The organism is Arcicella rosea (assembly GCF_014204325.1).
GTDB classification, from domain to species: domain Bacteria; phylum Bacteroidota; class Bacteroidia; order Cytophagales; family Spirosomataceae; genus Arcicella; species Arcicella rosea_A.
The window spans coordinates 57,672-115,342 of the sequence record NZ_JACHKT010000009.1; the positions used below are offsets into that span (position 1 = coordinate 57,672).

At 33.8% G+C, this 57,671-nt stretch carries 55 protein-coding genes (2 of these 55 cut by a window edge); 30 read left to right on the forward strand and 25 right to left on the reverse strand.

What is annotated here, in order from left to right:
- Both HNP25_RS07910 and HNP25_RS07915 read right to left on the reverse strand, forming a co-directional pair.
- Positions 1-1,391, reverse strand: partial view of a DUF4270 family protein gene (locus HNP25_RS07910; protein ID WP_184132962.1) — the 5' portion only. The gene continues 175 nt to the left of window position 1, outside the view; the window shows 1,391 of its 1,566 coding nt (coding positions 1-1,391); it begins with the start codon at positions 1,389-1,391; its stop codon lies beyond the left edge, outside the window.
- Entirely contained in the window at positions 1,303-2,112 is an 810-nt protein-coding gene (locus HNP25_RS07915; protein ID WP_184132964.1) for a glycogen/starch synthase, read from the reverse strand. Before HNP25_RS07915 ends, HNP25_RS07910 begins: the two co-directional genes overlap by 89 nt.
- A gap of 234 nt (positions 2,113-2,346) precedes the next feature.
- Here HNP25_RS07915 and panC point away from each other — a divergent pair, with 234 nt between their 5' ends.
- The 5 genes from panC to HNP25_RS07940 all read left to right on the forward strand — a co-directional run bounded on the left by panC (position 2,347) and on the right by HNP25_RS07940 (position 5,871).
- Positions 2,347-3,183, forward strand: a complete 837-nt coding sequence (gene panC / locus HNP25_RS07920; protein ID WP_184132966.1) for a pantoate--beta-alanine ligase — start codon at positions 2,347-2,349, stop codon at positions 3,181-3,183.
- Positions 3,184-3,288: 105 nt separating this feature from the next.
- Complete coding sequence (gene panD / locus HNP25_RS07925; protein ID WP_184132968.1) at positions 3,289-3,639, forward strand: aspartate 1-decarboxylase; 351 nt, start codon at positions 3,289-3,291, stop codon at positions 3,637-3,639.
- A gap of 93 nt (positions 3,640-3,732) precedes the next feature.
- Positions 3,733-4,704, forward strand: coding sequence for a lysylphosphatidylglycerol synthase transmembrane domain-containing protein (locus tag HNP25_RS07930; protein ID WP_184132969.1), 972 nt, complete (start codon positions 3,733-3,735; stop codon positions 4,702-4,704).
- Positions 4,697-5,173, forward strand: coding sequence for a D-glycero-beta-D-manno-heptose 1-phosphate adenylyltransferase (rfaE2, locus tag HNP25_RS07935; RefSeq protein WP_184132971.1), 477 nt, complete (start codon positions 4,697-4,699; stop codon positions 5,171-5,173). Before HNP25_RS07930 ends, rfaE2 begins: the two co-directional genes overlap by 8 nt.
- Before the next feature lie 5 nt (positions 5,174-5,178).
- Complete coding sequence (locus HNP25_RS07940) at positions 5,179-5,871, forward strand: zinc metallopeptidase (RefSeq protein ID WP_184132973.1); 693 nt, start codon at positions 5,179-5,181, stop codon at positions 5,869-5,871.
- Between the two features lie 82 nt (positions 5,872-5,953).
- On the opposite strand, the gene HNP25_RS07945 is transcribed toward HNP25_RS07940, so the two are convergent.
- On the reverse strand, positions 5,954-7,606 hold the full coding sequence (locus HNP25_RS07945) for an amino acid permease (RefSeq protein WP_184132976.1): 1,653 nt from the start codon (positions 7,604-7,606) through the stop codon (positions 5,954-5,956).
- Between the two features lie 256 nt (positions 7,607-7,862).
- Between HNP25_RS07945 and HNP25_RS07950 the strand changes: the two genes are divergently transcribed.
- On the forward strand, positions 7,863-8,870 hold the full coding sequence (locus HNP25_RS07950; RefSeq protein WP_184132979.1) for a glycosyltransferase family 2 protein: 1,008 nt from the start codon (positions 7,863-7,865) through the stop codon (positions 8,868-8,870).
- A gap of 2 nt (positions 8,871-8,872) precedes the next feature.
- On the opposite strand, the gene HNP25_RS07955 is transcribed toward HNP25_RS07950, so the two are convergent.
- On the reverse strand, positions 8,873-9,103 hold the full coding sequence (locus tag HNP25_RS07955; protein ID WP_184132982.1) for a PspC domain-containing protein: 231 nt from the start codon (positions 9,101-9,103) through the stop codon (positions 8,873-8,875).
- Between the two features lie 445 nt (positions 9,104-9,548).
- Here HNP25_RS07955 and HNP25_RS07960 point away from each other — a divergent pair, with 445 nt between their 5' ends.
- The 3 genes from HNP25_RS07960 to mce all read left to right on the forward strand — a co-directional run bounded on the left by HNP25_RS07960 (position 9,549) and on the right by mce (position 10,791).
- Positions 9,549-9,743, forward strand: a complete 195-nt coding sequence (locus HNP25_RS07960) for a cold-shock protein (RefSeq protein ID WP_184132985.1) — start codon at positions 9,549-9,551, stop codon at positions 9,741-9,743.
- A gap of 349 nt (positions 9,744-10,092) precedes the next feature.
- Positions 10,093-10,287, forward strand: coding sequence for a cold-shock protein (locus tag HNP25_RS07965; RefSeq protein ID WP_184132988.1), 195 nt, complete (start codon positions 10,093-10,095; stop codon positions 10,285-10,287).
- 93 nt (positions 10,288-10,380) lie between these two features.
- A complete protein-coding gene (gene mce, locus HNP25_RS07970) occupies positions 10,381-10,791 on the forward strand; it encodes a methylmalonyl-CoA epimerase (protein WP_184132991.1) in 411 nt (136 codons plus the stop codon).
- A gap of 31 nt (positions 10,792-10,822) precedes the next feature.
- Here the strand turns inward: mce and HNP25_RS07975 are convergent, their stop codons facing one another.
- From HNP25_RS07975 to HNP25_RS07985, 3 genes are all read right to left on the reverse strand, one after another.
- On the reverse strand, positions 10,823-11,779 hold the full coding sequence (locus HNP25_RS07975; RefSeq protein ID WP_184132994.1) for a LiaI-LiaF-like domain-containing protein: 957 nt from the start codon (positions 11,777-11,779) through the stop codon (positions 10,823-10,825).
- A 74-nt stretch (positions 11,780-11,853) separates the two neighbouring features.
- Positions 11,854-12,288, reverse strand: coding sequence for a PspC domain-containing protein (locus HNP25_RS07980; protein ID WP_184132997.1), 435 nt, complete (start codon positions 12,286-12,288; stop codon positions 11,854-11,856).
- A gap of 234 nt (positions 12,289-12,522) precedes the next feature.
- Positions 12,523-13,200, reverse strand: coding sequence for a hypothetical protein (locus HNP25_RS07985; RefSeq protein WP_184132999.1), 678 nt, complete (start codon positions 13,198-13,200; stop codon positions 12,523-12,525).
- Between the two features lie 183 nt (positions 13,201-13,383).
- On the opposite strand from HNP25_RS07985, the gene HNP25_RS07990 reads away from it, so the two are divergent.
- The 3 genes from HNP25_RS07990 (at position 13,384) to HNP25_RS08000 (ending at position 16,244) form a co-directional block, all read left to right on the forward strand.
- A complete protein-coding gene (locus HNP25_RS07990; RefSeq protein WP_184133002.1) occupies positions 13,384-14,478 on the forward strand; it encodes a glycoside hydrolase family 130 protein in 1,095 nt (364 codons plus the stop codon).
- A 4-nt stretch (positions 14,479-14,482) separates the two neighbouring features.
- Positions 14,483-15,079, forward strand: coding sequence for a nucleotidyltransferase family protein (locus HNP25_RS07995; protein WP_184133006.1), 597 nt, complete (start codon positions 14,483-14,485; stop codon positions 15,077-15,079).
- Between the two features lie 361 nt (positions 15,080-15,440).
- Positions 15,441-16,244: a response regulator transcription factor gene (locus HNP25_RS08000; protein WP_184133009.1), complete on the forward strand. Its 804-nt coding sequence runs from the start codon at positions 15,441-15,443 to the stop codon at positions 16,242-16,244.
- Between the two features lie 180 nt (positions 16,245-16,424).
- On the opposite strand, the gene HNP25_RS08005 is transcribed toward HNP25_RS08000, so the two are convergent.
- Positions 16,425-16,610, reverse strand: a complete 186-nt coding sequence (locus HNP25_RS08005; protein ID WP_184133012.1) for a hypothetical protein — start codon at positions 16,608-16,610, stop codon at positions 16,425-16,427.
- A 40-nt stretch (positions 16,611-16,650) separates the two neighbouring features.
- Here HNP25_RS08005 and HNP25_RS08010 point away from each other — a divergent pair, with 40 nt between their 5' ends.
- From HNP25_RS08010 to HNP25_RS08030, 5 genes are all read left to right on the forward strand, one after another.
- Positions 16,651-17,742, forward strand: a complete 1,092-nt coding sequence (locus HNP25_RS08010; RefSeq protein WP_184133014.1) for a two-component system regulatory protein YycI — start codon at positions 16,651-16,653, stop codon at positions 17,740-17,742.
- A 20-nt stretch (positions 17,743-17,762) separates the two neighbouring features.
- A complete protein-coding gene (locus HNP25_RS08015; protein ID WP_184133017.1) occupies positions 17,763-18,305 on the forward strand; it encodes an RNA methyltransferase in 543 nt (180 codons plus the stop codon).
- A 107-nt stretch (positions 18,306-18,412) separates the two neighbouring features.
- Positions 18,413-18,808 carry a hypothetical protein gene (locus HNP25_RS08020; RefSeq protein ID WP_184133020.1) on the forward strand — a complete coding sequence of 132 codons (396 nt, stop codon included), beginning with the start codon at positions 18,413-18,415 and terminating at the stop codon, positions 18,806-18,808.
- A 147-nt stretch (positions 18,809-18,955) separates the two neighbouring features.
- A complete protein-coding gene (locus HNP25_RS08025; RefSeq protein ID WP_184133023.1) occupies positions 18,956-19,879 on the forward strand; it encodes an ABC transporter ATP-binding protein in 924 nt (307 codons plus the stop codon).
- 46 nt (positions 19,880-19,925) lie between these two features.
- On the forward strand, positions 19,926-21,251 hold the full coding sequence (locus HNP25_RS08030; RefSeq protein WP_184133026.1) for an ABC transporter permease: 1,326 nt from the start codon (positions 19,926-19,928) through the stop codon (positions 21,249-21,251).
- 56 nt (positions 21,252-21,307) lie between these two features.
- Here the strand turns inward: HNP25_RS08030 and HNP25_RS08035 are convergent, their stop codons facing one another.
- The gene (locus HNP25_RS08035) at positions 21,308-21,814 is read right to left on the reverse strand and encodes an Lrp/AsnC family transcriptional regulator (protein WP_184133029.1); all 507 of its coding nucleotides are present in this window, start codon (positions 21,812-21,814) and stop codon (positions 21,308-21,310) included.
- 304 nt (positions 21,815-22,118) lie between these two features.
- On the opposite strand from HNP25_RS08035, the gene HNP25_RS08040 reads away from it, so the two are divergent.
- Entirely contained in the window at positions 22,119-23,261 is a 1,143-nt protein-coding gene (locus tag HNP25_RS08040; RefSeq protein ID WP_184133032.1) for a putative sensor domain DACNV-containing protein, read from the forward strand.
- A 1-nt stretch (position 23,262) separates the two neighbouring features.
- On the opposite strand, the gene HNP25_RS08045 is transcribed toward HNP25_RS08040, so the two are convergent.
- The 3 genes from HNP25_RS08045 to HNP25_RS08055 form a co-directional block, all read right to left on the reverse strand.
- Complete coding sequence (locus HNP25_RS08045; RefSeq protein WP_184133035.1) at positions 23,263-24,024, reverse strand: MBL fold metallo-hydrolase; 762 nt, start codon at positions 24,022-24,024, stop codon at positions 23,263-23,265.
- Positions 24,025-24,106: 82 nt separating this feature from the next.
- Positions 24,107-24,475: a response regulator gene (locus HNP25_RS08050; RefSeq protein WP_184133038.1), complete on the reverse strand. Its 369-nt coding sequence runs from the start codon at positions 24,473-24,475 to the stop codon at positions 24,107-24,109.
- A 290-nt stretch (positions 24,476-24,765) separates the two neighbouring features.
- Entirely contained in the window at positions 24,766-25,287 is a 522-nt protein-coding gene (locus tag HNP25_RS08055) for a DUF2911 domain-containing protein (protein WP_184133041.1), read from the reverse strand.
- 142 nt (positions 25,288-25,429) lie between these two features.
- Between HNP25_RS08055 and HNP25_RS08060 the strand changes: the two genes are divergently transcribed.
- Positions 25,430-26,746, forward strand: coding sequence for an adenylate/guanylate cyclase domain-containing protein (locus tag HNP25_RS08060; RefSeq protein WP_184133044.1), 1,317 nt, complete (start codon positions 25,430-25,432; stop codon positions 26,744-26,746).
- Positions 26,747-27,004: 258 nt separating this feature from the next.
- On the opposite strand, the gene HNP25_RS08065 is transcribed toward HNP25_RS08060, so the two are convergent.
- Both HNP25_RS08065 and HNP25_RS08070 read right to left on the reverse strand, forming a co-directional pair.
- On the reverse strand, positions 27,005-30,649 hold the full coding sequence (locus HNP25_RS08065; protein ID WP_184133046.1) for a metallophosphoesterase: 3,645 nt from the start codon (positions 30,647-30,649) through the stop codon (positions 27,005-27,007).
- Between the two features lie 55 nt (positions 30,650-30,704).
- Positions 30,705-31,556 (reverse strand): SdiA-regulated domain-containing protein, encoded by an 852-nt coding sequence (locus HNP25_RS08070; protein ID WP_184133048.1) that lies wholly within the window; start codon positions 31,554-31,556, stop codon positions 30,705-30,707.
- Positions 31,557-31,587: 31 nt separating this feature from the next.
- Between HNP25_RS08070 and HNP25_RS08075 the strand changes: the two genes are divergently transcribed.
- Positions 31,588-32,802 (forward strand): Pycsar system effector family protein, encoded by a 1,215-nt coding sequence (locus HNP25_RS08075; RefSeq protein WP_184133050.1) that lies wholly within the window; start codon positions 31,588-31,590, stop codon positions 32,800-32,802.
- Here HNP25_RS08075 and HNP25_RS08080 read toward each other — a convergent pair.
- Positions 32,795-33,079 (reverse strand): Rdx family protein, encoded by a 285-nt coding sequence (locus tag HNP25_RS08080; protein ID WP_184133052.1) that lies wholly within the window; start codon positions 33,077-33,079, stop codon positions 32,795-32,797. The genes HNP25_RS08075 and HNP25_RS08080 overlap by 8 nt on opposite strands.
- A 380-nt stretch (positions 33,080-33,459) precedes the next feature.
- Complete coding sequence (locus tag HNP25_RS21830) at positions 33,460-33,636, reverse strand: DUF5916 domain-containing protein (RefSeq protein WP_184133054.1); 177 nt, start codon at positions 33,634-33,636, stop codon at positions 33,460-33,462.
- Between the two features lie 158 nt (positions 33,637-33,794).
- Between HNP25_RS21830 and HNP25_RS08090 the strand changes: the two genes are divergently transcribed.
- Positions 33,795-35,207 carry an APC family permease gene (locus HNP25_RS08090; RefSeq protein ID WP_184133056.1) on the forward strand — a complete coding sequence of 471 codons (1,413 nt, stop codon included), beginning with the start codon at positions 33,795-33,797 and terminating at the stop codon, positions 35,205-35,207.
- Between the two features lie 175 nt (positions 35,208-35,382).
- Entirely contained in the window at positions 35,383-36,615 is a 1,233-nt protein-coding gene (locus HNP25_RS08095) for a multidrug effflux MFS transporter (protein ID WP_229202819.1), read from the forward strand.
- A 58-nt stretch (positions 36,616-36,673) separates the two neighbouring features.
- Here the strand turns inward: HNP25_RS08095 and HNP25_RS08100 are convergent, their stop codons facing one another.
- Positions 36,674-37,891 carry a bifunctional 3,4-dihydroxy-2-butanone-4-phosphate synthase/GTP cyclohydrolase II gene (locus HNP25_RS08100; protein WP_184133058.1) on the reverse strand — a complete coding sequence of 406 codons (1,218 nt, stop codon included), beginning with the start codon at positions 37,889-37,891 and terminating at the stop codon, positions 36,674-36,676.
- Between the two features lie 327 nt (positions 37,892-38,218).
- On the opposite strand from HNP25_RS08100, the gene HNP25_RS08105 reads away from it, so the two are divergent.
- The 3 genes from HNP25_RS08105 to HNP25_RS08115 all read left to right on the forward strand — a co-directional run bounded on the left by HNP25_RS08105 (position 38,219) and on the right by HNP25_RS08115 (position 41,703).
- Complete coding sequence (locus HNP25_RS08105) at positions 38,219-40,468, forward strand: T9SS type B sorting domain-containing protein (RefSeq protein ID WP_184133061.1); 2,250 nt, start codon at positions 38,219-38,221, stop codon at positions 40,466-40,468.
- Positions 40,469-40,577: 109 nt separating this feature from the next.
- Positions 40,578-40,916 (forward strand): YbaB/EbfC family nucleoid-associated protein, encoded by a 339-nt coding sequence (locus tag HNP25_RS08110; RefSeq protein ID WP_184133063.1) that lies wholly within the window; start codon positions 40,578-40,580, stop codon positions 40,914-40,916.
- 76 nt (positions 40,917-40,992) lie between these two features.
- Positions 40,993-41,703, forward strand: a complete 711-nt coding sequence (locus tag HNP25_RS08115) for an ATP-binding cassette domain-containing protein (RefSeq protein ID WP_184133066.1) — start codon at positions 40,993-40,995, stop codon at positions 41,701-41,703.
- Between the two features lie 8 nt (positions 41,704-41,711).
- On the opposite strand, the gene HNP25_RS08120 is transcribed toward HNP25_RS08115, so the two are convergent.
- From HNP25_RS08120 to HNP25_RS08130, 3 genes are all read right to left on the reverse strand, one after another.
- Positions 41,712-42,314 carry a methyltransferase family protein gene (locus HNP25_RS08120; protein ID WP_184133068.1) on the reverse strand — a complete coding sequence of 201 codons (603 nt, stop codon included), beginning with the start codon at positions 42,312-42,314 and terminating at the stop codon, positions 41,712-41,714.
- Between the two features lie 26 nt (positions 42,315-42,340).
- Positions 42,341-43,069 (reverse strand): lipoprotein signal peptidase, encoded by a 729-nt coding sequence (locus HNP25_RS08125; protein WP_184133070.1) that lies wholly within the window; start codon positions 43,067-43,069, stop codon positions 42,341-42,343.
- A gap of 164 nt (positions 43,070-43,233) precedes the next feature.
- A complete protein-coding gene (locus HNP25_RS08130; RefSeq protein ID WP_229202820.1) occupies positions 43,234-44,427 on the reverse strand; it encodes a proline dehydrogenase family protein in 1,194 nt (397 codons plus the stop codon).
- 431 nt (positions 44,428-44,858) lie between these two features.
- On the opposite strand from HNP25_RS08130, the gene HNP25_RS08135 reads away from it, so the two are divergent.
- Both HNP25_RS08135 and HNP25_RS08140 read left to right on the forward strand, forming a co-directional pair.
- Complete coding sequence (locus tag HNP25_RS08135; RefSeq protein WP_184133076.1) at positions 44,859-45,953, forward strand: chorismate mutase; 1,095 nt, start codon at positions 44,859-44,861, stop codon at positions 45,951-45,953.
- 419 nt (positions 45,954-46,372) lie between these two features.
- The gene (locus HNP25_RS08140; RefSeq protein WP_184133079.1) at positions 46,373-47,272 is read left to right on the forward strand and encodes an OmpA/MotB family protein; all 900 of its coding nucleotides are present in this window, start codon (positions 46,373-46,375) and stop codon (positions 47,270-47,272) included.
- A 94-nt stretch (positions 47,273-47,366) separates the two neighbouring features.
- Here HNP25_RS08140 and HNP25_RS08145 read toward each other — a convergent pair whose 3' ends face one another.
- Entirely contained in the window at positions 47,367-48,272 is a 906-nt protein-coding gene (locus HNP25_RS08145) for a prohibitin family protein (protein ID WP_184133082.1), read from the reverse strand.
- Between the two features lie 173 nt (positions 48,273-48,445).
- Positions 48,446-48,913: an Mpo1 family 2-hydroxy fatty acid dioxygenase gene (locus tag HNP25_RS08150; protein ID WP_184133086.1), complete on the reverse strand. Its 468-nt coding sequence runs from the start codon at positions 48,911-48,913 to the stop codon at positions 48,446-48,448.
- A 203-nt stretch (positions 48,914-49,116) separates the two neighbouring features.
- Between HNP25_RS08150 and HNP25_RS08155 the strand changes: the two genes are divergently transcribed.
- Entirely contained in the window at positions 49,117-49,695 is a 579-nt protein-coding gene (locus tag HNP25_RS08155) for a thymidine kinase (protein ID WP_184133097.1), read from the forward strand.
- A gap of 10 nt (positions 49,696-49,705) precedes the next feature.
- On the forward strand, positions 49,706-51,589 hold the full coding sequence (gene porZ, locus HNP25_RS08160; RefSeq protein WP_184133100.1) for a type IX secretion system anionic LPS delivery protein PorZ: 1,884 nt from the start codon (positions 49,706-49,708) through the stop codon (positions 51,587-51,589).
- Positions 51,590-51,874: 285 nt separating this feature from the next.
- Here porZ and HNP25_RS08165 read toward each other — a convergent pair whose 3' ends face one another.
- Both HNP25_RS08165 and HNP25_RS08170 read right to left on the reverse strand, forming a co-directional pair.
- On the reverse strand, positions 51,875-52,465 hold the full coding sequence (locus HNP25_RS08165; RefSeq protein WP_184133104.1) for an HNH endonuclease: 591 nt from the start codon (positions 52,463-52,465) through the stop codon (positions 51,875-51,877).
- 70 nt (positions 52,466-52,535) lie between these two features.
- The gene (locus HNP25_RS08170; RefSeq protein ID WP_184133107.1) at positions 52,536-54,578 is read right to left on the reverse strand and encodes a hypothetical protein; all 2,043 of its coding nucleotides are present in this window, start codon (positions 54,576-54,578) and stop codon (positions 52,536-52,538) included.
- Between the two features lie 98 nt (positions 54,579-54,676).
- Between HNP25_RS08170 and HNP25_RS08175 the strand changes: the two genes are divergently transcribed.
- The gene (locus HNP25_RS08175) at positions 54,677-55,036 is read left to right on the forward strand and encodes a CoA-binding protein (RefSeq protein ID WP_184133111.1); all 360 of its coding nucleotides are present in this window, start codon (positions 54,677-54,679) and stop codon (positions 55,034-55,036) included.
- Positions 55,037-55,100: 64 nt separating this feature from the next.
- Here the strand turns inward: HNP25_RS08175 and HNP25_RS08180 are convergent, their stop codons facing one another.
- Positions 55,101-57,671 carry the 3' portion of a TonB-dependent receptor gene (locus HNP25_RS08180; RefSeq protein ID WP_184133114.1) on the reverse strand. Its footprint extends 822 nt past the window's final position, so the window shows 2,571 of its 3,393 coding nt (coding positions 823-3,393); its start codon lies beyond the right edge, outside the window; the stop codon is at positions 55,101-55,103.

The window sequence follows — 57,671 nt, forward strand, 5'->3', positions numbered from 1 at the left end:
CCAGCAATGATATTTTGTAAAGAACTTGTTATGTTGAAAGTATATAAATTAGTTCTACTTGCATAAGAAGAGATAGTTCCTTCGCCTGTTACAAAAACAAAATTGCCTTCACCAGTAGTTGTTGTTCTCAAAGGTTTGTTGGTTGGAGTGGCTTCAACAAGGATTAAATCGCTTGGTAAAGTATAGCCAGCAGTATTTGATTTAGGTTCAAGTACTAATTCTGCCTTATTGATAGCGATGTCGTTACGTTCCTTCAATTTTAATAAATTTGGAAACTGTACTTTCATTGCAACACCTGTCCCAGATTGAAGAAAAACTTGATTATTCGCTTCGCTACTTTTTAAAATATCAGCAGGTTTAGCCAATTTACTTAATGTTGTTCCTGTACGAGCAGCTGTAATTTTATTAAATCTAGCATTGAAATTTGTACCGTCTGCATTCGTAATGGCAATATAGAAATTGTTAGATTTTGTAGTATCTACAGTAACTAAACTATCAGCCGTATTTGCTGTATTTCTAACAGTATAAGTATATTTATAATGATAGTATAGTTTCATTTGAACAGCACCAGCAGAAAAACCAACAACTGCTGCATTTTTATTACTTTCAGAAACTAATGCTAACCCTTTAACTACTCCTTTGAAACCCGTTCCAACAAGTGCTTCGCTTTTGGCGATGTCTCTTTGACTTTCTAAAAACTTCACAAATGAAGGTTCTGTAATTGGGATTCTTAATGAATCAAATTTTCCAGCTGTTCCAGAAATTACTCTTTTATCTCTGATTGGGCGAATTTTTACGTTATTCAATTGTCCAATCGGAGTAGGATTCAAGGCAGGAGCTGCACTGTTGTTATAATAAACAATAGCAGGGTCAAGACTTGCAGATGATGCTAGTTGATATAATTTGAACGATTGATCTTGAAGTGTATCGCCTTGAACAAAGCTATAAGGTAAAATCAAACGGATAGAATCATTTTTACTTGGATAGGTTATCCATTTTACATTACTTCTGCCAGCAGTATCAACATTCGAGCGGATAGTATCTGCGGTAAGGTTTGAAATCTGGAAGTAACTTACTGCGTTTACATCTCCCAAAACTGGATCAGTAAAACGACCCACCAAAAGATTACCTGTACTGTATGTTGCGATAGAATCTAATAAAACCGTAGAAGCATCAACCTTTAAAGTATCAGTGTAAAGTAAGCCTATGTCTTGTACAAAAACATTAGAACCTATTTCTTTAGGGTCTTCACAAGCAGACAAAATTGCGAAAAAAGAAAAGAAAACACCAAAAATGAATGCTTTACGCACTTGCCAACTCCGTGTAAATATTGTAGTAACTGTCAATACTCTCTTCTGGAACGTATTCCAATTTTTTTGCGGGTAATTCATTAAAAATAGTGTTAAATTTCTCTGATACTTCTTCTTCCATCGTAATTACGACGTCGGCATATTCTACGCCAATCTTAACAAAACCTTGATAATCTGCTGATTCTAAGCTACCTAGCATGTCATCTTCAACATTTAACATTTTTACTTTGTCGTACAATCCTTCAAAAGCAAATTTATGAGCAAACTCATTGTTGAAAATAGAAAATACTGTTTTAGAGTCTTTAAACATTGGATCGTTTCTGTAAGTAGTCTTTAAATACAAAGGTATTAAAGCTGTCATCCAATCGTTACAATGCACAATATCAGGAGACCATCCTAATTTTTTTACAGTCTCAAGTGCACCTTTACAGAAAAATATTGCACGCTCATCGTTATCTGCATAAAATCTATCTTCTTTGTCGGTAAAAACGTACTTTCTTTGAAAATAGTCTTCGTTATCAATAAAATATACCTGTAATTTTGCTGATGGCAAAGAGGCAACTTTAATGGTTACTGGCTTATCGTCGTCACCAACTGGTACCGTAAACCCAGATAACCTTACTACTTCATGAAGTCGGTTTTTACGTTCATTGATTAACCCAAAACGAGGTACTAAGATTCTGATTTCAAACCCTTTTTCCTGCATAGCAGCAGGGAGTTTTCTGACAAAATTAGCTACTTGAGTCGTAGAGAGAAAAGGGTCAACTTCACTGGCAACGTAAAGGATACGCAATTTAGACATTGTTGTCGTTGTTAGGAGCCTTGATGCTGTTAAAAAGTGTTAAACAACTAAAACAGACAATCAAAGCAAGAAGGATTCACATAAAAATTATGCAAAAATATAAAAAAAATACGGAAATTCCACAAAAAATTGAACGTGAATCTGTTTGGAACGAATAATAACACTTGCAGAGTTATATAAATCACATTCATATTTTATTCATTCAACCTTCAAAAAATTAAAGAATAGAACATCATGCAAGTATTTTTTGAGATAAAGACTTTACAAGCATATTTACAAAATCAGCGTCAGTTAAGTAAATCAGTAGGTTTTGTACCCACCATGGGTGCGCTTCATCAAGGGCATTTGTCTTTGATTGAAACTGCTAAAAATCAGAATGATATTGTTGTTTGTAGTATTTTTGTAAATCCTACTCAGTTTAATAATCCACACGATTTAGCAGTTTATCCTCGTACTTTAGAAGCTGACTGTAAAATGCTTGAAGAAGCCAATTGCGATATTGTATTTGCACCAAGTGCTACCGAAATGTACCCTAGTTTACCAACCTTAAAGTTTGATTTCGGTACTTTAGAAAACGTTATGGAAGGAAAATTCAGACCTGGACATTTCAATGGAGTAGGCATCGTTGTATCTAAATTATTTAACATTGTTCAGCCCAATAAAGCTTATTTCGGACAAAAAGATTTACAGCAATGTGCCGTCATTAATTGTTTGGTAAAAGATTTAAGTTTCTCTTTGGATTTAGTGATTTGCCCAACTCAACGAGAAAAAGACGGTTTGGCGATGTCTTCAAGAAATCGAAATTTAAGTGAGGAACAAAGAGTAATTGCTCCAGAAATCTATAAATCTTTAACTGCCTCTGCAGCTTTACTCAAGAATCAATCATCGACGGCAGTAAAACAGTTTATAAAGGAGTATTTTGACGTAATTGAGGATATTGAATTAGAGTATTTTGAAATATCGGATTTTGAGACATTACTACCCATCGAGGAACTTTCAGTTGGTAAAACCGCTTTGTGTATTGCAGCTTTCATGGGTAAAACTCGTTTGATTGATAACATAATTATTTGAAAAGCCTCATTATTATATAAGCTTAAAAATAATCTATCTTTGCAGCATAATTTTCAAAGAGTGTTTTAAAAGCTGTTTGATATTCACGTTTATTAAAAAAATATTATGTTTCTTCATATAATGAAATCAAAACTCCATAGAGTAAAAATTACTCAAGCGGAGTTGAATTATGTCGGAAGTGTCACGATTGACGAGGATTTAATGGATGCCGCCAATTTGATTGAAAATGAAAAAGTACAGATTGTCAACAATAACAATGGCGAGCGTTTTGAAACTTATGTTATAAAAGGTGAGCGTGGTTCTGGAATGGTTTGTTTGAATGGTGCAGCTGCTCGAAGAGCTCAAATAGGTGATATTGTTATCATTATTGCTTATGGAATGATGACAGAAGAGGAAGCTCGTACTTACAAACCAAGTTTGGTTTTTCCAGACGATAACAACAGATTGGTAAATTAGCACATTGTGTCTTTGTAGTTCAAATTGAGTATTGTTAAGATTATAGAAAATACGATTCTTAGCAATACTCAATTCCTTTTTGATGAATCTATTATGAAAAAAATCCTTCAATACACCATATCGCTTGTTTTGGCGGGAGGCTTACTCTGGTTTGTTTTTAAGGACATTAGTTTGTCTGAAATGCTTGATGAATTCAAGAAAGCTGATTATAAATGGTTGATGCTTTCAGCTATTTTATCAATTACAGCACATGTTAGTCGAGCAACAAGATGGCGGATTTTGATGAAACCACTTGGCTACCAACCTTCTACTTTCAATACTACTTTAGCTATTTTTATTGGATATTTTGCCAATTATATCATTCCAAGGATGGGAGAAGTATCTCGCTGTGGAAGTTTGAAAAAGACAGATAATATTCCTTTTGAAAAATCATTTGGAACTGTACTAACCGAAAGAATTTTTGATGTAGTGTCCTTATTAATCGTATTAATGTTGAACTTAATTTTAGAATATGATAAGCTTCAACATTTCTTTATGGAACAGTTTGCCTCTAAGATTTATTTGATTGTTGGTCTTTTAATATTCCTCTCGATTGCTGGAATTTTAAGTATTTATCTTTTCAGAAAGTATCAAGAAAGATTATCAGGAGTGCCAATTCTTAGTAAAATTATTGGCTTTCTGAATGGATTACTGGATGGTTTGATGAGTGTAAAACACCTTGAAAAACCATTTGCCTTTATCTTCTTTACAATACTTATTTGGGTGATGTATTGGCTTTCAGCTTATGTGCTTTTCTTTGCTATACCAGAAACTGCTCATTTGGGTTTATTGGCAGGGCTAACCGTATTAACAATGGGTTCTTTTGGCATGGCTGCACCTACGCAAGGCGGAATAGGCCCATTCCATTTTTTAGTAGGAAATGCTTTGGTACTTTATGGTTTACCACAAAAAGACGGAATTATCTTGGCAACATTTATACACGGCTCTCAGATGATTACGTTGTTGGTTTTAGGGGCACTAAGTTTTTTGATTACATTATTTATTAAACCAAAAATAGATGACTGAAAATAAAATTGTTAGTCTTGAAGAAGCCATTAAGCGAACAGAAGACTGGCAAAAAGAAGGCAAGAAAATAGTTTTTACCAATGGATGTTTTGATATTGTTCATCTAGGACACATTGATTATTTAGAGAAAGCTAGAAATTTAGGTGATAAGCTGATTTTAGGATTGAATACTGATGCTTCGGTAAAAAGATTAAAAGGGGAGACCCGCCCAGTTGTGAATGAATACGCTCGTTCAAGAATGATGGCAGCTTTTGAATTTATTGATGCAGTAATTCTTTTTGACGAGCCAACTCCGCTTGAAGTAATTCAGGAAATTCAACCAGATATTTTGGTGAAAGGCGATGATTACGTAGTTGAAACTATTGTTGGGGCTGATTTTGTTATGGGTAAAGGTGGAGAAGTAAAAACAATTCCTTTGGTAAAAGGATATTCAACCACTTCGTTAATTGAGAAAATCAAACAAATTTAATAGCTATGATAGGCATATATTTAATTACTTTAGTTTTTGCAGGAATCGGGATGTTCGTGCAATGGAGATTGAAAAGTAAATTTCAAGAGTATTCAGAAATTGGTTTGACAAATGGGCTTTCTGGGAAAGAAATTGCTGACAAAATGTTGAGAGACAATGGGATTTTTGATGTAAGAATCATTTCTGTAGAAGGACAATTAACTGACCATTATAATCCAGCCGATAAAACGGTTAATTTGAGTCCAGATGTTTTCTATGGAAGAAGTGCTTCGGCTGCAGCAGTAGCAGCCCACGAATGTGGTCATGCGGTACAACATGCTACAGCTTACTCGATGCTACAATTCCGTAGTGCAATGGTTCCCGTATTAAGCATTGCTAATAATTTTATGCCAATTGCTTTAATGATTGGTATGATGCTTTTGTATTCTACAGGAAATAAATTGGTATTGACGATTGGTGTGGCGATGTTTGCCTTAGCGACACTTTTTAGTTTTATTACTTTACCAGTAGAATTTGATGCTTCAAGAAGAGCATTAGCTTGGATGAGTCAGCGAAACATCGTAACAGCACCAGAACATGCAATGGCGAAAGATGCTTTGTGGTGGGCAGCGATGACTTATGTAGCCGCAGCTTTGGGTATGTTAGCACAATTATTATACTATGTATCTTTACTTTCAGGAAGACGAAGTAATGATTAATAAATAATTTTTGACATTTATTACATAAGAAAAGGCTTTCAGAACATTCTGAAAGCCTTTTCTTATGATTACTGTTTTAAATTCACTTAGCTAGTTTACTGTTTTTGTAGCCATAAATAAAATAGATTACCAAACCGATTGCAAGCCAAATTAAAAATATTGTCCAGTTAGTGATGCCCAATTCTGTCATTAAGTAAAGATTTGTTAAAATACCTAAAACAGGAAGAATTGAAAACTTGTGTAAATAGGCAAGTACAGATAAAATTGCCCAAACTAACCAGAAAAAAGCTAAAAGTGGCTTAGCTTCAAGTTCCGAGAAAAAAGTATTGTTATAAATGACGAAAGCAATTGCAACAACCAATAATGGCCCAACAATAAATTGACCATTTAAATAAGGAATTTTAAATTTAGCATCTTTTGATAAACCTTGATAGTCTAAATATAAAACACCAGCACAAACCAAAATAAAAGCAAAGAAAGTACCTACACTTGTTAAGTCAACGAAAAAACCCATATCTAAGAATAGCGAAGGAACAGCTACAACAAAACCAGTAACAATCGTTGCAAAGCTAGGTGTTTTGAATTTTGGATGAATTTTTGAAAAGCGTTTCCAAAGTAAGCCATCTCTACTCATAGCCATCCAGATTCTTGGTTGCCCCATCTGATACACTAACAAAGCACTCGTAATGGCTACAACGGCAGAGACAGAAATAATGCCAGCCATAAAATCGAAATTTATTTTCTGAAAAACATAAGCCAACGGGTCATCCACTTTTAGTTCAGTGTAGTTTACCATTCCAGTTAAAACCAACGTAATACAAACATATAAAACCGCACAAATTACTAGGCAGTAAATCATTGCTCTTGGTAAATCTCTTTGTGGATTCTTGCATTCTTCGGCAGTGGTTGAAATAGAATCAAAACCAATGAAAGCAAAGAAAACTGAAGCAACGCCACCTAATACTCCTTGTGCTCCGTTGGGTGCAAATGGTGACCAATTTTCTGGTTTAACATAAAAAGCTCCAACAGAAATTACCAGTAAAATTACCACCAACTTTAGGACTACTAAGAAATTACTGGCACTTCTTGATTCTTTCATCCCAACATAAACCAAAGAAGTGACAAGCATTGTAATTACACCAGCAGGAAGGTCAATTAATAATTTTATACTTCCTAGTACAGGAGCGTGTTCATAAGCTTTAGCGGCAAATAAAGTACTATCTGTTAGTTTTGTTGCACCAGCTTGGCTTTCTAAAAATGCTTTATGAGCAGTCCCATAATCGATTGTTAAGTAATCTGGAAAATTAATCCCGAAACCATGCAACATTCCAACGAAGTACTCCGACCAAGAAATAGCGACTACCATATTGGAAACGGCATATTCAAGAATCAATGCCCAGCCAATAATCCAAGCGAAAATTTCGCCAAAAGAAACATATGCATAGGTATAAGCACTTCCAGAAACGGGAACCATTGATGCAAATTGAGCATAACAAAGTGCGGTGAAAATACAAGCAATAGAAACGAATACAAAAAGCAATGAAACGGCTGGACCACCTTCATAACTTGCTCTACCAATTGTACTAAAAATACCTGCGCCAATGATGGCAGCAATCCCAAATGAAGTAAGGTCTCTAACACCAAGAATCTTCACCAAACCCCCACCGTGGGAATCTTCACTTTGTTGTAAAACGTTATTAATTGATTTGCGCCTGAAAATAGAATTGTCTGACATTTAGTTTGAAGTTAAGTATTTGTCATTGAAAATATTCTTAAATCTAAACAAGTAAATTGATAAAGCCATAAATAATTGAGATAGATAGTATTTCAAAAAATCAAATTATCTTTGTCTGTAAGTCATTTTAATATTTCGATAATTATTGAAATATGTACAAATCTCAAGAACACAGTCTATTATCAGCTTGAAGAAATAAGTAGCATTATCATCATTTTAATGATACATTTTTTCCTAAAATAGCTAAAATTCCTTTATGAATCAAATCGCAGTAGTCATTTTAAATTATAATGGTCAAAAACATTTAGCTGATTTTTTACCCTCTGTTATACAATACTCTTCTGATGCAACCATTTACGTTGCTGATAATGCTTCTACTGATTCTTCATTGGAATTATTAAAAACCGCATTCCCTACTGTTAAAATTATTGAACTCAGAGAAAATCACGGTTTCGCACAAGGATATAACGAAGCACTTGAATTTGTCGATGCTGAATATTACGTTTTGCTGAATTCTGATGTGGAGGTAACTCCTAATTGGATTGAACCAGTGATTGCATTGATGAAAAATGACAAAACAATTGCAGCTTGTCAACCCAAAATCAAATCATTTCATCAAAAAAGCCATTTTGAATACGCTGGAGCTGCTGGAGGATTTATTGATCATCTCGGTTATCCATTTTGTCGTGGAAGAATCTTTCAAGAAATTGAACAAGATTTAAAGCAATACAATGACAATCATGAAGTGTTTTGGGCAACTGGTGCTTGTATGTTTGTTCGGGCAGAAGTATTTCATCAAGTAGGTGGCTTTGATGGTGATTTCTTTGCACACATGGAGGAGATTGACCTTTGTTGGCGAATACATCATGCTGGTTTTAAAGTTTTTGCTTGTGGAAGTTCAGAAGTATATCATGTAGGTGGTGGAACATTGCACAAATCGAACCCTTACAAGACTTTTTTGAATTTCAGAAATGGTTTGGCTATGCTTTATAAAAACCATCCCGACAAAGGTTTTGCCCTTGCAATTTTTACAAGGTTAATTTTAGATGGAGTAGCTGGAATAAAGTTTCTTTTGTTTGATAGCTGGGAGGATTGTTGGGCAGTAGCTAGAGCACATTTTGATTTTTATGCACATTTCCTAGGCTGGTATAAAAAAAGGAAGCAGATTCAACGAAAAGATGACATATCAACAGTTTACAGAAGAAATATCGTATGGCAACATTTTATAAATGATGTAAAAACTTATAATCAATTACAGAAGTAAGGTTATAATTCCCAAACAGATGGGCTTTTGTATTGGCGTAAATAACGGCGAATATTCATCCAAAATGCCAATACTAAATATATGATGATAGGAGAACCAACAGTAATAAAAGAAACATAAACAAAGTATAACCGAATGCTACTGGTAGAAATTCCTAATTTCTCACCAATTTTTGTACAAACACCAAAAACATGATGCTCAACAAAGTATTTTAATCTTAATGTGTTTGGCATGGCTTTAGGTCAAAATTCTGAATTTTAATTGGTTACACTCTGAAAACTGAATTAAAGTTACATTGTTTTGCTGGATTATCAAAAAAAGCCATCTAGTAAAACGTACTTTATCAACTTGTATTATATTAACAATAATTTATATTGAAAAGGTGTAATGTATTATAAATATAGTTATATTTTAATTTATTTTTTTTTAAAAATATTCATATAAAAATAGGAATACACAAAATTATACTTACATTTGGATATTAATAGTAAAAAGAGTGACAAGTTTTTAGTACAAAGTAATTAGTTTTCAAGAGTCCGTTGGTTCCCTTAGATTCAATTCTCCTTGATTATCACATGCTTCGAATATCAATCTTATACTTTTAGGGCTATTAATTTATCAAAAACTTAAATGTTTTTGGTAACTTTTGTCTCATTATCAACCATTCTTTTTTACGTCATGCAAACAGGAACAGTTAAATTTTTTAATGAAAGCAAAGGCTTTGGTTTTATCGTTGACAGTGAAAGTGGACAAGAAATTTTCGTTCACGTTACAGCATTAGGCGGAACACATTTACGCCAAGATGATAAAGTGTCATTCGATATTGTTGAAGGAAAAAGAGGTCTTAACGCCGCAAATGTTAAGAAATTGTAGTTAGTGCAAGTATTGTTTTAATTGGGATTTAGTAAAATAAATCAAAAGTAAAATTCAGTACAAGTTTTTTGTGAATTATTTAAAGTTTTGGTTTCATTACAAATGTAGCAGAACTTACTTTAGACCTGCTTGCTATGTTGTTTGGAATTAAATTCTAATTCTATTTAAGGTTATTAATTACTTTTAAACCATTTAAGTTAAGAAGTAAAAGGCGAAAGCCGAGTTAGCTAGACAAATCTTATTCTTTTACGAGATTTAAACATATAAGTTTTGTGTATATTGTTTTCAATGTTATCAAAACACATCGTTAGTATTTTTATTTTTTTTTAATTTTTTTATATCAATTTTTATGCAAACTGGTAAAGTTAAATTTTTCAACGAATCTAAAGGTTTTGGATTTATCGTTGATGACGAGTCAAATGAAGAAATCTTTGTACACGTAACAGGATTGTCTGGAACAACGATTCGTGAAAATGACTCTGTTTCTTTCGACGTACAAGAAGGAAAGCGTGGCTTAAATGCTGTGAATGTGAAGAGAATCTAATTTTTTTTAGATAGATAGTCATTTAAAACCCCGGCCTATAGGTTGGGGTTTTTCTTTTTTTATTAATTTGGGATTTAAAATTCAAATAAAAAGATGAAACAGGTTGAACACATTGGTATTGCTGTAAAAGATTTGAATGTTTCTAATGATTTATTTACCAAACTTTTGGGAGTATCTCCTTTTAAGCAAGAAGAAGTATTTTCTGAAGGGGTTATTACTTCTTTTTTTCAAGTTGGACAAACGAAAATAGAATTGTTAGAAGGTACTCATGCTGATAGTCCGATTTCAAAGTTTATCGAGAAGAAAGGTGAGGGAATTCATCACATTGCTTTTGAGGTAAGCAATATTTATGAAGAAATGGATAGACTAAAAAACGAGGGATTCACCCTTTTAAATGAAGTGCCCAAAGATGGTGCAGATAATAAGTTGGTTTGCTTTTTACATCCTAAAGGAACGAACTCCGTATTGATAGAGCTTTGTCAAAGTAAAAATAGCCCAGTTTGACAAGTACTTTTCGTCAAACTGGGCTATGATTTTAATATCGCTTTACTTTTAATTCTTGTAAACCGCCATCAAAGCTGATGTTGATTTTCTTGGCAGATTTTTCAAAATTTGGTGTTTCCCAATGTCCATTTTTTTGAATAAATCCATCAAAATCTTTGGAGTTCAGTCCGCCATCAACATCAATTCTACAACCAACTGATTCTGGAATATTAAATTCGATTGAAGTTAAACCTGATTCTACTTGAACATCTAGGTTATCTACTTTATCGCCTAATTTAACGTCTGTTTCAGTTACGCCTGTCTTAATTGATAGTTTATTGATTTTGTATTCACTCAAATCAAAATCAGCTTTACCTGCACCAAATTCAAAATTCATATCCCAAATTACATTTGGATTAAGCTTTAAATTGATTTTATTATGATTGTTGTCTCCAATATGAATATTATTTTTCTTTCCTTTTAAGGCAAAAATAATATTAGGATTGGTAGAATCCCCTGTCTTTCTAAGTGAAATATTTCCAAAATCTAAATCAGCATCAGCTTCAACTAAATCATTTGAAGTACCATTGATGATAAATTCAGCCGCACCACCAGAAAATTCAAATTTTGCATTTTTCACAAGCGGATTCATTGATTCGATAAGCTTTTGCTTTGTTCCTTTAAATTGATAATCATCATTGTCGTTGTTATCATTATCATCATCCATATCAATGTGAATATCATGATCATTAAAGGCAGTTTTTACTTTATCCTTACAGCTCCTCACAATGACGATTGGAATAGCAATACAAAGTAAAATGATTGTAATAACCGTTGCCGAACGACTACTTTTGCCAATAAAAGCAACAAGCCCCAAGTAGATTAATAAAAGTGGCCAAAGTCTTGAAATTTCATGCCAATCAATATTAAACCAGCCAAATTCTTTCCCAAGAAATAGAAAGCCGATTAAGATTAAAAAACCTCCAGAAAAAATATTTTTAGAATTCATTGTTAAAAGCTTTAAGGTTAAAATCCGTTATCAAATTTAGGTTTAAGATTGATAACGGATTTTGACGTGTCGATTTAGAAGTTATTTTTATCGTTATTGAAGTCAATCTTATCTTTTTCTTTAAAGATGATATAACCACCCACACCGATTAAAATAAGAGGCCAGAATTTACCAAAGTCGAAATCAGGAATCCATTCATCTAATAAGAAGATTGTACCTAAAACTATTAAAATAATTCCCCAAACTTTGCTTGAATCTTTTTTCATGTTAGTAAATGTTGAGTTAAAAGTTGCGTTATCTGGCGTTGCCGTTGTTTCCCATTGATGTTTCACTGGCAATGCTATCCACAAGATAACATACATCCAGAAAAAAATACCATGTGTAAAGACTAAACCTAAAAATAAAAGTACTCGAATAATGGAAACATCAATGCCGAAGCGTTCTGATAATCCAGCTGCTACACCTCCTAATTGTCCTTTTGAAGGTATGCGATAAAGTGAATCGTTCATGTTTGTTTTGTTTAGTTTTCTTGTTTAGAGTTTTGAAAAAAATAGGTTTAAGTGATACTTTTAAATAATTCTTTTCGTTTGATGGTTGAAATTTATCACGAGCTTTAAGATTAACAACCTGAAAATGAATAGACGGTACATTTGACTTTATGAATGGATATTTTTGATGGCGAGTTTTAAAATAAAAAATCCTTTGAGCTTTTTTGCCCAAAGGATTCACTAAGATTTAGTAAACTATTGTCTCTTAGACCTGATTTTTGCTTCTTCTACTTTTTTCTGCTGATTAATTAAACCATCATTCATTAATAATTGGTCTTTTTTATTCTGTTCTACTTCCATTTGCAGACGCTCAAGTTCTATTCTGTTTTCTTCAATTTTTAGCAAAAGTCTGTCTTTTTCTCTTCTATTGTTTTCCAATGCTCTGGCTAAGCGTTCTGCTATAGTTACTGCTTTTACTTGTTTGGTTTTAATATCGTCTAAGTTCTTTTCTTCTAATCTAACCTCTCCTTGTTTTTTTAGCTGGTCAACAATATCATTAAGAATCCTTTCTGCCGCCAAATATTTTGGATGCGAGCTATTGACATAAACTTCATCGCCAAAACCAATTGAAAGGAATATTTTATTTTTCCCTTTGTCTGCACTAATCTTGCTTACAACCATTAGTGGGTCTGATGAAATACTTGAAATTCTTGCTCCTGTAATTCTGAAAACATTACTTCTGCCTACTTCTACACTACCATATTTGGCTAGTTCATTTTGTAAAATTGGTTTAATATACTTGTCTTCAATCGCTACAGTTGTATAAAGTCCTTCTTTTGTAGCTCTTTCAATTTCCTGAGTTCCTGTAAAAACTTGCGCACGAATACTCTGAATACTTAGCAATAAAATATAAATAATGAATAGCTTTTTCATAAAAAAGATAATGTTAAGTGATTTTGGAAAATGCTTCGCAATATAAGTTGCTTGATTTATTTCAGCAAAATAAGATAAATCTTAATGGGAAATTATTATTAATTTATAATACAGATTAGCCTGTAGTTAAATTGTTTAATTTTAGATAGCTTTAACAAAAACAATCATCAATCAAGATAACTAATGAAATTAAAATTACTGATACTGTTCTGTTTCGTCGGAAATCTGACCATAGCTCAGAACACGAATTGGGCTTTAACTGGTTTTTCAAAACCCAAGGAAAATCCTATACTAAGTGCTGATTCTAGTTATGAATTTGCTTGCCCGATGAAAAATACTTCTGTAAAATGGCAAAAAGCTGATGTTTTTAATCCTGCTGCTATTGTTAGAAACGGGAAAGTTTATGTTTTATTTCGGGCAGAGGATACTCCTGGAACAAACATTGGCTTTCGTACTTCCAGAATTGGCTTGGCTGTCAGTAATGATGGAATACATTTTACAAGAAGAAAAAACCCTGTTTTATTTCCTTCAAAAGATGAGTTTGCTAAATTTGATAACCCTGGTGGTTGTGAAGATCCACGAATTGTAGAACGTGCCGACGATACTTATGTTGTAGCTTATACGGCTTGGAATCGTGATGTAGCCAGATTGTGTATTGCCACTTCAAAGGATTTGATTCATTGGAAAAAACATGGGCCAGCTTTTGCCAAAGCATATTCTGGGAAATTCTTGAATGTTTGGTCTAAATCAGGTTCAATCATTACTAAAATGGTGAATGGGAAAATTATAGCTGCCAAAATCAAAGGAAAGTATTGGATGTATTGGGGTGAAAAAGGAGTTAATATTGCTACTTCTGATGATTTAATAAATTGGAATCCATTGGTTGAAGAAAACGGGGAATTAAAATATGTGATGAATATTAGAACTGGAAAGTTTGATAGTGATTTAACAGAACCAGGTCCGCCGGCAATGTTGACTTCAAAAGGAATTTTGTTGTTGTACAATGGTAAAAATGCTAAAGAGGAAACTAGAGACCAACATCTTCCTGCTGAAACTTATTCGGGCGGACAAGTACTTTTTGATGCAAATGACCCAACAAAAATTATTAATAGATTGGATGAGTGTTTTATTAAACCAGATTTGCCTCATGAAATGCGTGGACAATACAAAGCAGGCACAACTTTTATCGAAGGCTTGGTCTATTTCAAGAAAAAATGGTTTTTGTATTATGGTACAGCTGATAGTATGGTGGGTGTAGCCGTTAAAAATTCTTTGTAGATGTATGAAAATTTCATCTTTAATCCTTGCAGCGGGTAGTTCTAGCCGCTTAGGTAGTCCTAAACAACTTGTTGAATACAAAGGAGAAATACTTGTAAGTAAAATTACTCAATTGGCATTAGCGATTACTGATAATGTACTAATAGTTTTGGGTGCAAATGAAAATATCATACAACCCAAGTTGACAGAGTTAGTTCAAGAAAATCAACAAAAGTTAAAAGTAATAGTTAATACTGACTGGAATGAAGGAATTGGAAATTCTATCAGTTTTGGTGTAAAACAACTTTTTGATACTTCTGATGCTATTTTGATACTATTATGCGACCAACCCTTTGTTGGTTCCTTACTTTTGCAAAAAATGATGCAAGCTTTTGCAAATACAGAGTATTCGATAATTGCTTGTAAGTATGCGAATCAACTAGGAGTACCTATTTTATTTGGAAAAAAGTATTTTTTAGAACTAATGTCATTAAATGGCGACCTTGGAGCAAAAGTGCTATTAAAGCAGTATGGAGGTTCTGTTATGAGTATTGATTTCCCCGAGGGCATTTATGATATTGATACACAGGAAGATTTAGCGAAATTCTTGCTCAATGAATAGGATTTAAAACAAAAAAGCCGAAGGATTAGCTTCGACTTTTTGAAAAATAATCTACTTAATGACACAAATACGCTAGCGGGAGTACTACACAGTCAGATTATTTTTACTAATGGATCAAGTTAAAGTGGTGGTCAAGCATTATTGAAACGATTCTTTGTTGTAAATAAAAATAGCTGTCGTTGCCTAATGACAGTTTTTATTGTATTATCTTACTTCAAGACTTATTTTTTGCAAAGTTATGCAATCTTAAAGTTTTTTTAAATAGCCAAAGTGTCTATTTTATACGATTTATTAATTTGTATTGGTATAAAATACTCATACTTCTTGTTTTGCTAAAAATCTTGTAAATTCTACAAATGCTATGGAGTCGTTATCGGATAATTCAATTGAACAATTGTTTCGTAAATGTTTAGATGCTGTTAGTCTTGTGGCAGGAAGTGCCTCAGAAAAAACTATTGAGAAATATTTACAGGAACTTGGATACTTTAGTCTTAGTTCTACTTTACCGAATGCAGTATATCAAATTCTGGATATGCGAACGCTTACTTACAAATTTGTAGCCAATACTGAATTGGCATTGGGAATTCATCCTGATGATTTTTTAGAGAAAGGAGTACCGATGGTTTTGAGTATGATGGTTCCTGAAATGAAAAATGTTTCAGCGATACCTGAATTATTGAAGTTTATGTATAATTCTATTAAAGCGGCTCCTCGTGAGGTTCGAGAGAATTTTGTGGCTTATGGATATGGTATTCAGTATTTAAGACCCAGTAAAAAGCCATTTCATTCGATGGTTCAATTAATTGGATTGGAATTTGACGAGGAAGGTTTACCAACTTTATGTTTTTTGATTAATCAAGATATTGAGCATTTAGTCAAGAAGTTGGATAATTATTTAGGACGAGCAAGTTTTGGAAATAGTGATTTTGTGACGACTTTTTCTTCAAACGAAAAGCAAATAAAGAAGCAAGATGTTTTCTCAGATAGAGAGATTGATGTCCTGAAAATGCTATTGAAAGGTTATGACTCAAAAAAAATTGCAGAAAAACTATTTATTAGTTCTAACACGGTTGACAATCATCGAAAAAATATGATTCGTAAATTAGATGCACGAGATACCACTGCTTTAGTGCAACTCGCAAAACTTTTAGGTATTTTGAAATAAGAATAATACAGTACTTGCTGATTTTTCAATTATTAGAGCAATAGTTGTAAAATCAAGTTTCTTGAGGAAAGTGAAGCAAAAGATTTATTGGCGAGAGTTTTAATAGTTAATCTACCTAGAAAAAAATATTTCCATAAAAGTAGAACTCTTCATGTTACTTTTATGGAAATACTTAAAAGCTTATTCAATCAAGTTATGCTTTTTATTATATTCTACTATAAAAATAATCACCTCACCAATTATACCCACCGTCGCTGTGAAGGTATCTCCTAACCAAATTAAGATAAATGCAAAAACGATAAATAAGACAATCAACTGAGCTGTTGAAAGTTCATTGTCTTCTGAGTGTTGTGTTGAATTTGACATCGTTAGAATTTTTTTGTGAAAAAATAATTTATACTAAGATATGAAAAAATATAAAAAAATCAAGTGGATATTGGTGTTTACTTTTGTTTTTTTTCAATTATTGCTACAAAATCAAGTTGGAGCTCAAGAAAAGTCGATTTCGTTGGGAAATACTGCTGTTAAATTAAAAAACAATAATTTTTACTTGTTGAAAATTATCGACGAGCGACCAGATAAACGTAAAATAGGAATTGTTTATAATGAAGAAAAGGAAGACGTTTATTTGAAATTATTAAATGGAACTGCGAAAGCAAGTAATGAATTTTTAACGAAATTCTCTAAGAAAAATAACGCTTCTTATCCAATTGTACTTACAATAAAAGAGCTGAAAGTTGTTGAAAAAATAGTCAACTCAAAAATTGTGAATGGTTCTAGCGAAATTAAAGTAGAATTTGGTTTTATGCGAGATTCTACTTTAATAACCCTGACATCTTATCAAACGAAAATTTCTTTTACTCGTAGTTTTAATGTAACCGCCCGCTATCAGTATTTGATTGGAAGGTTATTTGATAAATCACTTCTTTATTTCGACCAATGGATAAGTATCAATTATGACAAAAGTCCTCTGCTGATAAAAGCTGTTCAATTGAATATTAAACCAGATTATGGAATTGATAATCCTATCAGTGGCGATACCGTTTTTTGGTCGAACAAGTATAAACTTTCATGGAAAGATTTTGAAGGTAAAAAACCATTGAGTACTAAATATGCGGCACAAGTGTTTACCAATTTTGAATATAATGCTTTGGCGAATATTAAAAACGGTGTTTTGATGATTGATTTACAATTAAAAGCTTATATGTTGAAAAGTGCATCTTGGACTTCACTGACACTTTCGGAAGAGCATCTTGCTCATGAACAATTACATTTTGACATTACAAAAGTGATTGCAGAACGATACAAAAAGAAAGCTTCAAAAATGCTGACTATTGATGATTACGATAGCGAATTACAGCTTTTATTTATTGAAATGTATCGAGAATTGAATCGTTTACAAAAAGAATATGATGCAGAAAGTAATCATAGTATTAATTTTGTAGGACAACAAAAATGGCAATCACTCATTTCGGATGAATTGAGAGTAAACCGATAATCATAAAATTATATTTTAAAATGCGCAAACTGTCAATGGATGACCTTAACCGCCTTACAGCGGAGGAGTTTCAACAGGTAGAAAAATTTCCTTATGTTTTAATTTTGGACGATATTAGAAGTATGAATAACGTAGGTTCTGTATTTAGAACCGCAGACGCTTTTAAAGTAGATAAAGTATTTTTGGGCGGTATTACGGCAACGCCTCCACACCGAGAAATTCAAAAGACAGCTTTAGGAGCTGATGAAACTGTAACTTGGGAACACGTTGAAGATGTTTTAACCTTAGTCAAAACATTACAAGCTGAAGGTTATATCGTAGCGGCAGTTGAACAAGTTGAAAATAGTGTATCTTTATTAGGTTTTGAACCAGCACTTGATAAAAAATATGCTTTTGTATTTGGTAACGAAGTTTTTGGAGTAAGCCAGCAAGTGGTAGAACAAGCAGATTTTTGTTTAGAAGTACCACAATTCGGCACAAAGCATTCTTTGAACATTTCGGTAACAACTGGTGTAATTTGCTGGGATTTTGTAAGTAAATATTTAACAGCAAAAAATAATTAATATCAGTTATTTGAAAACTTAACACAAAAAATTTTTTTGCTTTCAACCTTATTGATACCTTCGTTTCAATTATATAATAATAATTTAATATTAAATTAATATTGATCATGAAATCAAACAATAAGACTCTTACCAACGAAATCTCAGCCCTTATTTTAGGTAAACTCCACGGGTTAAATGCAAAAAGTGCTAAGAAATTAGTGAAAGCTGTTGATGAAACAGCGAAAGAAATTGTAAAGAAGTACGCTAAACTTCAGAAAGAAGAAACTGAGGAAAAAGAGAAAGAAGCTAAAAAAGAAGCTAAGAAAGCGAAAGAAAAAGCTGAAAAAGTAGAAAAAGAAAAAGCAAAGGCAGCAGCAAAAGCAGAACTAGCAGCAAAAATTGCCATTGTTACTGAAGACGAAGTAGTTGTGGAAAAGAAAGGGAAATCATCAAAGAAAAAAACAGCTGAAGTTTCTGAAGAAGTAACAAGTAAAGAAGCTAGCGAAGAAGCAGGAGCTTAAAATTACCGATTATCAAACAAATGAAAGAGTTTATCAAAAATGATATTAATTTTTGATAAACTCTTTTTGTTTTGTACTGTCGTTGTAATTCTGTTTGACTTTCTGCGACTCATTCCAAAACTATAACAAACTAAACCCGCACCATCGATGTCGAATATTTTAGAAGCCCGCCATGTGGTAAAACGTTATGCAGGACACACTGCTTTAGACAAAGTAAGTATTGAAGTACCAGCAGGTTCTATTTTTGGTTTGCTAGGGCCAAACGGAGCAGGGAAAACCTCTTTGATACGAATTATCAATCAAATTACTGCACCAGACGAGGGAGAAATCATTCTTCTTGGCGAAAAGTTACAACCCAAGCATATTGAAGTAATCGGATATTTACCCGAAGAGCGTGGTTTGTACAAAAAAATGAAAGTTGGCGAACAGTTACTTTATCTTGCTCAGCTAAAAGGTATGAGTAAAGCCGAAGCTACTGAAAAACTGAAACACTGGTTTATAAAATTCGATATAAAAGATTGGTGGAATAAAAATGTTGAAGACCTTTCAAAAGGAATGCAACAAAAAACACAATTTATCGCAACGATTGTTCATGAACCTAAATTGATTATTCTTGATGAGCCTTTCTCTGGCTTCGACCCCATCAATGCCAATTTATTGAAAGATGAAATTCTAGAGTTAAAAGAAAAAGGAACAACTATTATTTTTTCTACACATAGAATGGAGTCCGTTGAAGAATTATGCGACCACATTGCATTGATAAATAAATCGAAAGTGGTACTTCATGGGGCAAAAAAAGAAGTAAAAAATCGTTTCAGAGATAATTCTTATACCATAGAATTTATTGGCACACTCAATGCAAATCCTTTGTTTTTTGAAGTATTAGATAGTAAACCTTTGGAAGATGGCATCACGCAATCTCATATCAAACTTGTTGAAGGAGTATCTGTAAATCAAATGATTACTGTTTTACTTGAGCAAGTAATGCTAATCTCTTTCAATGAAAATATTCCTTCATTCAATGAGATTTTTATCAAGGTGGTTGGTGGCGAAGCTAACGATATTCTTTGAAGTAACCTTAAACCAATTTTATACTCCCTTTTAAAACCCCAAAACGATGAATAAGATTTTACTGATTATCCAGCGAGAATATACAACCAGAGTAAGAAAAAAATCTTTTTGGATTGCTTCGCTTTTAGTGCCGATTCTTATCGCTGCAATTTATGCTATTCCGCTTTATTTATTTTTAAATTCAAACGATACCAAAACAATTGAGGTAGTCGATGAAAGTAAATTATTCAAAGGCAAATTGCAATCTGAGGAAGACATTACCTTTAAATTTATTGAAACTACTTTTGACCAAGCAAAGAAAAACTTATATAAAGGCAATGCCGACATTGTGGTGAGTATTCCTAAAGATATTCTTGATAATCCTAATGGCGTAAAAATGGTTGGGAAAAAGAGTATTGGTTTATCAACTCAATTTAGCATTCAGGGAAAAATACAGAATGAATTACGCAACATAAAATTGCAAAGAGCCAATATTGATTTAAAAGTTTTGGAAGAAAATAAAGTAAACGTAAATGCCAAAACTTATACGTTGAATGAAGATGGCGGCGAACAAAGTAGTAGTTCTACTGGTGCGATGATTTTAGCTGGTATTTTTGGAATGATATTATACATTTCCGCATTTTTGTACGGTTCACAAGTAATGAATGGTGTAATTGAAGAAAAAAGTAATAGAATTATTGAAGTGATGATTTCTTCAGTTCGTCCATTTCAATTAATGATGGGTAAAATTGTAGGAGTTGGTTTGGTCGGTCTTACTCAGTTCTTATTGTGGGGTGTACTTACTTTTGGTGCTTCAACAGCCACAACGGCAATTATGTCAGGTAAAATTCAAGAAAAAGTAGAAACGTTAAAGCAATCAGGAGCAGGTTCAGATGAGATTAAGAAGTATCAAGACTCTGTAAAAGACACCAATCCGCTTTCTAGTATTTCTCAAACAATTGAAAATATCTCACTTGCAAAAATCATTATTTGCTTCTTTTTATTTTACATCGGAGGATATTTACTGTACAGTTCACTTTTTGCGGCGATAGGTTCTGCTGTTGAAAATGCTTCGGAAGCACAGCAATTCATGTTCCCCGTCACGATTCCAATTATCCTCTCGTTTATTTTAGCACAAGTAATTATTCAAAAACCTGATAGTCCAATTGCCTTTTGGGCATCAATTTTTCCACTGACTTCACCAATAGATATGATGGTAAGATTACCTTTTGGAGTACCAAATTGGGAAATTGCCTTATCTTTTGTACTATTAGTCTTTGGTTTTTTAGGAACAACTTGGTTTGCAGGAAAAGTATATCGAGTAGGAATTTTAATGTACGGTAAAAAGCCTACTTGGAAAGAAATTAGTAAATGGGTTTTTTATAAAGGATAAAATCAATAAAAATGCTTTTCAGACTACTGAAAAGCATTTTTATTTTCATAAAGATTTTATTTGGGTTGGTTTAATAAACCTAAATCTGGTTGAGAATACTTCAAGATTTTGATATACATATCCGTTTTGGTTTGAAAAACACCTTCAATATTAGGAATACGTTGATTGATTACTTCCAACAAGTGATTATTATCTCTACACATTACATCTACCTGAATATCGAAATCCCCAGAAGTAACAGCCAAAAAACTCACTTCTCTGAATTCTTGAAGCTGAGCAGCTACCGACTCGATAAGGTTGGCTGGTCGAACAGAAATTTTTATATGTACATAAGCATGAAAGCCTACTCTTGCAGTATTGACACGTCCAACAATTTGGATGGTTTTATCTTCAATAAGTTTACTCGCTCTGCTTCGGATGGTACTGGCAGAGGTTTTTAAGTTTTCGGCCATGTCAGTAAATGAACGGCGTCCGTCTTCTTGTAATTGACCCAAAATAGCAAAATCTAATTCGTCAAGAACAACTGCATTTTCGTTTGTATTGGTTGGTTGCGTAAGGCTCATAAAGTAGAAGAAAGTAAGTTCATCTATAATTTCCGAATTTTTAAGGAAAAATAAAAACTAAATTTTAATCTATTTTTGAAAATTCGTCAAAAAATAGGCATTTTTTGACGAAAAAGTAGAAAAAACAGGTAGTTTTTAGTGAAAAATAATAGAATCTACTTAGGTGATAATTTAGCTTTTTTTGATATGAATTGATACTTCAACACATTGTTTTAAAGCATTGAACCTTAGGCAAAAATTAATAGTTGAAGAAGTATGTATCAATTCGTGTAGAAAACTATTTTCAGAGAGCCAAAATTTAATTATGATTACCACCACAACTACTTACCAAGCTGCTCAAATGGTTTCTGAAACTGTAGAAAGCCATTTTGTATTTCATCATCAAAAAGCAATTAATCATGATGGAAAAGTACTTGCTCCCATTCCTAATAGTCAGGTAATAGAATCAATTATTGATGCTACTTTTTGGGCAAGTCTTCGTCGTGAAGAAGGGCGTTTCCCTAAAATTTCCATTGCATTTCTACCACCAAATTTAACCGAACAGCCGCTCATATTTGAAAATAAATTGTTGTTTAATCCCTATGTATTAACCAAATTAGCACCTTCTGTAGAACATGCGGGTATTCATCTTGGCGTTTGGATTGAAAACGATGAATTATATATTTGGGGAACAACCACCAATATTCCTGGATTATGTTTTGTGTTAGAAGTAGTTGAGCCCGGTTTGTTAGTCGTAAAACATCGAAGAACAGATGGCTTTGGGAAATTTATCAATGTTGCAGTTTTGAAAGGTGATCAGATTAAAATTATTGATGAAAATAGTAGTACATTACCCGATTGTCCTGCTTTAATTGGTTCGATGATAGGAGTGGCTTCACCTTCTTCTTGGAATGATTCTCTGAACGTATTAGTACAATTGGCAGTGGCGATGCGAGCTCATCAAAGAGGAGGAGCTTTACTGATTGTTCCTTCAAAACACGATAATTGGCGTTCTTCAATAATTTATCCAATTACTTATTCGTTGCAACCTGTTTTTGCAGGACTTTCATTGCTGAATGACAAATCGATTGATTTGCAAAATTATGCTTCGCAAAGTAAACTCAATCAAGCCATTAATGGTGTTGCAGGGCTTACTGCTGTTGACGGTGCTACAATTATTAATGACCAATTTGAAGTATTGGCTTTTGGTGCAAAAATAGGACGTTCACCTTCAGGCAAAGCACTTGAAGCAATTTTAGTGACTGAACCAATTGTAGGAAATGAACCTCAGGTAGTACATCCTGTACAGAATGGAGGAACAAGGCATCTTTCTGCTGCTCAATTTGTTTATGATCAGCGTGATGCAATTGCTATGGTGGCTTCGCAAGATGGAAGATTTACGATTTTTTCATGGTCGCCATGTGAAAGAATGGTTCATGCACATCGTGTAGATACTTTGCTGTTATAAGTTAACAAAAAACACTTAGTCCATCATAAGCTAACTTGATGTAAGCAGGAAGCTCTTCATCAACATCATGGTGTAAGCCCATTTGATGACTTATGTGTGTAATAAAAGCTTGTTCTGGTTTGATTTTATCAAGTACTTCAATCGCTTCTGATAGCGTAAAATGCGATAAGTGTTTTTCTTTTCGCAAAGCACCAATTACTACAATTTTAGAACCTCTTATTTTTTCGATTGCTTCATCAGAAATGAAATTTACGTCTGTAATGTACGTAAAATCTCCAATTCTAAATCCATAGACTGGAAGCTTGTAATGCAATACTTCAATAGGAGTGAAGGTGATTCCTTCTATCTCAAATGGCGTATTATGAATTTCGTTGAGTGTAATTTGCGGAGTGCCAGGATATTTTATCGCTGTAAAAGCATACGCAAACTCTTGTTGGATTTGCTCCAAAACAGACGGGCGAGCATAAATAGGCATATCTCTTTTCTGAGAGAAATTGTAGGCTCTTACGTCGTCTAATCCTGCTGTATGGTCTTTGTGTTCGTGAGTGAAAATTACGGCATCAAGCTTATGAATGCGTTCACGAAGCATTTGCTGACGAAAGTCAGGGCCAGTATCAATAACAAAGCTTTTGTCGGCTATTTCTAGGTGAATAGAAACCCTAAGACGTTTATCACGGAAGTCGAGAGATTGGCAAACTTCACAACCACAAGCAATGACAGGTACTCCTTGGGATGTTCCAGTGCCTAGGAAGGTAATTCTCATAAAATGATGAAGTATCAATTATGAGTTATGAATATATAATGATAGAAATTACAGCTTCATAACTCATAATTCATTTTCATAACTATTCTGTAAGTGATTTTACTTGTGCTACTAAAGCATCAAAATTAAGAGGCTTAGCAAGCATATCATCAAAACCAGCTTCTTTGAAATCTTCCATTGAATAATTTCTAGCATTACCAGTAATAGCAATCATTGGTATTTTGGCTTTAGCTTCATCTTTCAAACCACGTACTGCTTTAGCACATTCCATGCCATCCATTACGGGCATATTAATATCTAGCAAAATGATGTCAAAATCTTCTTTTTCAAGAGCATCTAACACTTGTTGCCCATTTTTAACAGAGTGAATTTCGAAGTTTTGAAATTCTAAAATCTTCTTAGCAAGGTTCTGGATAACTGAGCTATCTTCGGCAATCAGGACTTTCTTCATATTAAGGTTAATGATTGATTAATGTGGTAAAGATAAGTAACAGGAAACAATTAACAATTACCAATTAATAATTAAGCGTTTTTTTTGTAATTAATCTTTACTTTTAAAGGTAAGTATTTACATCTATAAGCATTGTAAAGCTAATCAAAAATATTAAAAATCGCTTGTGAAATTATCATCAAATTCAATAATGTGCTATTATGAGTGAATAAAATGATAAGTTTCTACATAAAAAAACTTGTTTGCAGTAGAACGCAAACAAGTTGGGTAATTTATTTTAGCAGAGATAATTACTTTACTTTGAAAGCAACAGCAACTTTATCCCACATCAACGTTACGTCGCCATTATTTTCAGCTTTGATGGTAAAACGTTCCATCATATCGTTAGCTTTTGGCGTAGCTTTTACTCTCAAAGCATCTTCTGCTTCACTATATTTGAAAGCTCCCCATTGTTTAGCAACTTTATTAAAAATAATTGTCCATTCTTTTTCTCCAGGAATAGTAAATAGAGCATATTTTCCAGCTTTCAATGTTTGTCCTTGTACTGTTACATCTTTACTTACTTCAAAAGTGGTGGCATCATTTGCTCCTGTACGCCATACTTTACCGTAAGGTGCCAAATTCCCATCCCAAACATTACGTCCTTTTACGGCAGGTTGACTGTAATTGATTGTTAAAGTAGCTTCGCCGATAGTCGCAGAAGTAGAAGCTGCTGGAGAAGGTTTTGATTTGGTTTCAGTCATTGCCTCATGTTGAGCATTGCTGATAAAAGCTGTAACAGTAAAAAAAGCTAAAAAAAGTAATTTTTTCATTTTTGTAAATCAGTTTAAGTTATTTTTGAAAGGAGTTCTCCAACAAAGGAAACGCAAAAGATTTTATAAAGTTTTATTTTAAGGGAGTTATTTTAAGGCAAAATTGTTATATTTCTATTAAACGATTATTATAATTTAGTAGATGAAGAGATTTCTATTTTCAGAGAACCCCGTATTAACCTATTTTGATAAACAATTTGAGCAAGAAAATATTCGAAGAGAACGACAAAGAGCTGGTGTTTTATTAATTTTTTTTTCGATTAGTTTTCTTTCTTATGCTTTGTTTGCCAAAACAGTATATCAGTTGAATTACTTGAATGGGCATGAAAACGTTCCTCAAATTATATTTTTGTACTTGGCATTTATGACCTTTTACGAACTTACAGTTTGGATTTCAATGAAGTACCTTTTAAAAGTAATGAGCAAAATGCCTTTAGTGGCAAAATTTGGGAATGCTTCATTGGAAATTACTTTACTTACTTTGGTGATGTATTTTGCTAGTCAAGAATATAACCACCCAATTCTGATAGTCCTTTCTCCTTTAGTGTATATCTACTTTATTTTTATCATACTTTCTACTTTACGTTTAAGTTTTGCTGTGTCGTTATGGACTGGACTTTTAGCTGGAGTGGAATACTTTTTTCTGAGTAATCATTTGATAGAATCGGGGACTATTGTTTCCGAACATGATATTTACACGAAACAAATGTTTTCGTATTTGCTCAAAACGTTTTCGTTAGTTTTCGGAGGATTATCTGCTGGATATGTGGCGATGCAAATCCGTAAAAGTATTCAACTTTCGATAGAAAGAATGGAAACGCAAGAGCATATTGTAGAAATGTTTGGTCAGCAAGTTTCGCCAGAAGTAGTACAAGTAATGTTGGAACAAAACGGTATTTTAAAAGCCAAACATCAAAAAGTAAGTATTATGTTTTTAGATATTCGGAATTTTACCGTGTATGCAGATAAGCATACTGCCGAAGAAGTAATGAATTATCAAAACGTTTTTTTTGAAGTTGTGGCGAATACCGTCAATGAGTATAAAGGAATTGTGAATCAATTTTTAGGCGATGGCTGTATGGTGACGTTTGGTGCACCTATTCCTTTAGAAAATCCTTCTGAAAATGCTGTTAAAGCAGGTTTGAGTATTATTGAAAAAATCAGTAAAATGAATGAATTGGGAACGATTCCGAATACTGGAGTAGGGATTGGGATTCATACAGGAGATGCTGTTGTTGGAAATATCGGAACAGACTCTCGTCAACAATATAACATTACTGGAAATGTAGTAATACAGGCAGCTAGAATTGAACAACTGAATAAAAAATATCAATCTCAGTTATTGATTAGCCAAGAAGTAATGGATGAAATTTCTGCGATTCCGATTGATACTGTTCAAGTCGGTTCTGTAAAATTGAAAGGGATGGAAAATGAAATGTTTTTATGGAAATTAGCATAAACAAACATGAGTCATCCCGAATTTTTTCTTAGAATAGTGAGGTTTAGGACGATTTGAGAGTTTTTTTTATTTATTATTGTACAATCCTTACTTTTCTTGTCTTGAAACAAGAAAAGTAACAAAAGAAATTCAAGAATTCCTAAACTCGCTTCGCTCAAACAGTAGGAATTCGTTGCCCATCAATCATAAAAAAGCGGTCGAAATTAGTTTTTTGACCGCTTTTTTGTGATTTTAAAATTTGGGATGACTCATGTTTGTTTAGAAAAATAACCCAGCTTTTACCGAAAATAAATTACTTTCTTCAGTTATTCCGTACATGCCTGTAATGACAACCATGTTGAACGGAGCAAGCCAAACACCAGCTCCGTAGCCATGATGCCATTTCTCAGAATTTTCGTTAGGATTCCATACTCTACCAACATCGTTGAATGCAAGTACGCCTGCATACGCTGGAAATAAATATGATTTGATATTGATGACTTTCAAACGAATTTCTGTATTGTTATAAAAAGATGATTTTCCCGAAAAACGAGTACGTCTGAAACCTCTAATATTACTTAAACCGCCTAAAGAATTGGCTTGATACAATTCATAATCAGCAAGGTTCATCCCGCCGCCGAAACGAGTAGCCAAACTAACAACCGCTGGTAATTTAAACGTATAATAAAATGATAAATCCGTTTTTAAATTAGCATAATTGTTTTTCGTAACGTCGTTTGCACCTTTTTGTAAAGTAGCATCAAAATTCCATAAAAGACCTCTTGTTGGAAAAACGATGTTATCTCTATTATCAAGAACAAATCCAGTTTTTAAGCCGATAAAAAACTTGTCTTGGTAAATTTCATCACCATTTGGAATAGACTTCGTGAATTCATGAATAAAACGTTTTGGGTTTTCTTTGATATGCCATTCGTTTTTGATAGCTCCATAATACAAAGTCAACTTATTGAATCGGCTTTTGAAAAGTGCAGTAATTTCTTCGTTTTCATACTGAATTCTGTAATAATCAATGCCTTTTTCTTGTTTGTATTCAGATTCGTTACTCAAGCCAAAAAAATTATCAACCAAACCACCTTGTTGAAGATTGGCTTTTAGTTCAAAATCTGTCTTACCGATTACATCCATAAATTCTCCTTTGTAGAAAATATTGTATGAATTTGTTCCGAAAGCATAATTCCCGGAAATGGAATGTTGTGAAGCGAATGGGTCTTTTCTAAAACCTTGACGAGTCCACTGCAAACCTGTTCCGATAAAAATTCCATCGTCTACATTGAAGGCAAATGAACCAAGCGGAGCTACTCTATCATATTTAAAAGCTTCCCGATTATAATCATTTACGGTCTTTTTCTTACTGGTTAAATCTTTAGCTTCCGAACCTACATATAAACTTGTATTGTCTTTTTTATCATAAATATAAGTTTTCTTTCCTAAGCCTGCTACAGCCGAAGAGTCACTGAAAATATCTTTTCCTTTTCCGCCAATCAGCCTTACTTTAATGCCTCTGTTGGCTTTACCTAAAACTTGGAAATTGTCTTCGCCATCCAATCCCCAAATTCTAATTTCTTTAGTGATTTTGGGTTCAAAAGTTCTTTCATAGAGTATTCTACCAATTGCTCCATTTTTCTTTTGGTCATAAACAGTTACTTTAGTTTCGCCATTTTCTAGTCTATTTACAAAGAAATACTCGTCTTTATCACTTCCTAAAATATCAACTTCTTTACTCAGAAATTCATAAAGTTCTTTAGAGTAAGTAGCTAAATCATCACGACGTTGTTTTAGTTTTTTAGCAATAATAGCCGAATGTTCTGGAAAATTCGGAAAATGGCTTACGGCTGAATCAATGACTGAATCACTAATTTTTTGTTGTAATTCTGTTGCCATTGAAAGCCAATCTTTTTCAGAAGATTGTGTCAGAAAAGAACGGTCGAAGTAACGGGCATTGAATGCCAAACCCGCCACATCACGAATTTTATAATCGAATCCTTGAATTTTGGGTAAAATCCATTTTCTGGAAATAATAGTCGGTAAAAGCCCTTGATTGACAAAAAAAGCTTGGTCACGGTCACGTGGAATGGGTCTATAAGTAAGTCCTTTGTCCTGACCATTTTCAAAACCAGCCCAACGCCATTGGTCTTCGTGGCGATCCCAATCGCCAATGAGCATATCTAATAATCTTGCCCTGATTACTTCTTTTTCATCAATGTTGTTGTGGTTATCCTCTGCAAGTTTTTCCACAACTTTTTGTGTACTCTGGATTTTTTTATAACCAGCAAAGCTACCTTCTGGTCTTTCTTCAAAAAGGGCTAATTGATTGGTAAAAAGTCGTTTGTAATTTCCTAAAACATTACTTTCTGGGATAATAACCAAAGAAGGATTGGTATGCAAAACACCAGCCGCTTCTGCCAAATGAGAAGCCACCAATGCAGCAAATGGATGCGAAGCAGAAATTTGGTCAGAAACAATATCAGTCGTAAACTGACTACGGATGGCTTCTGGAACGGCTCTTTCAGGATATTTTTCTACGGAACGAGTAACGAATTGCTCGCCTTTAGTATTTTGGTAACGCAAAGAAAGTGTTTGATAGCCGCCACCTCTTTGAATTACTTTCAAGCCTCCTTGCTCATGTTCAAAGTCAATTGTTTTGGGTTTGATGGCTGTTGTCCAAACATCTCTATAATTTTTACCCAATAAAAAAGCTTTGAATTTTCCAGCTTTATAATTTGAATTAGGTACAATTCCTTCTGTTTGTATTTTGGCAGTTTGTAAATCTCTTGGATCAACGGCATTAGTATTGAGCAATATTTCGGTACTGTAAAGTTCTTTACCATTCTCGCCATCGCCTCCCAAAAAAGTAAGTATTGTTTTATTATCGAAAAAATCTAATCGAGCAAAGCCAATTTGTGAACTCGCAAATTTGGAATCTTTGCCCATTTTTACGGGCGTATTTTTTGAGCCTGCACCAGAAGTAATATAATTGATAGAATCTCTTTGAATCAACTGTAAATTATGTTCGTGACCATTGGCATAAATTACATTTTTGTATTGCTTGAAAATTCCGACCAACCCATCACGCATTTGTTTGTATTTTGGATGTGGAATATCTTGAATATTTCCAATTAAACTTCTGTATAAAGGATAAATCGAACCTAAAACGGGAAGAGGAATAGGAACATTTAATTCATGAAAAGGTAAAAGATGATCTTGTAAAGTAAAATATCCACCATGTGAACCGTGCGAATACATGGGATGATGCCCCATTACAATCACTTTTTTATGGCGATTTCGGTCTAAAATATCGCTTACGCTCACTAGCATTTCCTCTAGTGATTTTACTTCACAGTCAGATTCTGCCTCTGGTTTTCTCCAAGGATGAAGCCACCATTGTGTATCTAAAATAACTGCAGTTAATTGGTCATTCAGGGCTACTTCGTGTGGGGTCGGACAGCCACCCTTTGGGAAAAACACATCTTCTCTTTTCAAAAAATCAGAAACAAATTTTTCTTGATTTTTAATATACTCCCAGCCCTTTTTTCCACCTTGTTGCCAATCGTGGTTTCCTGGAATGATAAAAGGTTTTCCTTCATAATCTTTTAAAATGCCTAACTGGTCTGCTAAACGGGCAGAATCTCGACTATGGTTTGCTTCATCAAGATTATTCAAACCTTTTGGATAAACATTATCACCCAAAAAAAACACCGAAGAGTTTTTTCCAGCTTTTTGCATTTGCCTTTTTAATGGTGTAAGCACTTGGTTTGCACCATTTTTGGGTGGTTCGCCAGCGTCTCCAATCAAAAAGATAGAGTAATTGGGAGTGGTTTGACTATAGCCCAATGTTGCATTCCCTAAGATAGAAAGTAATAGACTAAAGCCAGTAACAATGTTCTGTTTGAGAGCTGTCTTCATATATTTTTTGGTTGATAAAGATTGAGGTTTAGTAATGGCTTACAGACAAAACTATTTATTTTTTGTAATCAAATTCTAAAATGTAACCATCGCCTCCATCGCCTTCAGATGAAATAAATAAGTTTCCATCAGGAGTAAAACAAATGCCTTCTGGTTGTATATAAAGTGAAGGATTCAAATCTACTAAAGCTTCTTTGGCACCGTCTTTCGATAAAATTAAGAGTTTTTTTCCTTGTGAAGCAATGATAAAAACTTGCTGAGTAATTGGGTGTACTGCAATTCCTGAAGGTCTGAACATTTTTTTGCCATCTTTTCCTTTTAACTTTTCATCAGGAATGGCGATAGACTTGAACAATACTTTACGTTTAAAATCATAAGCGTAAATCATTTTTTTATTATCAACATCTTTTACTCTTTGCTTGGCAGCTAATAGTAAATTTCCTGTTGCAGGGTCGTAGCCAAGTCCTTCGTATTCAATTACATCTGGGTCGCTACAATCAATTTCTCTTTCAAAAGCTTCACCAATTTTAAAGCTATTAATCATGCCATTGCTTTTCAGGACAAATACTTCATTTCCAATTACTTCCACGCCTTCATAGTCGCCTTTTTTGCCAAAGGGAATTGTCTGTGAAATTTCTTTTTTAACAAAGTCGAAAATAAAAACTTTGCCTTGTTCGTCATTAATGCAAGCTAATTGATTATTTTTATAGAATGACAGCCCAGAAATTTCTTGAAGACTACTCGGTAAGGTGATTTTTTGAGTAGGATTTTCAAAGTCGTATTGAAGTTTCAATGCTTCTACTTCTTCTTGTTGAATTGCTTTTTCTTGTTTTTTATTTTTATGTTCACAAGAAAAAAACGACATTGGAACGAAAGTTAGTAGCGTTAAAGTTTTAGAAGAAATCATGATGCTTTTTATTTAATGTTATAAGTATATTATGCAAACAGAATTGCTCATAAAGGTACAAGAATATGCTGAAGGAATTTTAAAGAAATTACCTGCGGAATTGATTTATCATAATTTGGGACATACCCAGCATGTGGTAAAGGTTTCTGAGGAAATTGGTAAAGCTTCTGACCTTTCAGATAAAGCGTTGGAAACAATCCTGATTGCTGCTTGGTTACATGACATCGGTTATCAAGAAGGATGTATCAAACATGAGGATAGAAGTAAACTTATGGCGAAAACGTTTTTGGAAGGCTTAGAAGTTCCAGAAAAGCGTATCAAAAAAGTTTTAGGTTGTATTGAAGCAACAAAAATGCCTCAAAATCCGCAGAATGAAAAAGAGATGATTCTTTGTGATGCCGATTTATCACATTTGGCTTCACCTGATTTTATGAATTATTCTGAAGCTTTGAGAATGGAGTTATGTGCTATTTTACAAAGTATTGGAGAAAAAAGATGGTGGGAATCAACCGTAGAATTAATTCAAAATCATCATTATTTTACAGAATATGCTCGTGAACATTTTGAAGCTTCAAAACAAGAAAATTTGAAAAAAGGTATTTTGAAATTGGCTGAATTTCAAGGAGAAAGTAATTTTGAAATGCCGATTCCAGCCATCTCAGAAACTCACGAAAGTAAGTTTGAAAAGAAAATCAGAAAAGAAACTGAAAAACTTAAAAAGCCAGACCGTGGAATTGAAACGATGTTTAGAACAACATCAACAAATCACTTTCAACTTTCTGCCATGGCTGACAATAAAGCCAATATAATGATTTCGGTGAATTCAATCATTATTTCATTGGTATTGAGTGTGTTGGCTAGAAAATTAGAGGACTGGCCCAATTTAATTCTTCCGACTGCATTATTGACAATTGTGTGTTTAGTCGCTACTATTTTTGCGATTTTGGCTGTTCGTCCAAATGTTACTTCTGGTAGATTTACCCGTGAAGACATTGAAGAGAAAAAGGCAAACTTACTTTTTTTTGGTAATTTTCACCAAATGGAATTGACTGATTATGAATGGGGAATGCGTGAAATGATGAATGATTCTGATTTCCTTTACGCAAGTATGACCCGTGATATTTATTATCTGGGTAAAGTATTGGGCATAAAATATAAATACCTAAGAGTATCTTATACTGTTTTTATGTTTGGTTTTGCTGCATCAGTTTTATCATTTGCCATTGCCATGTACTTTTTTAAGTAGATTTTTTATCGGAATGTCCCAAACTTTTTTCTGGACACACAAGGTCTCTAACGATTTGTTTAAGTTCCTTCGCTTCTGGAAAATGTCCTTCTCTTTTTCTATCGAAAATCACTTCATTTTCTAAAAAAACTTGAAAACGCCCAGACACTTCGCTTGGGCGTAAACTTACTTCTCCTAATTCTTCCACAAAAGTGGTAAGTAATTCCTGAGCCATCCAAGCGGAACGCATCAGCCAATTACATTTTGGGCAGTATTCTATCGTGATTTTGGGTTTCATTGTAGCTTTCGGTTGTCTGTCATCGGCTTTCTGCCTTTCGGTTTGTATTAATTAAAGCCTTTATTGATAATTTCGTCATAATTAATCGACTGCTTGTTTAAAAGCATCATACTGATATTAGAACGACTAAATACTTTTTGCTGAAGTACTAAAGCTGAAAAAATTTTGTCTCGGACGATTATCAAAATCTCTTGTTCCTGTTTGGAGATTCATGGTATCGGTTCTGAGGTTGTTATTGATTTTCCCGCTTAATCTTGCTCCGTAATCAATGGTACTCCTAAACCAATTCTTCTTGAAAAGAAACGGATAATGTTACTCAACCCAAAATTATTGAAAAGGTCGGCATTTTCTAAAAAGAATTGTTGTCGTTCTGAAAAGAATTATTCAAATCGACTTAAATTGGTTACTTGCTTATCGACATCCACTTGTGAAAAATCTGGATTGACCGTTAAATCTAAATGCAAAGCAGACGAAAGAGCAGTTTTAGCATATTGACCAATACCTTTTCTGATACTTGTTGCAGAGCCGTCTTGAAAATTTTTACTTGTACAACCCAAAGAGATTATCTGTCATGATGAAGCATACAAATACTACTTGTAGTTTATGTATTTATACTTATATTATTTGAATAGTCAAACTTCTAAAGCATGTCTTTTTGTAATTCTTGCAATCATTGACTAATTTGTATAAATGTCAATCCTAAAAACCACATAAAATGAAGTCAACTCCTCCTAATCAAGGAAAATTAGTTCGCTCAATAGGGCTTACTTCAGCCGTCGTACTCATTATCAGTTCTGTGATTGGTACGGGGGTTTTCAAGAAAGTAGCTCCGATGTCGGCCGCATTAGAATCTCCTTCCTTAGTTTTAATAGCGTGGCTTATAGCTGGATTAATTAGTTTAGCAGGAACACTTTCGAATGCAGAAGTAGCCAGTATGCTAGCTGATTCGGGTGGAGAATTCGTTTACTTTCGTAAAATTTATAATCGTTTTTTTGCATTTCTTTTCGGCTGGACAAACTTCGCTGTAATTCGTACAGCGTCCATTGCTTCGATTGCTTATGTGTTTTCACAATCCTTAAACAGTGTTTTCCCTTTTCCAGTTACATCTGCTTCATTGGCCGAAATCAATTTTTTAGGATTGCATCCATTTGATAATCTTAGCGTAAAATTAGTCGCCATTGCTTTGATTATATTTTTAACCTATTTCAATTACAAAGGATTGAAATTAGGAGAAAACCTTAGTAGAGTATTAACGGCTTTGATGATTACAGTGATGTTATTGATTATCATTTTAGCACTATTGTCTAACTACGGAAGTTTAGAAAATATCACTACAAATAGTGTTCGTTACAATGCAGACGAAATGTCTGGAGCGACGCTCTTCAAAGCTTTAGCACTAGCGTGTTTGAGTGCTTTTTGGGGTTATGAAGGTTGGGCGAGCGTTGGTTTTATTGGTGGAGAAATGAAAAATCCACAGAAAAATTTGCCTTTGGCTTTAATCATTGGCACATTAATCATCATGGCTTTGTATATGTCGATGAATTTTGTGTATCTCTATATTTTACCAATTGATGATTTTATTAAAATTTATGAATCGAAAAATGGAATTGCTGCTGTGGCTGTGGTGAGTCACTTTTTAGGCTCTTGGGGTGGAGTCTTGATTTCTGGATTAATTTTAGTAGCTACTTTCAATTGTGCAAGTACAACAATTTTATTGGCATCAAGACTTTTTTATGCGATGGCGAATGATAAAATGTTTTTCAAAAGTGTAGATTATATTCATCCAGTTTATAATACACCATCCAGAGCTTTGTTTATTCAAGCAATTTGGACTTCCCTTTTGGTATTGTCTGGCACATTCGACCAACTGACGGATATGTTGATTTTTGCGGCTTTCATATTTTATGGTGCAACAGCTTTTGGTGTATTTGTTTTGCGTAAAAAAATGCCAGAAGCACATCGTCCTTATAAAGTAATTGGTTATCCTATTGTCCCAGCCATTTTTGTGCTTTTTTGTGTTATTTTAATTGTAAATACTTTAATTGAAAAACCAGTGGAAGCACTTAGTGGCTTAGGTTTAATGGCAACAGGTTTGCCCTTTTATTATTATTGGACAAAAAATAAGTAAAAAAATGTTTCAACTTGTTGTCTTCAATAGCTGTGTAGACAACAAGTTAATTTACCTCATCTTTAGGATTACATCTAATCAAACCAAATCTTCTTAGTAATTTTGGGACTTAATTTACTGTTAGACGATTAATTACTAGCCTGAAAAACAGCGATTTTATTATTCCAATTTATACATGATGTCAAAAAAAACTTACTATTCTCTTATTTTAATACTTGGTAGCTTAACGGCACTAGCACCATTTTCAATTGATATGTATTTGCCTGGTTTCCCAGCTATTGCAGAAGATTTGAACACAAGTGCTGCCAAAGTATCGCTTACTTTATCTGGATTTTTTATTGGAATTTCAGCAGGACAATTACTTTATGGACCTTTGCTTGACCATTTTGGTAGAAAAAAACCTTTATATTTTGGGCTTTCGCTTTACATTATTTCTTCAATAGCATGTATTTGGGCGAAAAATATTGATACATTAATTGTACTCAGATTTATCGAAGCCATCGGTGCTTGTGCAGCTACAGTTGCTTCTGTAGCGATGGTTCGTGACCTTTTTCCTGTGAAAGACAGTGCTAAAGTATTTTCATTATTGATGTTAGTGTTGGGCGTTTCTCCGATGATTGCCCCAACAGTTGGTGGAATTGTTACCGCTTCTTTTGGCTGGCAATCGGTATTTATAATCTTGAGTGGTATTGGCATAGCACTGTTATTATCGGTAATTTTTTGGTTACCTAATAGTTTCAAGCCAGACCCTTCGCATTCACTAAAGCCCGAACCTATTATTCGTGATTTTATTTCAGTGATAGTTGAACCTCAATTTTATACTTATGCACTAACTGGAGCGGTTTCTTTTGCTGGTTTGTTTGCTTATGTTTCGGGTTCTCCAATGATTTTTATGAATGTTTTTAAAGTAAATGAACAAGTTTACGGATGGATATTTGCTTTTTTGTCAATTGGATTCATTGGAGCTAGTCAGTTAAATAATATTGTACTTCGTAGATTTAAGAGTGAACAAATTATTCAAGTAGCACTTCTTACACAAGTATTGGTCGGATTTATTTTCTTAGTTGCTTCATATAATGACTGGCTTAATCTTGGCATTACGCTCTTCTTACTTTTCCTTTTTCTTTCTTGTATTGGTTTTGCCAATCCAAACATGGCGGCACTTTCTTTAGCACCTTTTTCAAAAAATGCAGGAACAGCCTCAGCTTTGATGGGTGCAATACAAATGGGAATGGGTTCTTTGATTTCGGTAGTAATCAGTATGTTCGATGAGCCATCAACTTTACCAATGGTTGCCGCAATGGCAGGTTCTGCTTTATTAGCCAATTTTATTTACTTGTTAGGTAAAAGAACGATTACAGAGACTGTAGAAATTGGTGATAGTGTAGAAGCTGGATTAGTGCATTAAGATATAAGAGGAGTACAAAGAATTAGGGCTTAGTTTTCATCAAACTAAGCCCTAATTTTTATTTATCTTCCATAATGGTATGACCCATTTTATCTCTTTTCGTTTTAAGATAATTTTCATTATGAGGATTCGAGTCAATTTCAATCGGTACTGTTTCTACAATTTCTAAACCATAACCTAATAAAGCAGCTCTTTTCTTCGGATTGTTTGAAATCAACCTGATTTTACTTAAACCTAAATCTCTTAAGATTGACGCACCTACTCCGTAATCTCTTTGATCCATTTTAAAGCCTAATTCGAGGTTTGCTTCTACAGTATCACGTCCCATTTCTTGTAGTTTATAGGCTTTCAGTTTGTTGATTAAACCAATACCTCTGCCTTCTTGGAACATGTACAAAATTACGCCTTTGCCTTCTTTTTCTACTATTGACATAGCACGATGCAACTGCTCGCCACAGTCACAGCGACAAGAACCAAAAATATCGCCAGTAATACAAGAACTATGAACTCGTACTAATACAGGTTCGTCTTTTTCCCAAGTACCTTTCGTTAGAGCTAAATGCGTTTCACCAGTATTGATTTGTTTGAATGCAATTAAGTTAAAGTGACCAAATTCCGTTGGCATATCTACACCAATTTCACGTTTGATAAGGCTTTCATGTTTCAAACGATACTCTACTAAATCTTTGATAGTTACTAATTTCAAATCAAATTTATCAGCAATTGCTCTTAAATCTGGTAAACGAGCCATCGTTCCATCTTCGTTCAATACTTCAATCAACACACCTGAAGGCTTGAAACCAGCTAATTTAGCAAAATCCATGGCAGCTTCTGTATGCCCAGTTCTGCGAAGAACTCCTTCTGTTCTTGCTTTCAACGGGAAAATATGCCCAGGTCTGCCTAAATCTTCAGGTCTTGTTTTTTCATCCACCAAAGCCTGAATCGTTTTAGAGCGGTCATGTGCTGAAATACCTGTTGTACAGCCATTTCCCAATAAATCTACAGAAACGGTAAATGGTGTTTCATGAGTAGCCGTATTTGAACCAACCATCATGGTTAAATCCAATTCATTACAACGCTCTTCAGTAAGTGTTACACACATCAAACCACGTCCTTCACGAATCATAAAATTGGCTAATTCTGGAGTCATTGCTTCAGAAGCACAAATCATATCTCCTTCGTTTTCACGGTCTTCATCGTCGGCAACGATGATGATTTGTCCTTGGCGAATTGCTTCAATCGCCTCTTCTATACTATCTAATTTTATCTTTGACATTGTTTTCTTGGAAAAATCTTGAATCTAGGCTCAGAGGTTATAGCATCATTACAATTCACTTGTATTTTTATAACCTCAAAGGTACGATTTTTTGTTCCTTTGCGTTAAAGATTAAAGCTTCGCATTGTCAAAAATAGACAATTAATTTGTTTATCAAGACTAATTTCTGTTCTTAAAATTATCAATTTTCTGTCTGTTATTGACTGTTCTAGTAGATTTTCTGCTGTAATTTGATAGAATGAATTAGAAAATATTTTAATCCAAAAGTCAAGAAAAGTTTATAGCACAATTTTTGTTTATAATATTGAAGACATTTACTTTGTATCAATGAATATAATTTTGAGTAAAATTGCTAAAATATTGATGTGTCAGATTATTATAATGCTGATGTCTGTCAACGTTTATGCACAATGTATTAATAAGGCTGAACCGCCTGGTACCATGCCTGGTGAATTCAGCATTAATGGTACAAGAGTAAGTGTTGTTGGAGATGGTGATGGTCTTGCAAATGCAACAAATAATGTTCCTATAAAAATATGTGAAGGAGAAACCATAACTTTAAAAAATACAATTTCTGCAACAAGTACAACAGGGGTTAACTATTGGCTGATGCCAGCTAGTCAATATGGTTCGTTAACAATTCCTCCTTCAAATCCAGCTACAGCCAATGCAAGTTATAGTTCACTGAGTGGTGATGTCTCTGTGACAGTTAATACCTCGACTTCGTGGTATTCAGGCCCAGGGATTTATGTAATTACTCAGGGTGACAATTCAGGCAATGGAATTACAAGTGACTATCATCATGCTTGCCAAGTGGTTGAAATTATCAAGCCGAGTACGCCTGTTGTTACGTATTCTGTTTGTAATGGTGACATGATTAGAGTAAAACTTGAAGCAAATGCCAACAATAACTACGAAGAATATACCGTAAGATTTACAGCAATTGGAAGTTCGTTTAATCCTAGTTTTAACGTCAGACCAGCCTCATATCCCACGTTAGTTTCAAGTGGCCCAATACCGAATAGGCTTGATAGAGTATTTACTGTGCAGGGTCAGTCTAAAACAGGAACTTGTCCAGCTCCAGTTTATACTTCTCCCTCAATTTCAATGACAGGAACTACGATAGCACGTCCTTTGATTTCTTCAATTACTGGTACTGCTACTCCGAGTGAGTTTGAAATGGCTGTTTTTGCACAAAATAATATTCAGCGGAAAGTATTTATGAGAGACCCACTCACAACAGTTAATTATGATTATACAAATCCTGTATTAAATTATACTTCTACTTCAACGACTACATTTGATTTAGTTAAAGTTATTGTGCCAAATGCCAATAGGCAATATTGTTTCAGAACTGAGGCCGTTGATGCCAATTGTCCTGTAACAACAAATGTTAATCTTGCTAATTTAAGTAGTGAAGAGGTTTGTACTACACCAGCCAATTTAACGATGGTCAACAGTGCGGTGCAGGTTTCTTGGCTAAGAGCTTTAACAACTATCACTGGTGGAGTGTATAGTGACTATCGAGTTGAAAGATTATTAACTGACGGAGTAACAATTGATAAATTTTTTCCAGCAATTAATAATATTTCAACGCTTACGCTTACCGACGATGATGTTGTCTGTGGGAAAGATTATATCTACAGAGTCATTACTAATTATGGTCAAAAATCTACCTCACAACTGTTAAAAATTAGGGCTACTTCAACCAATCCACTTGCTAAAATTACTAATGTTTTTGCAGATGTTCAAGCAACGAATAATTTAATTAACGTCAAAGGAACTTTTGAGTCTGGTACTGGAGAACCGCTTCCTGCTGAGATGCTTGAGTATCGTTTTTATCGTGCTGATTCGCCTAATGGGTCTTATCAATTCTTGCAAGCAACAGTTCCGACAATCAATACAATTAATGATGCCACAGCCGATATCAATAAACAATCTTACTGTTATTATATGACGTGGAAAGATTTGTGTGATAGAGAGTCTGTGCCATCTGAAAAAGTTTGCAGTATTTTCTTATCGTCATTAGTTTCAGTAATTAACTGGACACCAGAATCATCATTTTCGACGACAACTGATTTTTATCGGGTTAATAAAATAGACCCAATTACTCGACAAGTAATTAAACCTTTGGCAGATAATCTGAGAAATACATATACTTTCAATACCCAAGGTTTGCCAGATAGCGAAGGGCAAGTAATATATCTTCAAATAGAAGCTAAGCCTACTACAGGAAGTATTAGTCAAAATACTCGTTCTAACATTGCTAAAATTTATCGACCTTCACTTTTATTGAGTCCTGATGCTTTTACACCCAATAATGACGGAGTTAATGATAAATTTATCATTTATGGAAAGTTCATTCAGAAGTTAAAAATGACAATTTTTGACCATTGGGGAAATGCTATATTTTACGATGAGACGGATAACTTTGCAAGTAATACTCAACTAGGCTGGGACGGAACACTGAAAAATGGTGAGAAAGCAATACAAGGAATGTATGTTTTTAGGTTGGAAGCAGAAGATACAACTGGTCAATCAATTACTAAAGAAGGAACATTGTTTTTAACATATTAATTATCAAGATTTCAGAAAGAAAGCTCATGGTAACATGAGTTTTCTTTTTTGTGTTAAGTGAATAGTGTTGTAACTTGCAAAGAAAATTTTTACAAAAAATAATAAGATTATGTTTGATATGATGGGAATGCTTGGAAAAGTAAAAGACCTCCAAGCCAAAATGAAAGAAGCACAGGATTCATTGGTAACAATCGTAGAAACTGGTGAAGCAGGAGCAGGAATGGTAATTGCTACAGTAAATGGGAAAAAACAAATCTTGAAAATTGAAATTGATGAAGACTTACTTAAACCTTCTGACCGTGAAGTTTTACAGGATTTAATTGTCGCCGCTACCAATAACGCAATGGAAAATATTGAAGATAAAATCAAAGACCATCTTCAAAAAGCTACCCAAGGTTTGATGCCAAATATCCCAGGAATGGATTTAGGAAGTATGTTTGGACAATAATTGTTTCAGACAAACGGTTCAGGAATAGAACTTTAATTCATTCCTGAATCATCATCATCTTCTTACCTTTCAATTTATGTCTTTAAAAATTCAGAATTTAGTGAAGATTTACGGTACACAAAGTGCTGTTAATAATATTTCTTTCGAAGCTAATCAGGGCGAAATTGTCGGTTTTTTAGGACCAAATGGTGCTGGAAAATCCACCACAATGAAAATCGCTACTTGTTATCTTACTGCTACTTCGGGAAAAGTAGAAGTTTGTGGCTACGATGTACAGCAGGATGCGATGGAAGTACGAAGAAATATCGGCTATTTACCAGAACACAATCCTTTATATTTAGAAATGTATGTGAAGGAATTTCTGGAATTTGTGGGTGGACTTTATCAAATAAAAGGGCAAAGACTGCAAAATAGAATTGCCGAAGTAATTGATTTAGTTGGACTTACGCTTGAACAGAAAAAGAAAATAGGTCAATTGTCAAAAGGCTATCGTCAACGTGTTGGTTTAGCACAAGCACTTATTCATGACCCTAAAGTATTGATTTTAGATGAACCTACTACTGGACTTGACCCCAATCAATTAGCTGAAATTAGAGGTGTTATCAGAAATATTGGGCGAGAAAAAACAGTTGTTTTTTCAACGCATATCATGCAAGAAGTTGAAGCGATTTGTGATAGAGTAGTCATTATTAATCACGGAAAAATCGTAAATGATAGTTCACTTTCAGTGTTGAAAACTTCTGGAAAAACGATGGAAGAGGTTTTCAGAAACCTTACCAATCATTAAGTGATGGTTTATTTTCCATCACTTATTTTAGGAATTAACATCGGTACTTCTTTTTGATATTTTTCGTATTGCTTCCCAAATTCCTTTACTAATCTTTTTTCTTCAAAATGAATGCCAATCCTGATATAAAAAGTTAAGCTGATTGCCGTAACTAAGTATAAGGATGTTCCGAAAAAGCCAAAAGCTCCCCACAAAAAAATCAATATTCCCAAATAAAGTGGATGGCGAACGATGGATGATAATTCATCTTTAACCAACAATACTTGTTTCTTTTTATTGGAATCTTTGAGAACATCCGTTCCTAAAAACTCAGATAAATCATATTGTTTTAAAGCTGAAAAACCAAGAAATATCCCTGAACCCATCATTAAACCTCCCAAAATTTGATTCATGATTGATTGTTCTAACAATAATTCAGTTGGAGAATCAAGCTGAAATTTTATAACAGGCAATATTAATACAACTGCTAAGATGTTATAAATTAGTCGATGATAAATAGAAAATCTTCCCAAAACAGATTTGAGAAGATTTTTAAAACTTTCTGAGGCAGTTAAACTATGGAAAATACCATAAACTATCCAAAGTATTGATAATATAATTTCTGATTTCATTTTCTACTCAAACAAAATTTTATTTGTTATTCTTGAGGTTTACTTTCTGATTCTTCTGTTGTTTTTTCCAAGAAATTGTTGTCAATATTTTCAGTATTTTCAATTATACTTACTTCATTATCATTTTTATTGACATCATTTTCAGATTCCACAATTTCGTTTTTCACTTTTGGTTCTTCAAAGAATTTATTCTGGAAAATCAAAATTGTTACAACACCACAAAAAATAGAAGCATCGGCAAAATTAAAAATTGGTGTTGAATACCAAGTTCCACCCCAAATAGGCAACCAATCAGGTAACCAGCCTTGATAAATATCAAAAAAGAACATATCAATTACTTGCCCATGAAACCATGGAGTAGGAGAGTCTAAAGGAGCATTATGGAAGATGATTCCATAAAAAGTACTGTCAACTACATTGCCAATAGCTCCACCTAAAATGGCAGCAATACTCCACAATAAACCTACATGAGCTTTTTTACGAGCCAATGACACTAAGTATGCTCCAATTCCAAACATCGCCACTATTCTAAATAAGCTTAAAACAATTTTGCCGTATGGTTTAGGAATAAAGTCGAGGGTCATCCCAAATGCCATTCCTTTGTTTAATACGTAATGAAGCTTGAATAAATCACCAATGATAGGTACTTCATTACCTTCATATTGCAAATATTTATGAACAGCTACTTTAATAATTTGATCAATAATGATAAGCAAAAAGGTAAGCCAGAAGTATTTATATGGGGAACGAAACATATTGAATTTGAGCGATTGGTTGGAAAATTGATATAGATTGTTGGATTTTAATGTACAATAACCCCTGCAAGTTACAAAATAAAAGTCACAAAGTCAGAAACACCTGTGTTAACTGTCTTTGTGACGAAATATTTAATCTAAAAGTATAATAACCTCAAATAATATTATTTTTTTTGAAAAGCTAGTCTTTTTCTTCTCACAATTTCACGTTTTATCAAAGTAAATTCTCTACTTGCTTGTCCAGAAACTGAAGTGTTTTCTTCTGCACGGCGGAACAAATATGGCATTACTGCTTCTACAGGGCCATAAGGAACATATTTTGCTACGTTATAACCAGCTTTTGAAAGGTTGTAAGAAATATTATCCGACATTCCTAGAAGTTGAGCGAAGTAAAAATGTTTGTCTTCAGGCATAATTTGATTTTTCTGCATTAAATCAACCAAATATTTACAACTAAATTCGTTATGAGTACCTACACAAAGCGAAATAATACTTCTGTTTTCTACACAAAAATCTACGCCTAAATTGTAGTCATGGTCGGTTGCCGCTTTAGTTTCGTGAACAGGTTCACAATAATTTTCTTCGTGCGAACGCTGGCGTTCTTTTTCCATATAAGCACCTCTCACTAATTTCACACCCAAAAAGAAATTACTTTCACGGGCATGTTGCGTAGCATCTTTCAGGTTTTGTAACATATCTTTTCGATACATCTGGAAAGTGTTGTAAACAATACAACTTTCCTTGTTGTATTTTTCCATCATCCCGTAAGTAAGAGTATCAATAGTATCTTGAATCCAAGATTCTTCGGCATCAATAAAAACTCTAACCTTCAAGTCATGGGCTCTTCCACACAAAATGTTCATTCTTTCTCTTACTCTTTCAAATGCCGCTTTTTCGTCATTGTTTAATTCTTCCTCATTCTGGATTTTTTCAAGCAAGTTCATACTTGCAATACCAGTTACTTTGAATACTGCAAAGGGAATGGCAATGTTCTCATTGGCTTTTTCAATGGTCAACAATACTTCTTGAGTAGTTTGGTCAAAACTTTTTTCATTGTCTTCGCCTTCTACAGAATAGTCTAATATTGTGCCAATATGAGATTTGTCCAAATTTTCTATTGTCTTATTGCATTCATGCAAAGTTTCTCCACCACAAAACTGTTCAAACACAGTAACTTTTATGAGTTTTTTTATGGGAAAATGAAGAAAAATAAAGAGTTTGATAAAAAAAGTCCCTAACTTTACGAGCCAATTCTGGTTCATACTTGCGAAGATTAAATAAATCTTCTTCAATTGTAAATTAGATTTTGAAGAAAAAGCGATTGAAGTATCTTCAAAACTAACTTTTACGGACTTCATAAGGGTTGATGTGGCTGGCATTTTGGTCATGTTACAGACGAATATTCGTATATAAATTAAAACTGAATGATAATATATTAATTGATAATCAGTTTAATATGATTCAGAGAGTCGTCGGTTGTTTTACTAAAACGTGCAAATATAGCATATTAGAATAATACAAAAACAAATTTTGTCGGATTAAATTTTTTAGTTTAGTATTTGCTCGAATTTTTGAGTACTAACTTAATCAGATTAAAATAAAGCTTTTACAATATTAGATGATTTTTTTTTGAAGTTGATACTATTTGTTACAAAATAATGTTTTGAAAATTTGTTAACTGCTGTTTGAAAAAAAAATCATTTTTTTCTGAAGATTTTAGAATCTTAAAGAATAGAAATTGATAAAGTATATACAATAGCAGTTGATTTTACTTAATACTGTTTGCCAAATGAACGCAAATTTAGATGTAGTGCCGATGCAGGAATGGATAAAAACTGACGGCAAACCCTTGATTATCGCAGGTCCATGTTCAGCCGAGACGGAAGAACAAGTGTTGGAAACTGCTAATAGAATTAAAGCAGAAGGATATGCCCATATCATGCGTGCAGGTGTGTGGAAACCACGCACACGTCCAGGAAGTTTTGAAGGGATGGGAGAACCAGCTTTGAAATGGCTTGTTGAAGCAAAAAAACAAACTGGATTACCATTAGCTATCGAAGTAGCAACTCCTGAACACATCGAACTTGCTCTTAAATACGGAGTAGATGTATTATGGATTGGTGCTAGAACTACAGTAAACCCTTTTAACGTACAAGATTTAGCTGACGCTCTGAAAGGCGTTGACATTCCTGTATTAGTTAAAAACCCTGTAAATCCAGACTTAGCACTTTGGGTTGGTGCTTTTGAACGTTTGCAAGGATCTGGCATAAAAAAATTAGGTGCTATTCACCGTGGTTTTTCTAATGCTCAAGAAGTAAAGTATCGTAACTCACCAATGTGGCAAATGGCTGTTGAGATGAAACGTTTGTTTCCTCAATTACCTATCATCGGTGACCCATCGCACATGGCTGGAAAACGTTCGTTGTTGATGGAATTATCTCAAAGAATTCTTGATTTGAATTATGATGGGATGATTATCGAAACTCACCGTGACCCAGACGCTGCTTGGTCTGATGCTTCACAACAATTGACTCCAGAGGCTTTAGGAACAATGTTACGTGAATTAGAAGTACGTCAAGCAAATTATGGTGCTGAATTTACTGACGAATTAGCTGCAATGCGTGCTAAAATTGATAATATCGACCGTGAATTAATGGAAGTATTAGCGGCTCGTATGGCTATCGTTGAGAAATTAGGTGAATACAAACGTGATAACAACGTTGCTGTATTACAATTAGACCGTTGGAAACAAGTACATGCTGACCGTGCTAAACAAGCAAGTGGTTTAGGCTTGTATCCTGAATTCGTTGAAGAATTGTTCAAATTGGTTCACCTAGAATCAATTCGTAAACAAACAGAAGTAATGAGCGCTACAGTAGCTTAGTTTTCTGATAATTTATTATAAAAAAGCGGTTGTTTCAAATCTGAAACGACCGCTTTTGTTGTATATGCCCAATATTTTTTCAGTTTTAATGAAATCGTAAAGATTGATGTTACTTCTTACCATTGTAAAGTGATTATAAAAAAAATGATGTGTTTTTATCGTGATTAACATAAATGTTTGGGAGTCTGAAATTGATTATGCAACGAGAGATATTAAAAATTGAATTAAAGAAAAATATTTTGAACTTATCAAATCTTGTTTTGACTTATTTTTAGATATACGTACAAATCCTTAAAAATTGACATGATTTAACCTTTTTTATCCTTGTAGTAAAGACAAATCATGACAATTATGTAATTTTTTTATAGTATTTTCGTTTCAAATTTTAATAGAGCAATTAGCATAAAAACTAAAAAAGTATGAAAAAATTAATTTTGTTTGCCTCATCAATAGTAATCATGTCTTCGTGCGTGAGTAAGAAAAAACTAACAGCTGCTCAAGCGGAATATGCTAACTTCAAAGCAAGCACTGAAAGCTCTCTAGCTAAAGCAAAAGCAGACTTGAATGACTGCGATAAAACAAGAGCAAGTTTAGAAGCTGATTTGAAATCGAAAGATGGAGATTTGCAAGCTAAGATTAAACAGTTGAAAGGCTTAGAAGATCAAATCGACTATTTGAAAAAAACTAACACTAATTTGTTAGACAGAATGTCAGATCTTTCTATCGTAAGCAAAGCTGGTGCTGAAAGCATCAAAAAATCTTTGGAAACTTTGAATGATCAAAGTAAATACATCAAAGATTTGAACTCTTCTGTTCAACGCAAAGATTCTTTGAATTTAGCTTTAGTAATGACTTTGAAACGTTCATTGGCTGATGTAAATGATGATGATGTAACGGTAGAAGTGAAAAAAGGAGTTGTGTATATCTCAATTTCTGATAAAATGCTTTTCCAATCGGGTAGTGCAGTTATCAATGCAAAAGCTGAAACAGTTTTAGAAAAAGTTGCTAAAGTTGTGAATGACCACAAAGAGTTAGATATTTTAGTGGAAGGTCATACTGATAGTGTACCTATCGCTACTGACTGTTTGAAAGATAACTGGGATTTAAGTACTAAACGTGCTACATCAGTTGTTCGTTTATTACAAACTAAATTTAGTGTAGCTCCTGAGCGTATGACTGCTGGTGGACGTTCTGAATTTGCTCCTAAAGATTCAAACGAAAGCTCTACAGGACGTAAATTGAACCGTAGAACTGAAATTATCGTAACTCCTAAATTAGACCAATTCTTCCAATTATTGGCGAATGGTCAAGGAAAATAAGATTTGATGAAAATTGTCGTTTGAATTATCAAACTATTTTTCGTAAATCTATTCAAATAAAAGCCTGTTTCCGTCACGGAAACAGGCTTTTTGTTTATTTATCGCCTAGAATAATTGGTGTATTTCCTTTGCCACCTAAGATTATAACTTTTGCATTGGGTGAAAGAGCTAATTCTTTTTGAGCTTTTATCATTTCGTACTGCAATTGTTTATCACTTAATCCAGTAGAAAGAATTTTTTGATAATCTGCTATACCTTGTGCTTCAACTCGTTTCCGTTCTGCTTCTTGTTTTTCTTTTTGGAGTACGAATTGCATTTTTTGAGCTTCCTGTTCTGCATTGATTTTGGATTCAATCGTTTGTTTTACGGAAGTTGGTAAATTGATATTTCTGATTAATAATTGTTCAAGCAATAAGCCTCTTTTGGATAAATCTTTTTCGATAGATTTGAAAATTCTCGTTTGAAATTCATCTCTTTTGGTAGAATAAAGTGCTACAGCATCATAATAAACGGCATTATCTCTAATTTTAGTTCTGGTAATTGGTCTAACAACTTTGTCGTTATAGTCCAAACCAATTTCTTTTAGAATTTTTGGAGCATCCGCTGGAACAATTCTGTACAAAACTGTTAAATCGATTATTACTTCTAAACCATCCGCAGTTAATACCCTGATAGCGTCGTCTCCATCTTTACTTCCTTCGTCGTGTACTGCCGACATCGTATAGTTTTGAGTTTTGGTATCAAAAGTTTGTACTTCGGCTAAAGGATTTACAAAGTTTAACCCACTTGATAAAGTATTAGGATTTACATTGCCGAATAAAGATTGTACGCCAACTTCGCCTGCATCAATTTGTTTAACACCTGAACTAAGAACTCCGACTACAATAATAATAATACCTACCACTTTAACTGGACGAGAAAAACGTGCAGTCGATAAAGAAGGAGTATTAATGGCAAAGCCTACCACTAAAATGATGATACCTAGAATAATTACAAACATGGTTTTGGTTGATTTAAGTTTGAAATTTGAGATGCTTTCAGTTAAATAGCTGAAAACGAAAACAGTATCAAATATTAACTACTTGATACTGTTTTATCCTGAAATAGTATGGATGGTAAGTTTTAAGGACAAGAAGTGTTTTTAGAATATTATAAGTTTACTCAATTGTGGTTTTAATAATTTATACCCAAACGTTGATAGATAAAGCTCATTAGCCAAGCTGGACCAATCATTAAAAAGAGTAAATCTTTGAAGAAAGAAGGTTTTTTACCTTCAATTTTATGTCCCCAAAATTGCCCAATCCAAGCAAGTACGAAAATTGTAACGCATACTTGCCAAAGCGGTACAAAAGCAGAGCCTTCAATCAAATAACAAATAAATAAACAAATGGCTGAAAATAGAAACATCCCCGCAGATAAGGGTTTTGAAAGATTAAAGTAATAAATCAGTGTGAGCGTCAGCACGATTAATGCAACATTACCTTGAATATTACCGAGACTAAAGAATGAAAGTTTGATGCTATAGAGTAGCCCTAAAAGACTAAAAAAAATGAGTGGAACGCAAATCCAATGAACGGTTTTGTTCGTGGGGTTTTGGTGGCTTTCTCCGTATTCGTCGAGCCATTGGTTAATTGTTTTCATGTGTATTAGTGATATATGGTTAAGTAAGTACAATAATACTAATAAATCTTTAAAAAAGACAATTTTATTGCCTTTTTTTTGTATTATTTTGTTATCATCAATTTACAATTTTTTGTCTTTAAAAGATAATTTCATTTCATCCATTTTAAATTCTTTATCTTCGCAAAAAGATAGATTTTTAAAACTAAAAATTAATTAGCGAAGTGTTTATTGAACCGTATCATAATCAACATCAACAAAATGGAAAAAAAACAGGCTGGATTGAAGTAGTCTGTGGCTCAATGTTTTCTGGAAAAACTGAGGAATTAATTCGTAGATTGAACAGAGCAAAAATTGCCAAACAAAAAGTAGAAATCTTTAAACCTGCCATTGATATTCGTTATCATCACGAAGATATTGTTTCACATAATTCCTCCTCAATTCGCTCCACACCGATACAATCTTCGCATGAAATACTCTTACTCTCTGGTGATTGTGATGTTGTTGGTATCGACGAAGCTCAATTTTTTGATGAAGGAATCGTTGAAATAGCAAACTCTTTGGCATTTAATGGAAAAAGAGTAATTATTGCAGGTTTGGACATGGACTTTCAGGGCAATCCTTTTGGCCCTATGCCTGCGCTGATGGCTATTGCAGAATACATTACAAAAGTTCATGCAGTTTGTATGGTTTGTGGCGATGTTGCCAATTATTCATACCGAAAAGCTGCTGGAAAAGAACAAGTAATGCTTGGAGAAACCGATAGCTATGAAGCAAGATGTAGAAAATGTTTCCATTTATAACATAAAAATTATGCTTGTTAGATTATCAAAAAGAAGAAAATCGGTTTTTAAGCCTAAAAATACCTATTGGGTTACCTTAAATCTGCTCGTTATTTCTTGCTTATTGAATGTCAGTATTTCTTCTCAGATTTTAGCACAAGTACCAATTGGTACTTGGCAAACCTACTTCAATTATACTAGTGCAAAAGACATTGCCATTGTACAAGATAAGATTTACTGCGTGACAGAAAATGGATTTTTCTATTTTGATAAAACAGCGAATGAATCCGTTAAACTTTCTAAAATTGATGGATTATCAGAAATTGGTATTGCGAAAATTGCTTATGCCGTCAATCAAAATACGCTAATTCTTACTTACCAAACTGGAAATATTGATTTGATGGAGCTAGATGAAAAAGCCGAACCCTCAAAAATCACTAATATTTCTTTGTTGAAAGAATCTAGTTCAATTCTTGGCAGTAAAGTTGTCAATCATATTTCAGTCAGCAATAACCTTGCTTATTTGGCTTATGATTTTGGTTTAGTAGTTCTTGACCTTGAAAAAAAGGAAATCAAAGAAACCTATCAGAATTTAGGTGAAAATGGGACTTCAATTAAGATTTATAAAACTGAGTTTGTAAACGATTCAATCTTTTTAGCTACTTCTGTCGGCATTCGCAAGGCTAAATTTGCCAGCAATGTTAATCTACAGTTTTTCGGTAATTGGCGTACTTTAAATACTGAACAAAGTACTTTGGTAAAATGGCAGAATGGACTTATTATAGCAGCTGAATCTGGAAGAGTATCATCTTATCAAAATGGAAAATTATCAGGTGTATTATTACTGTCAGATAAAATAACTTCCATCAATCACATTACTGCTAATAAATACTTCCTCATTGCCAACGGTCAGCTCAATATTTTGGATATGGATTTACTGACTTTTACAAAAGTATCAGATGCTAAAATACAGTCTCCGCAATTTTTAAGGGCTGATTCACAAGGGAAATATTGGCTTGCAGATAACAAAAATGGACTTTTAAGTAACCTCGAAGGAAGTTATAAAACCTACAGTCCGAATAGTTTAGATACTTTATTCAGTAAACGAAAAGATTCTGTCGTAGTAGATTTGGAAGGAAATACTTGGGTAAGGAGTAATGGTTTTGGTGGAATTATGGTGAAAAATACCAATAATCAACAAAAACTTATTACTACTGGCGTAGGTTTTGGCAATTTGCCAAGTACTGTTGTGAAAACCTTGGCATTGGATAAAGATGGGCAAATGTGGGTTGGTACTGATAGAGGAGTGGTTGTTTTTGATAATCCTGCAAATGTATTTTCTGGTAGAAACTTTGATGCTTATACGCCCGTTTTTGAAAGAAGAAGGTTGTTGGGAAATGAAACAGTAACAGCGTTAGGCATCGATGGAGGAAATAGAAAATGGATGGGAACTTTAAACGGTATCTTTTTATTCAATGCTGACGGAACAGAATTAGTTGCAAATTTCACAGAAAGTAATTCGCCTTTGCCTTCTAATGCTATTAATTATATCACGCTTGAACCCAGTACTGGAAACGTATTTATTCGCACGACAAAAGGCTTGGTTTCATACAGAGGAACTGCTACCGAAAGTACCAATAGTCAAGCCGAACAAAATGTAAAAGTATTTCCTAACCCTGTTAGACCAGATTTTGAAGGACAAATTGGCATTGAAGGATTAGTTGAAAATGCTTTTGTGAAAATAACTGACATTTCAGGGAATTTGGTTTACGAAACCAGAGCCAACGGCGGTACTGCTGTTTGGAATGGAAAAACCTTAGAAGGAAAAAGGGCAGAAACAGGTATCTACTTGATTTTTTCTGCGAATGCAAAAGGAGAAGAGACTTTGGTAAGTCGTTTGGCTGTAGTAAAATAAAGGTTGTTTTTGAAGAAATTGATAATGAAACATGAGTCATCCCGAATTTTAAAATCACAAAAAAGCGGTCAAAAAACTAATTTCGACCGCTTTTTTGTGATTGATGGGCAACGAATTCCTACTGTTTGAGCGAAGCGAGTTTAGGAATTCTTGAATTTCTTTTGTTACTTTTCTTGTTTCAAGACAAGAAAAGTAAGGATTGTACAATAATAAATAAAAAAACCTCTCAAATCGTCCTAAACCTCACTATTCTAAGAAAAAATTCGGGATGACTCATGTTTTTATTTAATCTTCTAATTTTACATGTCCCCAGTTTTCGCCTGAACGAATTCTGTTGAGTTGTGTATGCGTAATACCAAATTGCTTGGCAATCATTTTCAAACGGTTTTTATCTGACCTAAGCATTTTCTTAATCATAATAACTTTGCTTTCAGTCAATTTGTAATTTTTGGTACGTTTCGGAATTACTCTATCTTTCACCGCTGGATTTTCACGATTATGGATAGTCATTTCATCACGAGAAACCCACTTTAGGTTTTCCCAATGGTTATTGAGTTTGTCATGGTCAAGGTGTATGACAAACTTTTGTTCTTCGTTTTGTTTTTCTAAAAAGAATTCAGCTACGAGTTTGTGAACGTACCTATTTAATGATTTATTTCCTTTAGCCCTAATATTCAATGATTTATATCCCTGAATTTTAGAGCCATTTATGATGTCACCTTGAATTGGGTCATTTTGGAAACTTTTTAAACGACCATAGTTTGACACCTTATAAACTGGTGGATTTTCAACTTCGTTAAAAGGAATATCTACCCATTTTTCATTCCAAAAGCTTACGCTTTTTTTGGTTCCTGAAGCAGTTTTTTTGTCGATCATTTTGGTTTTTTCTTGAATTTTTTTTGTGGTTATATTACTGGGGTTAAAGCAATGAGATGTTTTTATTACTTTAAAATTGATAACGGTAAATACTATATTCTCCTTTTTCAAGTGAATTTATTTGGATACTTTCTGTATTACAAGTGATGTTTATTTCTTTATTAGAAGTAAAAATTTGCTCTAAATGTTTAGCTCCTGCGATATTTTTGAATGAAATTTCTTCACTTTCATGCTCAGTATCTAAGTTTACTATAAATAGATATAATGGTTGTTCACTTTGTGTCCATGCTATTACTTTATTTCGTCCAGTGAAATCTGGTGGAATAAGCCACTGAGTACTTTGATTTGCAACAGCAGGACAAATTTCTTCAGAGATTTTTCTCAAGGTAGTCAAACCTTTGAATAATTCACCATTTTTTCCCCATTGATATTTTGAATGTGTCGCTTTCGATCCTTCAGTAAGTTGAAAGACATACAATTTGGTATAGTGTTCATTTGGAGCAGGATTAAAGTGTACATCTCTTTGTTCAAAGCCTAAACTCATGTAAGATGGCATATCACTCAAAAATAATCCCATGAACATTCTAATTTCGTTTCCTTTCAAGTAAAACTCATCAAATCTTGGGTCGTCTTTATCGGCTGTAATAATGGTGAAATTAGGCGAAAATGTCCATTTTTTTAATAATGAATGATAACGAGCAAATGCTGAAATAAATGTTTCAGAACCCAATGTCATTGATTGTAAATCGCCCAAAGTACTATCGGCATCAGAGCTTTCAAGGTGTTCTTCTTCTATGCCATACGCCATTGTATTGGGCGGAGCCAAGAAACTCTCTGCAAAATACGAAAAAGTAGGTTTTGTTCGACAAATTACTCCTTTGATATATTGATGGATGTCATAAAATTCATCTGGATTGGCTGGAGTGCCTTCTTTTCTAAGCTGAACATGCGACATATCACCACGCATGAAATCAAAATTATACTGTTGAGCGAAACCCAAATATTTTGCCGCAGTATATTCCCAAACTTCTTTTCGTGGATTTGAAAAGTCAATTTCCCAATGTTGGTTGTTATCTAAACTTTCATACAATTTGAATCTTGCCAAAGGACCAAAAACTCTTGACATTGCTTCGGGTTTTGAAATGATATAATCTCTCCATACTCTGCCGTCTTCGTCAATTGTTTTGGCTTCTTCACGTTTGTCAACAGCTAGTCCTCTGTAAGGCGGAGCCATCGTTGCTGGTACAGGTTCATAACCTTCATTAAATAAAAAGCTGATTAATTGATTCCTTTTTTTATTTCTACCCCACAAATTACTTTTTTCGCCAAAGAGTACTTGTAGCCTTTTTTCTTCTGGAAATAACTGATTATTGAAAAATACTTCAGGTTCTTTGGGATATTCTATGTCAACGACTGCTCCAAATTGTTGAAGAAATTCCAGAATACGTTCTTGAACTTTTTCATGCAAATTAGCATCATGATTGATGATTTCAAATTCTTTTCTTTGTAACCATTCAAAAAAATGAGGATTTGCCAATGCTATTTCAGAGTATCTATCCGTATGAGGAATTACATCCATTCCTACCGTTTTACCTGTTAAGTGTAAAAGATTACAGACTACTTTCAACTGTTTTTCTACAGTATTCAGATGTGGAAAAGCTCTTGCTAATTCTTCATCATAAAATTCAGGATTAATATTCCAACTTGCCATTCCATACAAACTAGCCACAACGCCACATTCCCAAATAGGAAGTAAATGTATGGAAGATTGCGATGATGGTAAAGTAAGTGAATATTTTACAACATTAAAAAAACTACTAATGGTACGAACATTAATACCGACCATATTGACTGTTTTAATCCAAGAAGTATCTTTTTGATAAGCAACAGGGCTTGGAACAGTAAAATCTGGATTTAAAGCTTGGTACAATGCAGTTTGTCCGAAACGTTTTTCTAAAATATAAAATAATTGAATAGCCGGCATTGCTACTGATTGTTCAGGCAATAAACCCACAATAAAGGAGTCTTTCTGGCTAGTGTACGCCAAAATAGCCTCCTGTTGATGATTAGCCCAAAAAAGGCTAAATTCATCATAAGTATCAGGAATGTGCATATAAGTTGTATAAAAATGGTCTTGAATTTTCGGAAGAACTAAAAGCCTTCTGAAAAATGTTTAAAAATAAAATAAATTATTGGTAAAATCATACAAACATGAAAACATTAGTAGTTGGAGCATCAACAAATACAGAAAGATATTCGTTTAAAGCAGCTAAAATGCTATTGGCAAATGGGCACGAAGTGGAATTATTAGGCAAAAGAGTAGGCGAGATTGATGGAAAAATAATCAATACAACAAGTCATTTCGATTTTGAAAATATAGATACGATTACCATGTACGTTGGTCCTAATCATCAACCTGATTTATATGATTATTTATTAGGATTGAAACCAAGAAGAATTATTTTTAACCCTGGGACAGAAAATGAAGTATTTGAGAAGAGGGCTGAAAATGAAGGTATTATTGTAGAAGAAGCCTGTACTTTAGTATTACTTTCCACAAAGCAATATTGATTGAAAACAAAAAAACTCAGAGAAATTCTCTGAGTTTTTTTGTAGTTATTATATGTTTCAAGTATTAGTTGAAAATATAACGAACACCAATTTGTCCTTGCCATCTTGAACCAAGACCAGTTGATTTCTGGAATGTTTCAGTTAATGGAGTAGAACCGGTCACGAATGGGTATGTAAAGATTGGTTTTCCGGTTGGCTGAGAACCAGTTGCAACAGCTCCAACAGCGTTATCATATCCAATAAAGTTCAACAATGCGGTACGAAGAGTACTTTGGTTTAATCCCCAGTTAGGAGTTACAAAGTTACCTGCGTTGAACATATCAAACGTCAATTGGATCGTATTTACTTTACCGCCAACTTTGATGTTGAAATCTTGAATAATTTTGAAGTCAAAGTTTGTTGACCAAGGTAATACAGCTCCGTTACGTTCAGCATACTGACCACGACGCTCGCTCAAATATGGGTCTTGCTTGATAAAGTTATCTAAATCTGTCCATTGTTGTGCTGCTGTATAAAGTGGAGTACCAGCAGTAGCATTAGCTGGAATCGCTCTCAATAAGATTTCAGACTGATCTCTTGGAATATAAATCAAGTCGTTTCCACCTCCACCTGAGCCATCACCGTTCATATCTCCTGAGTAAGTATAAGAATAACGTCCAGCAGGACCAGTAGCATAAGTAAATCCAAATGTAGTAGCCATTTTGTTTTTCAAATAGTTCACTTTATAACTACCAAAACCAACAATACGGTGCGACTGTAAGAAGTTTGAATACGATAAAACATCTGCATTAGGGTCACCAACTACAACACGGTCTCTCCACATTGATTGTGCAATTGAACCACCATCATTAACCGAACGAGAATCTGTGTAAGTATATGATAAACTTGCGAATAAACCATTTTCAAATGCTTTAGAAACTGTTCCTGTTAATGAATAACTATAACCATTATTAGTATTTTTCATCAAAATGGCGTCAGAAATGTTTGGTTTTTCAGCAGTGTTTCCACCCTGAGCAGCAGCAATAGAACCATAGATACGGTTATTTACTGTACTTGGGAATCCATTTGCTCCAACATTATAATAAATAGGACGATTATCAGCACCAATCGCATTTCTTTGTGAAGTTGGTAAGTTTACGTTAGATAAATAAACTGAGTTAATATCTTTTGTATAAATACCTTCAAATGTTGCTAACCAACCTTCTCCTAAAGTTTTATCAACGGCTAAGTTAGCTCTAAAGATTTGTGGGAATTTGAAGTTTTCGTCAGTAACAGCTAAGTTATAAGAAGTTGGTCTTAAAGAACCAATATCAACTTTTGGACGGAAAGCATCTACGTTCGCATTGAAAGGACGGTTTGTTGGGTTGTTGATACTTTCAGAACCGAACAATACTCCGTTATTAGATAATTGGTTAGACAACCAAACATAAGGAACACGACCAGAGAAGATACCGAATCCACCACGAACCTGTGTTTTCTTTTCTTCGTTAACATCCCAGTTGAAACCAACACGTGGAGACCACAATAAAGTAAATTCAGGGAAACGATCTGTCGCTAACTTAACATCTTGTCCGTTATCTTTGAAAGTAAGAGCTGGAACAAATGGGTTTGTAGTAGTAGCATTTTTCTCAACAGGGAAAGAAGTACCATCAGCACGAATACCCACTGTTACTTTGAATCCTTTTCCAACGTTAATCTCATCTTGAGCATATAAACTCAATGTACTTCCTTTCATTTTAGCAAAAGGGAATTCAGTAGTATTTGACCATTGCTGACGATATTGAAGAGCATTTGATGTTCCGTTATTTACACTTGCATAAAAGTCATCGAATGAGCGGAATTGATAACCACCATAATAGTTAGGAGCGAAACCGTTACGGAATTGGTTATTTTCATAAGCCGCACCGAATGTAAATACGTTTTTCCCTGCATAAACAGTAACGTTATCCGAAATTTGGAAAACGTCTGTATCCAATAGGTTATTTGCCGAGAATGGCTCAAAACCGAATGAAGTGGCAGAAAGTGGCGTTCCTGCCCCTCCATTACCAATATCAACTGTTGGGAAAGGAGTGCTATTCACTGGCGACTCACGGAAATCTCTCATTTGAGTGTATCCAATAGTCAAATTATTAGCAACTTTACCGCTAAACGTTGAGTTTAATTCAGCAATATAAGAATCTAAATTATTATTGATTCTGTATAAACTTCCTTGGAAAGGTAAGTTTGTATTGGTTGGTCCACGGCCATTATTTAATGCACCTGAGTTAGAAGCTGTAACATCAGCAAATGAACGAAGTGTATTGTACTTGATGTTCAATTTATGCTTATCAGAAATGTTCCAGTCAATACGAGCATTAAATTTTGTACTTTGAGTTAATCTATCATAGTTCTCATACGCACCTGGATCATAATTGAATTTCTCTTTCAAAAATGCTTTCAGTTTATCTAAATCAGCCGCATTTACAGAAGATGTTGTTGCAGGGTCAGCAGTTACACCTGTACGAGTTGCAACACGTGTTGTACCTGGATCAGTTCTATCTTCTTTTTCGAAACTTGCAAAAACAAATAATTTATTTTTGATGATTGCACCACCAACACGTCCACCAATTTGAGATACTCCAAATGTAGGAAATGT

Excerpts from the sequence above, each read along its gene's own strand:
- HNP25_RS07915 (WP_184132964.1), bottom strand. The coding sequence starts at position 2,112 with ATGTCTAAATTGCGTATCCTTTACGTTGCCAGTGAAGTTGACCCTTTT.
- panC (WP_184132966.1), top strand. The coding sequence starts at position 2,347 with ATGCAAGTATTTTTTGAGATAAAGACTTTACAAGCATATTTACAAAAT.
- panD (WP_184132968.1), top strand. The coding sequence starts at position 3,289 with ATGTTTCTTCATATAATGAAATCAAAACTCCATAGAGTAAAAATTACT.
- HNP25_RS07930 (WP_184132969.1), top strand. The coding sequence starts at position 3,733 with ATGAAAAAAATCCTTCAATACACCATATCGCTTGTTTTGGCGGGAGGC.
- rfaE2 (WP_184132971.1), top strand. The coding sequence starts at position 4,697 with ATGACTGAAAATAAAATTGTTAGTCTTGAAGAAGCCATTAAGCGAACA.
- HNP25_RS07940 (WP_184132973.1), top strand. The coding sequence starts at position 5,179 with ATGATAGGCATATATTTAATTACTTTAGTTTTTGCAGGAATCGGGATG.
- HNP25_RS07945 (WP_184132976.1), bottom strand. The coding sequence starts at position 7,606 with ATGTCAGACAATTCTATTTTCAGGCGCAAATCAATTAATAACGTTTTA.
- HNP25_RS07950 (WP_184132979.1), top strand. The coding sequence starts at position 7,863 with ATGAATCAAATCGCAGTAGTCATTTTAAATTATAATGGTCAAAAACAT.
- HNP25_RS07955 (WP_184132982.1), bottom strand. The coding sequence starts at position 9,103 with ATGCCAAACACATTAAGATTAAAATACTTTGTTGAGCATCATGTTTTT.
- HNP25_RS07960 (WP_184132985.1), top strand. The coding sequence starts at position 9,549 with ATGCAAACAGGAACAGTTAAATTTTTTAATGAAAGCAAAGGCTTTGGT.
- HNP25_RS07965 (WP_184132988.1), top strand. The coding sequence starts at position 10,093 with ATGCAAACTGGTAAAGTTAAATTTTTCAACGAATCTAAAGGTTTTGGA.
- mce (WP_184132991.1), top strand. The coding sequence starts at position 10,381 with ATGAAACAGGTTGAACACATTGGTATTGCTGTAAAAGATTTGAATGTT.
- HNP25_RS07975 (WP_184132994.1), bottom strand. The coding sequence starts at position 11,779 with ATGAATTCTAAAAATATTTTTTCTGGAGGTTTTTTAATCTTAATCGGC.
- HNP25_RS07980 (WP_184132997.1), bottom strand. The coding sequence starts at position 12,288 with ATGAACGATTCACTTTATCGCATACCTTCAAAAGGACAATTAGGAGGT.
- HNP25_RS07985 (WP_184132999.1), bottom strand. The coding sequence starts at position 13,200 with ATGAAAAAGCTATTCATTATTTATATTTTATTGCTAAGTATTCAGAGT.
- HNP25_RS07990 (WP_184133002.1), top strand. The coding sequence starts at position 13,384 with ATGAAATTAAAATTACTGATACTGTTCTGTTTCGTCGGAAATCTGACC.
- HNP25_RS07995 (WP_184133006.1), top strand. The coding sequence starts at position 14,483 with ATGAAAATTTCATCTTTAATCCTTGCAGCGGGTAGTTCTAGCCGCTTA.
- HNP25_RS08000 (WP_184133009.1), top strand. The coding sequence starts at position 15,441 with ATGGAGTCGTTATCGGATAATTCAATTGAACAATTGTTTCGTAAATGT.
- HNP25_RS08005 (WP_184133012.1), bottom strand. The coding sequence starts at position 16,610 with ATGTCAAATTCAACACAACACTCAGAAGACAATGAACTTTCAACAGCT.
- HNP25_RS08010 (WP_184133014.1), top strand. The coding sequence starts at position 16,651 with ATGAAAAAATATAAAAAAATCAAGTGGATATTGGTGTTTACTTTTGTT.
- HNP25_RS08015 (WP_184133017.1), top strand. The coding sequence starts at position 17,763 with ATGCGCAAACTGTCAATGGATGACCTTAACCGCCTTACAGCGGAGGAG.
- HNP25_RS08020 (WP_184133020.1), top strand. The coding sequence starts at position 18,413 with ATGAAATCAAACAATAAGACTCTTACCAACGAAATCTCAGCCCTTATT.
- HNP25_RS08025 (WP_184133023.1), top strand. The coding sequence starts at position 18,956 with ATGTCGAATATTTTAGAAGCCCGCCATGTGGTAAAACGTTATGCAGGA.
- HNP25_RS08030 (WP_184133026.1), top strand. The coding sequence starts at position 19,926 with ATGAATAAGATTTTACTGATTATCCAGCGAGAATATACAACCAGAGTA.
- HNP25_RS08035 (WP_184133029.1), bottom strand. The coding sequence starts at position 21,814 with ATGAGCCTTACGCAACCAACCAATACAAACGAAAATGCAGTTGTTCTT.
- HNP25_RS08040 (WP_184133032.1), top strand. The coding sequence starts at position 22,119 with ATGATTACCACCACAACTACTTACCAAGCTGCTCAAATGGTTTCTGAA.
- HNP25_RS08045 (WP_184133035.1), bottom strand. The coding sequence starts at position 24,024 with ATGAGAATTACCTTCCTAGGCACTGGAACATCCCAAGGAGTACCTGTC.
- HNP25_RS08050 (WP_184133038.1), bottom strand. The coding sequence starts at position 24,475 with ATGAAGAAAGTCCTGATTGCCGAAGATAGCTCAGTTATCCAGAACCTT.
- HNP25_RS08055 (WP_184133041.1), bottom strand. The coding sequence starts at position 25,287 with ATGAAAAAATTACTTTTTTTAGCTTTTTTTACTGTTACAGCTTTTATC.
- HNP25_RS08060 (WP_184133044.1), top strand. The coding sequence starts at position 25,430 with ATGAAGAGATTTCTATTTTCAGAGAACCCCGTATTAACCTATTTTGAT.
- HNP25_RS08065 (WP_184133046.1), bottom strand. The coding sequence starts at position 30,649 with ATGAAGACAGCTCTCAAACAGAACATTGTTACTGGCTTTAGTCTATTA.
- HNP25_RS08070 (WP_184133048.1), bottom strand. The coding sequence starts at position 31,556 with ATGATTTCTTCTAAAACTTTAACGCTACTAACTTTCGTTCCAATGTCG.
- HNP25_RS08075 (WP_184133050.1), top strand. The coding sequence starts at position 31,588 with ATGCAAACAGAATTGCTCATAAAGGTACAAGAATATGCTGAAGGAATT.
- HNP25_RS08080 (WP_184133052.1), bottom strand. The coding sequence starts at position 33,079 with ATGAAACCCAAAATCACGATAGAATACTGCCCAAAATGTAATTGGCTG.
- HNP25_RS08090 (WP_184133056.1), top strand. The coding sequence starts at position 33,795 with ATGAAGTCAACTCCTCCTAATCAAGGAAAATTAGTTCGCTCAATAGGG.
- HNP25_RS08095 (WP_229202819.1), top strand. The coding sequence starts at position 35,383 with ATGATGTCAAAAAAAACTTACTATTCTCTTATTTTAATACTTGGTAGC.
- HNP25_RS08100 (WP_184133058.1), bottom strand. The coding sequence starts at position 37,891 with ATGTCAAAGATAAAATTAGATAGTATAGAAGAGGCGATTGAAGCAATT.
- HNP25_RS08105 (WP_184133061.1), top strand. The coding sequence starts at position 38,219 with ATGAATATAATTTTGAGTAAAATTGCTAAAATATTGATGTGTCAGATT.
- HNP25_RS08110 (WP_184133063.1), top strand. The coding sequence starts at position 40,578 with ATGTTTGATATGATGGGAATGCTTGGAAAAGTAAAAGACCTCCAAGCC.
- HNP25_RS08115 (WP_184133066.1), top strand. The coding sequence starts at position 40,993 with ATGTCTTTAAAAATTCAGAATTTAGTGAAGATTTACGGTACACAAAGT.
- HNP25_RS08120 (WP_184133068.1), bottom strand. The coding sequence starts at position 42,314 with ATGAAATCAGAAATTATATTATCAATACTTTGGATAGTTTATGGTATT.
- HNP25_RS08125 (WP_184133070.1), bottom strand. The coding sequence starts at position 43,069 with ATGTTTCGTTCCCCATATAAATACTTCTGGCTTACCTTTTTGCTTATC.
- HNP25_RS08130 (WP_229202820.1), bottom strand. The coding sequence starts at position 44,427 with ATGAAGTCCGTAAAAGTTAGTTTTGAAGATACTTCAATCGCTTTTTCT.
- HNP25_RS08135 (WP_184133076.1), top strand. The coding sequence starts at position 44,859 with ATGAACGCAAATTTAGATGTAGTGCCGATGCAGGAATGGATAAAAACT.
- HNP25_RS08140 (WP_184133079.1), top strand. The coding sequence starts at position 46,373 with ATGAAAAAATTAATTTTGTTTGCCTCATCAATAGTAATCATGTCTTCG.
- HNP25_RS08145 (WP_184133082.1), bottom strand. The coding sequence starts at position 48,272 with ATGTTTGTAATTATTCTAGGTATCATCATTTTAGTGGTAGGCTTTGCC.
- HNP25_RS08150 (WP_184133086.1), bottom strand. The coding sequence starts at position 48,913 with ATGAAAACAATTAACCAATGGCTCGACGAATACGGAGAAAGCCACCAA.
- porZ (WP_184133100.1), top strand. The coding sequence starts at position 49,706 with ATGCTTGTTAGATTATCAAAAAGAAGAAAATCGGTTTTTAAGCCTAAA.
- HNP25_RS08165 (WP_184133104.1), bottom strand. The coding sequence starts at position 52,465 with ATGATCGACAAAAAAACTGCTTCAGGAACCAAAAAAAGCGTAAGCTTT.
- HNP25_RS08170 (WP_184133107.1), bottom strand. The coding sequence starts at position 54,578 with ATGCACATTCCTGATACTTATGATGAATTTAGCCTTTTTTGGGCTAAT.
- HNP25_RS08175 (WP_184133111.1), top strand. The coding sequence starts at position 54,677 with ATGAAAACATTAGTAGTTGGAGCATCAACAAATACAGAAAGATATTCG.